71 protein-coding genes, 2 pseudogenes and 1 riboswitch (2 of these 74 cut by a window edge) are annotated in these 55108 nt (G+C 42.4%); of the genes and pseudogenes, 8 read left to right on the forward strand and 65 right to left on the reverse strand.

Annotation, left to right across the window (positions count from 1 at the left end; translation table 11 throughout):
- From MHH91_RS16300 to MHH91_RS16525, 45 genes and pseudogenes are all read right to left on the reverse strand, one after another.
- Window positions 1-680, reverse strand: the 5' portion of a protein-coding gene (locus MHH91_RS16300; protein ID WP_014304520.1) for a Panacea domain-containing protein. Its footprint begins 70 nt before the window's first position; only the first 680 of its 750 coding nucleotides appear in the window; it begins with the start codon at window positions 678-680; its stop codon lies off the left edge, out of view.
- Window positions 681-691: 11 nt separating this feature from the next.
- Window positions 692-1381 carry a hypothetical protein gene (locus tag MHH91_RS16305; protein ID WP_014304519.1) on the reverse strand — a complete coding sequence of 230 codons (690 nt, stop codon included), beginning with the start codon at window positions 1379-1381 and terminating at the stop codon, window positions 692-694.
- Between the two features lie 324 nt (window positions 1382-1705).
- A pseudogene (locus MHH91_RS16310) lies at window positions 1706-2868 on the reverse strand (N-acetylmuramoyl-L-alanine amidase).
- 56 nt (window positions 2869-2924) lie between these two features.
- Window positions 2925-3188: a phage holin gene (locus MHH91_RS16315; protein WP_232502502.1), complete on the reverse strand. Its 264-nt coding sequence runs from the start codon at window positions 3186-3188 to the stop codon at window positions 2925-2927.
- 14 nt (window positions 3189-3202) lie between these two features.
- Complete coding sequence (locus MHH91_RS16320) at window positions 3203-3418, reverse strand: BhlA/UviB family holin-like peptide (RefSeq protein ID WP_013351487.1); 216 nt, start codon at window positions 3416-3418, stop codon at window positions 3203-3205.
- Between the two features lie 36 nt (window positions 3419-3454).
- Entirely contained in the window at window positions 3455-3697 is a 243-nt protein-coding gene (locus tag MHH91_RS16325; RefSeq protein WP_013351486.1) for an XkdX family protein, read from the reverse strand.
- A gap of 6 nt (window positions 3698-3703) precedes the next feature.
- Window positions 3704-4039 (reverse strand): DUF2977 domain-containing protein, encoded by a 336-nt coding sequence (locus tag MHH91_RS16330; RefSeq protein ID WP_198697952.1) that lies wholly within the window; start codon window positions 4037-4039, stop codon window positions 3704-3706.
- Window positions 4040-5326: a phage baseplate upper protein gene (locus MHH91_RS16335; protein WP_014471620.1), complete on the reverse strand. Its 1287-nt coding sequence runs from the start codon at window positions 5324-5326 to the stop codon at window positions 4040-4042. It lies immediately after the preceding gene.
- Between the two features lie 15 nt (window positions 5327-5341).
- Complete coding sequence (locus tag MHH91_RS16340) at window positions 5342-6235, reverse strand: SGNH/GDSL hydrolase family protein (protein WP_340978722.1); 894 nt, start codon at window positions 6233-6235, stop codon at window positions 5342-5344.
- A gap of 113 nt (window positions 6236-6348) precedes the next feature.
- Entirely contained in the window at window positions 6349-6657 is a 309-nt protein-coding gene (locus tag MHH91_RS16345) for a hypothetical protein (RefSeq protein ID WP_013351482.1), read from the reverse strand.
- On the reverse strand, window positions 6650-7804 hold the full coding sequence (locus MHH91_RS16350) for a prophage endopeptidase tail family protein (RefSeq protein WP_198697953.1): 1155 nt from the start codon (window positions 7802-7804) through the stop codon (window positions 6650-6652). Before MHH91_RS16350 ends, MHH91_RS16345 begins: the two co-directional genes overlap by 8 nt.
- A gap of 9 nt (window positions 7805-7813) precedes the next feature.
- Complete coding sequence (locus tag MHH91_RS16355; RefSeq protein ID WP_013351480.1) at window positions 7814-8653, reverse strand: phage tail domain-containing protein; 840 nt, start codon at window positions 8651-8653, stop codon at window positions 7814-7816.
- 2 nt (window positions 8654-8655) lie between these two features.
- Window positions 8656-14412, reverse strand: a complete 5757-nt coding sequence (locus MHH91_RS16360; protein ID WP_340978192.1) for a phage tail tape measure protein — start codon at window positions 14410-14412, stop codon at window positions 8656-8658.
- 15 nt (window positions 14413-14427) lie between these two features.
- Complete coding sequence (locus MHH91_RS16365) at window positions 14428-14562, reverse strand: hypothetical protein (protein ID WP_013351478.1); 135 nt, start codon at window positions 14560-14562, stop codon at window positions 14428-14430.
- 32 nt (window positions 14563-14594) lie between these two features.
- Window positions 14595-14915: a phage tail assembly chaperone G gene (gpG, locus tag MHH91_RS16370; protein ID WP_013351477.1), complete on the reverse strand. Its 321-nt coding sequence runs from the start codon at window positions 14913-14915 to the stop codon at window positions 14595-14597.
- A gap of 75 nt (window positions 14916-14990) precedes the next feature.
- The gene (locus tag MHH91_RS16375) at window positions 14991-15566 is read right to left on the reverse strand and encodes a major tail protein (protein ID WP_014471616.1); all 576 of its coding nucleotides are present in this window, start codon (window positions 15564-15566) and stop codon (window positions 14991-14993) included.
- A 58-nt stretch (window positions 15567-15624) separates the two neighbouring features.
- The gene (locus tag MHH91_RS16380) at window positions 15625-16014 is read right to left on the reverse strand and encodes a hypothetical protein (RefSeq protein WP_014471615.1); all 390 of its coding nucleotides are present in this window, start codon (window positions 16012-16014) and stop codon (window positions 15625-15627) included.
- Window positions 16011-16439, reverse strand: coding sequence for an HK97-gp10 family putative phage morphogenesis protein (locus MHH91_RS16385; protein WP_013351474.1), 429 nt, complete (start codon window positions 16437-16439; stop codon window positions 16011-16013). Before MHH91_RS16385 ends, MHH91_RS16380 begins: the two co-directional genes overlap by 4 nt.
- On the reverse strand, window positions 16436-16765 hold the full coding sequence (locus tag MHH91_RS16390) for a phage head closure protein (protein WP_014471614.1): 330 nt from the start codon (window positions 16763-16765) through the stop codon (window positions 16436-16438). Before MHH91_RS16390 ends, MHH91_RS16385 begins: the two co-directional genes overlap by 4 nt.
- A 6-nt stretch (window positions 16766-16771) precedes the next feature.
- Window positions 16772-17086 (reverse strand): head-tail connector protein, encoded by a 315-nt coding sequence (locus MHH91_RS16395; protein ID WP_014471613.1) that lies wholly within the window; start codon window positions 17084-17086, stop codon window positions 16772-16774.
- A 13-nt stretch (window positions 17087-17099) separates the two neighbouring features.
- Window positions 17100-18305, reverse strand: a complete 1206-nt coding sequence (locus tag MHH91_RS16400) for a phage major capsid protein (protein WP_014471612.1) — start codon at window positions 18303-18305, stop codon at window positions 17100-17102.
- Entirely contained in the window at window positions 18302-19024 is a 723-nt protein-coding gene (locus tag MHH91_RS16405; RefSeq protein ID WP_014471611.1) for a head maturation protease, ClpP-related, read from the reverse strand. Before MHH91_RS16405 ends, MHH91_RS16400 begins: the two co-directional genes overlap by 4 nt.
- Window positions 18999-20219, reverse strand: a complete 1221-nt coding sequence (locus MHH91_RS16410) for a phage portal protein (protein WP_198697955.1) — start codon at window positions 20217-20219, stop codon at window positions 18999-19001. The genes MHH91_RS16405 and MHH91_RS16410 overlap by 26 nt, the downstream gene beginning before the upstream one ends.
- 12 nt (window positions 20220-20231) lie before the next feature.
- On the reverse strand, window positions 20232-22022 hold the full coding sequence (locus MHH91_RS16415) for a terminase large subunit (RefSeq protein ID WP_198697956.1): 1791 nt from the start codon (window positions 22020-22022) through the stop codon (window positions 20232-20234).
- A complete protein-coding gene (locus tag MHH91_RS16420; RefSeq protein ID WP_041481708.1) occupies window positions 22012-22461 on the reverse strand; it encodes a phage terminase small subunit P27 family in 450 nt (149 codons plus the stop codon). Before MHH91_RS16420 ends, MHH91_RS16415 begins: the two co-directional genes overlap by 11 nt.
- Before the next feature lie 234 nt (window positions 22462-22695).
- Window positions 22696-23010: an HNH endonuclease gene (locus MHH91_RS16425; protein WP_032867689.1), complete on the reverse strand. Its 315-nt coding sequence runs from the start codon at window positions 23008-23010 to the stop codon at window positions 22696-22698.
- Window positions 23011-23041: 31 nt separating this feature from the next.
- A complete protein-coding gene (locus MHH91_RS16430; RefSeq protein WP_121549083.1) occupies window positions 23042-23242 on the reverse strand; it encodes a hypothetical protein in 201 nt (66 codons plus the stop codon).
- A 136-nt stretch (window positions 23243-23378) separates the two neighbouring features.
- Complete coding sequence (locus MHH91_RS16435) at window positions 23379-23930, reverse strand: hypothetical protein (protein ID WP_121549085.1); 552 nt, start codon at window positions 23928-23930, stop codon at window positions 23379-23381.
- Window positions 23931-24354: 424 nt separating this feature from the next.
- Window positions 24355-24765, reverse strand: a complete 411-nt coding sequence (locus MHH91_RS16440; protein ID WP_041344981.1) for a hypothetical protein — start codon at window positions 24763-24765, stop codon at window positions 24355-24357.
- A complete protein-coding gene (locus MHH91_RS16445; RefSeq protein WP_041344980.1) occupies window positions 24762-25319 on the reverse strand; it encodes a type II toxin-antitoxin system PemK/MazF family toxin in 558 nt (185 codons plus the stop codon). Before MHH91_RS16445 ends, MHH91_RS16440 begins: the two co-directional genes overlap by 4 nt.
- On the reverse strand, window positions 25320-25571 hold the full coding sequence (locus tag MHH91_RS16450) for a hypothetical protein (protein ID WP_041344978.1): 252 nt from the start codon (window positions 25569-25571) through the stop codon (window positions 25320-25322). It lies immediately after the preceding gene.
- Window positions 25572-25943: 372 nt separating this feature from the next.
- Window positions 25944-26084, reverse strand: coding sequence for a hypothetical protein (locus MHH91_RS16455; protein ID WP_226466576.1), 141 nt, complete (start codon window positions 26082-26084; stop codon window positions 25944-25946).
- Window positions 26081-26533, reverse strand: a complete 453-nt coding sequence (locus tag MHH91_RS16460) for an ArpU family phage packaging/lysis transcriptional regulator (RefSeq protein ID WP_121549087.1) — start codon at window positions 26531-26533, stop codon at window positions 26081-26083. Before MHH91_RS16460 ends, MHH91_RS16455 begins: the two co-directional genes overlap by 4 nt.
- A 97-nt stretch (window positions 26534-26630) precedes the next feature.
- On the reverse strand, window positions 26631-26831 hold the full coding sequence (locus MHH91_RS16465) for an XtrA/YqaO family protein (RefSeq protein ID WP_014471604.1): 201 nt from the start codon (window positions 26829-26831) through the stop codon (window positions 26631-26633).
- Between the two features lie 198 nt (window positions 26832-27029).
- The gene (gene dnaB, locus MHH91_RS16475; RefSeq protein WP_121549089.1) at window positions 27030-28358 is read right to left on the reverse strand and encodes a replicative DNA helicase; all 1329 of its coding nucleotides are present in this window, start codon (window positions 28356-28358) and stop codon (window positions 27030-27032) included.
- On the reverse strand, window positions 28359-28715 hold the full coding sequence (locus MHH91_RS16480) for a replicative helicase loader/inhibitor (protein ID WP_041056135.1): 357 nt from the start codon (window positions 28713-28715) through the stop codon (window positions 28359-28361).
- Window positions 28708-29481: a Replication protein O gene (locus MHH91_RS16485; RefSeq protein ID WP_121549091.1), complete on the reverse strand. Its 774-nt coding sequence runs from the start codon at window positions 29479-29481 to the stop codon at window positions 28708-28710. Before MHH91_RS16485 ends, MHH91_RS16480 begins: the two co-directional genes overlap by 8 nt.
- A 14-nt stretch (window positions 29482-29495) precedes the next feature.
- Complete coding sequence (locus tag MHH91_RS16490) at window positions 29496-29690, reverse strand: hypothetical protein (RefSeq protein ID WP_250622192.1); 195 nt, start codon at window positions 29688-29690, stop codon at window positions 29496-29498.
- A 4-nt stretch (window positions 29691-29694) separates the two neighbouring features.
- Window positions 29695-29901, reverse strand: a complete 207-nt coding sequence (locus tag MHH91_RS16495) for a hypothetical protein (protein ID WP_250622193.1) — start codon at window positions 29899-29901, stop codon at window positions 29695-29697.
- Between the two features lie 128 nt (window positions 29902-30029).
- The gene (locus tag MHH91_RS16500; protein ID WP_121549093.1) at window positions 30030-30878 is read right to left on the reverse strand and encodes a hypothetical protein; all 849 of its coding nucleotides are present in this window, start codon (window positions 30876-30878) and stop codon (window positions 30030-30032) included.
- Between the two features lie 12 nt (window positions 30879-30890).
- Complete coding sequence (locus tag MHH91_RS16505) at window positions 30891-31544, reverse strand: Rha family transcriptional regulator (protein ID WP_121549095.1); 654 nt, start codon at window positions 31542-31544, stop codon at window positions 30891-30893.
- 215 nt (window positions 31545-31759) lie between these two features.
- Window positions 31760-32011, reverse strand: coding sequence for a hypothetical protein (locus tag MHH91_RS16510; RefSeq protein ID WP_340978199.1), 252 nt, complete (start codon window positions 32009-32011; stop codon window positions 31760-31762).
- Entirely contained in the window at window positions 32011-32382 is a 372-nt protein-coding gene (locus MHH91_RS16515) for a hypothetical protein (protein WP_250622194.1), read from the reverse strand. Before MHH91_RS16515 ends, MHH91_RS16510 begins: the two co-directional genes overlap by 1 nt.
- A complete protein-coding gene (locus tag MHH91_RS16520) occupies window positions 32355-32624 on the reverse strand; it encodes a hypothetical protein (protein ID WP_019712253.1) in 270 nt (89 codons plus the stop codon). Before MHH91_RS16520 ends, MHH91_RS16515 begins: the two co-directional genes overlap by 28 nt.
- Window positions 32625-32636: 12 nt before the next feature.
- A complete protein-coding gene (locus MHH91_RS16525) occupies window positions 32637-32882 on the reverse strand; it encodes a helix-turn-helix domain-containing protein (RefSeq protein WP_041056152.1) in 246 nt (81 codons plus the stop codon).
- Window positions 32883-33059: 177 nt separating this feature from the next.
- On the opposite strand from MHH91_RS16525, the gene MHH91_RS16530 reads away from it, so the two are divergent.
- The 3 genes from MHH91_RS16530 to MHH91_RS16540 are packed head-to-tail and all read left to right on the forward strand — an operon-like array spanning window position 33060 to window position 35114.
- Window positions 33060-33431, forward strand: a complete 372-nt coding sequence (locus MHH91_RS16530) for a helix-turn-helix domain-containing protein (protein WP_041056154.1) — start codon at window positions 33060-33062, stop codon at window positions 33429-33431.
- Between the two features lie 7 nt (window positions 33432-33438).
- Window positions 33439-33906: an ImmA/IrrE family metallo-endopeptidase gene (locus tag MHH91_RS16535; protein WP_017697193.1), complete on the forward strand. Its 468-nt coding sequence runs from the start codon at window positions 33439-33441 to the stop codon at window positions 33904-33906.
- Between the two features lie 50 nt (window positions 33907-33956).
- Window positions 33957-35114 carry a site-specific integrase gene (locus MHH91_RS16540; RefSeq protein ID WP_017697192.1) on the forward strand — a complete coding sequence of 386 codons (1158 nt, stop codon included), beginning with the start codon at window positions 33957-33959 and terminating at the stop codon, window positions 35112-35114.
- 63 nt (window positions 35115-35177) lie between these two features.
- Here MHH91_RS16540 and sufB read toward each other — a convergent pair whose 3' ends face one another.
- The 19 genes from sufB to MHH91_RS16635 form a co-directional block, all read right to left on the reverse strand.
- Window positions 35178-36575 carry a Fe-S cluster assembly protein SufB gene (gene sufB, locus MHH91_RS16545; protein ID WP_003151878.1) on the reverse strand — a complete coding sequence of 466 codons (1398 nt, stop codon included), beginning with the start codon at window positions 36573-36575 and terminating at the stop codon, window positions 35178-35180.
- 19 nt (window positions 36576-36594) lie between these two features.
- A complete protein-coding gene (gene sufU / locus MHH91_RS16550; RefSeq protein ID WP_003151877.1) occupies window positions 36595-37038 on the reverse strand; it encodes a Fe-S cluster assembly sulfur transfer protein SufU in 444 nt (147 codons plus the stop codon).
- Window positions 37028-38248, reverse strand: coding sequence for a cysteine desulfurase SufS (gene sufS, locus MHH91_RS16555; protein ID WP_013353526.1), 1221 nt, complete (start codon window positions 38246-38248; stop codon window positions 37028-37030). Before sufS ends, sufU begins: the two co-directional genes overlap by 11 nt.
- Window positions 38248-39561, reverse strand: a complete 1314-nt coding sequence (gene sufD, locus MHH91_RS16560; RefSeq protein ID WP_013353527.1) for a Fe-S cluster assembly protein SufD — start codon at window positions 39559-39561, stop codon at window positions 38248-38250. Before sufD ends, sufS begins: the two co-directional genes overlap by 1 nt.
- A 17-nt stretch (window positions 39562-39578) precedes the next feature.
- Window positions 39579-40364, reverse strand: coding sequence for a Fe-S cluster assembly ATPase SufC (gene sufC / locus MHH91_RS16565; RefSeq protein ID WP_003151872.1), 786 nt, complete (start codon window positions 40362-40364; stop codon window positions 39579-39581).
- A gap of 176 nt (window positions 40365-40540) precedes the next feature.
- Complete coding sequence (locus tag MHH91_RS16570) at window positions 40541-40693, reverse strand: hypothetical protein (RefSeq protein WP_003151857.1); 153 nt, start codon at window positions 40691-40693, stop codon at window positions 40541-40543.
- Between the two features lie 192 nt (window positions 40694-40885).
- A complete protein-coding gene (locus MHH91_RS16575; protein ID WP_038463290.1) occupies window positions 40886-41263 on the reverse strand; it encodes a carboxymuconolactone decarboxylase family protein in 378 nt (125 codons plus the stop codon).
- A 92-nt stretch (window positions 41264-41355) separates the two neighbouring features.
- On the reverse strand, window positions 41356-42171 hold the full coding sequence (metQ, locus tag MHH91_RS16580) for a methionine ABC transporter substrate-binding lipoprotein MetQ (protein ID WP_013353529.1): 816 nt from the start codon (window positions 42169-42171) through the stop codon (window positions 41356-41358).
- A gap of 13 nt (window positions 42172-42184) precedes the next feature.
- Window positions 42185-42853, reverse strand: a complete 669-nt coding sequence (locus tag MHH91_RS16585; RefSeq protein WP_013353530.1) for a methionine ABC transporter permease — start codon at window positions 42851-42853, stop codon at window positions 42185-42187.
- The gene (metN, locus tag MHH91_RS16590; protein ID WP_013353531.1) at window positions 42846-43871 is read right to left on the reverse strand and encodes a methionine ABC transporter ATP-binding protein MetN; all 1026 of its coding nucleotides are present in this window, start codon (window positions 43869-43871) and stop codon (window positions 42846-42848) included. The genes MHH91_RS16585 and metN overlap by 8 nt, the downstream gene beginning before the upstream one ends.
- A 105-nt stretch (window positions 43872-43976) precedes the next feature.
- Window positions 43977-44083, reverse strand: a riboswitch (SAM riboswitch).
- A 110-nt stretch (window positions 44084-44193) separates the two neighbouring features.
- Window positions 44194-44544 (reverse strand): SCP2 sterol-binding domain-containing protein, encoded by a 351-nt coding sequence (locus MHH91_RS16595; RefSeq protein ID WP_013353532.1) that lies wholly within the window; start codon window positions 44542-44544, stop codon window positions 44194-44196.
- Window positions 44545-44641: 97 nt separating this feature from the next.
- The gene (locus MHH91_RS16600; protein ID WP_013353533.1) at window positions 44642-44962 is read right to left on the reverse strand and encodes a thioredoxin family protein; all 321 of its coding nucleotides are present in this window, start codon (window positions 44960-44962) and stop codon (window positions 44642-44644) included.
- Between the two features lie 5 nt (window positions 44963-44967).
- Window positions 44968-45333, reverse strand: a complete 366-nt coding sequence (locus MHH91_RS16605) for a toprim domain-containing protein (RefSeq protein WP_014470995.1) — start codon at window positions 45331-45333, stop codon at window positions 44968-44970.
- A gap of 68 nt (window positions 45334-45401) precedes the next feature.
- On the reverse strand, window positions 45402-45638 hold the full coding sequence (locus MHH91_RS16610; RefSeq protein ID WP_013353535.1) for a YusG family protein: 237 nt from the start codon (window positions 45636-45638) through the stop codon (window positions 45402-45404).
- 54 nt (window positions 45639-45692) lie between these two features.
- Window positions 45693-46076 carry a glycine cleavage system protein GcvH gene (gene gcvH, locus MHH91_RS16615; protein ID WP_013353536.1) on the reverse strand — a complete coding sequence of 128 codons (384 nt, stop codon included), beginning with the start codon at window positions 46074-46076 and terminating at the stop codon, window positions 45693-45695.
- 59 nt (window positions 46077-46135) lie between these two features.
- Window positions 46136-46492 carry an arsenate reductase family protein gene (locus MHH91_RS16620; protein WP_013353537.1) on the reverse strand — a complete coding sequence of 119 codons (357 nt, stop codon included), beginning with the start codon at window positions 46490-46492 and terminating at the stop codon, window positions 46136-46138.
- Between the two features lie 113 nt (window positions 46493-46605).
- Window positions 46606-48390, reverse strand: a complete 1785-nt coding sequence (locus MHH91_RS16625; RefSeq protein WP_014472255.1) for an acyl-CoA dehydrogenase family protein — start codon at window positions 48388-48390, stop codon at window positions 46606-46608.
- Between the two features lie 18 nt (window positions 48391-48408).
- Window positions 48409-49584: an acetyl-CoA C-acetyltransferase gene (locus MHH91_RS16630; RefSeq protein WP_013353539.1), complete on the reverse strand. Its 1176-nt coding sequence runs from the start codon at window positions 49582-49584 to the stop codon at window positions 48409-48411.
- 10 nt (window positions 49585-49594) lie between these two features.
- Window positions 49595-51964, reverse strand: a complete 2370-nt coding sequence (locus MHH91_RS16635) for a 3-hydroxyacyl-CoA dehydrogenase/enoyl-CoA hydratase family protein (protein WP_013353540.1) — start codon at window positions 51962-51964, stop codon at window positions 49595-49597.
- 190 nt (window positions 51965-52154) lie between these two features.
- On the opposite strand from MHH91_RS16635, the gene MHH91_RS16640 reads away from it, so the two are divergent.
- Window positions 52155-52295: a YuzL family protein gene (locus MHH91_RS16640; protein ID WP_013353541.1), complete on the forward strand. Its 141-nt coding sequence runs from the start codon at window positions 52155-52157 to the stop codon at window positions 52293-52295.
- Between the two features lie 28 nt (window positions 52296-52323).
- On the opposite strand, the pseudogene MHH91_RS16645 reads toward MHH91_RS16640, so the two are convergent.
- Window positions 52324-53201: pseudogene (locus MHH91_RS16645) on the reverse strand (proline dehydrogenase family protein).
- Window positions 53202-53290: 89 nt separating this feature from the next.
- Here MHH91_RS16645 and MHH91_RS16650 point away from each other — a divergent pair.
- The 4 genes from MHH91_RS16650 to MHH91_RS16665 form a co-directional block, all read left to right on the forward strand.
- The gene (locus MHH91_RS16650; protein ID WP_013353543.1) at window positions 53291-53548 is read left to right on the forward strand and encodes a hypothetical protein; all 258 of its coding nucleotides are present in this window, start codon (window positions 53291-53293) and stop codon (window positions 53546-53548) included.
- Between the two features lie 11 nt (window positions 53549-53559).
- Window positions 53560-53892 carry a spore coat protein gene (locus MHH91_RS16655; RefSeq protein WP_013353544.1) on the forward strand — a complete coding sequence of 111 codons (333 nt, stop codon included), beginning with the start codon at window positions 53560-53562 and terminating at the stop codon, window positions 53890-53892.
- Between the two features lie 141 nt (window positions 53893-54033).
- Window positions 54034-54495: a MarR family winged helix-turn-helix transcriptional regulator gene (locus MHH91_RS16660; RefSeq protein ID WP_013353545.1), complete on the forward strand. Its 462-nt coding sequence runs from the start codon at window positions 54034-54036 to the stop codon at window positions 54493-54495.
- 20 nt (window positions 54496-54515) lie between these two features.
- On the forward strand, window positions 54516-55108 hold the start of the coding sequence (locus tag MHH91_RS16665) for an MDR family MFS transporter (protein ID WP_013353546.1). The gene runs 1003 nt beyond the window's last position; only the first 593 of its 1596 coding nucleotides appear in the window; it begins with the start codon at window positions 54516-54518; its stop codon lies off the right edge, out of view.

Here is a 55108-nt window from a genome sequence, read left to right on the forward strand (position 1 = left end):
ACTCTATGCCACGGCCCACCATCTTGATGAGTTTTTTCAACTAAACCAAATGCACTATATCGTCCGTACTTAACAAGAACTTCTATAATACATCCAAGAGCTTCAATTCCATACTCAGAAGATAAAATCTTCATAAAAGAAGGTGTTATTACTACATCGTCTGTACGAAGCTTTATAGAAGCATCTTCTTCATAATCTATTTCACTTTTGCCATGAGTTTTGTATTTATAGAAAATGCTCTCAATAACTGGCCCATATTTAAACGCTACTATAGGTTCTTTGAATAGCTTTTCCCCTGTTTTCAACAAAAACTCCGCATAGATATAATAAAGTAGTTTTTGTAATTTTAAGTGAGACGCTGGTTTAAAAGACAGGACAAATTTCGCCACATCATATGCGGTTAGTTCTTTGTCTTTTGAGATCACATCTATAAAGGTTGAAATATCTTCTGTAACATAAACATCATCGAAAAAGGAATCTTTCTCGGTTACAGATTTCCAACTAGTTGAATCGGTTGATAGTTTGTGAATTCCGAATTGAACCATGCCACATTTTTCTTTAACTCTTTCAAAGAAGTCGGAAATGTAGTTTTTATCCAATCTTTCTTCACTTGAATAGTGCCAGCCCATTCTTCTACCACCAGAAAAATCACTAATGATCGCGATAAAATGAAATGCCATGTTTATCACCTCTACTTCTCCACTTCTGTGGAATTCTTATAAATCGACGCCCAACCTTTATAAGCTTGTTTATGAAGTTGATGCGAACGATTATTCGCTTCTTTATCGTCTGTTCTCCAGATTTGAAGCTCCCATGGGAAGAAAAAAGTACTCTCACCATAAAAATAAAAATGAAATGCTTTGTAGTCGCCTTTGGAAGAATCCATACAATTTATTTTGTATTGTTTTTTCAACAACTCACACATGTCCTGAAAGCATTTATTATTATGGTCAAAAGAGTCAATTGTTATTCGAATACCCAACAAATCATTCAGGCACTTTCTTAAAGCTATTTGCCCGCTTTCTTTTTTTCCCACACGATAATATTTAAGCTTATTGACAATGGAATCTGGTTGTTTTACTCTAAGCCGCAAATCAAATTCACTGTACAGATATTCCAAGTCATTATAAATGACAATATCTTCTAGTTTATCTGCGTAATGTTGGAGCAAAATAAAAAAATCATTGTCGATTGAGAAAATGTTCCTTTTTTCTGTAACTTCTGTTACGTGTCTTATTTGAGTTTTTTTTAAATGAACATGCTTTACATCTTGTTTTAAGCTGAAGTTGGTTGAAAAATCACTATGCAACTGATTTATTTCAAGTATCAACTGATGAAGATGGTTGCAAAATGACTCAATCCGACAAGTACATTTGATCAATTTTTTCTTCCTCGGTTATTTTAGTTTGATTTTACTCTTTTATCGTCATTTATACAATGATTTGCGAGGGTTTATTTGAAGTTTTTCTTGATTTTTTTAATCAAAAACTTTATAATACTACATTTTGTTCTTCGAAAACAAAATGACATACCATATGTAGTGTTTTTTTCTTCATGCCCAACTTTTTAGCACTCTAAACACAATATGTAGATGAAATGACCGTAATCACCTATTTTATCTACATATTGTGTCAAGAGTTATTAATTGTTCTACGTCAAGATTAACTCATAAAAAGCCCCCTTAGAAAAAGGAGGCAGCTTAGGATTACTTCAATAGTGATTCAAGTTTTGCTTTCGTCTTTGACCCGTAAATGCCATCAGCAGACAGGCCATACATAGACTGGAATCGCTTGACCGCATTTGCTGTTTTCGAACCATATGCGCCGTCTATTCCGAAATTCTTTGCATTCTTATCCGGGTAGTAATGAAGAGCCGCCAGCGCTGTTTGAATCTGTTTTACGGCCTCCCCTCGGGTCAATGGGCTTGTGACTTTAAAAGTACCCGCAGGCAGGCTGAATTTTGATTTCTGAGTGTTTTTAGGCTTTGAGGCTGTTACCTCTTCTTGCCGCCGCTTTTCAGTTCGTTATCGCTTTTGATATAGGAGACATTCACATACCCGTGGAATGTCTGGCCTTTTGAATTGGTGTATTCAACATATCCCCATCCGTTGACAGTTGATCCAAGCTGATATTTCACAACCGTACCGTTCGGCAGGTTAAGCACCATGGAAGAAGAGGCGCTCCGTTGCGTACGTAAAACAAGGCCGTCACTTGAAACCACCGTGTTTTTGATAAAACGGCCTTTATTCGAATCGGTGTTGGTTTTCGATTTGTTGTTAGTTGGTTTGTTAATTACTACCCCACCTAATCGCGCTTTTACTCCATTCTTGAAATCAGTAAACCCTTGGGATCTGCTTACCCATGGGGCCGGACAGATTTTGTGTGTAATGTCATAGTGCCGCACGATGTCATTGATCGGATCAAGTTTAAACTTCTTGCATAGCTCAGCGCAGACTTGTTCTGCACGGGCAATGGTATCCGGATGGAAAGTTCCGTCCTTTTCAATGCAAAGCTCCACGCCTATAGACAAGAAATTCGCATTCGGTTTCAGCGCTGCGACACCCCGGTAAGGCTGCCCGTTGACGAATTGCTGAACGTCATTCGCATGATAGGCCACCTCATTCAACGGAATGATGCAAATAGCCTCTATACGATCGACAAAAATATGTGCTGATGCAAACGTCTGTTTTTTCTCAGATAGATTTCTATTCTGTGCAGGAAGCGTTTGACCAAAGTATCTATAATGATTGGCAGCAGACGCGCCGGGATTTGCCGTGTAATGAACGGCCAGTTTCTTCACGCCGTTGTTTTTGATTCCCGGCCGCGTCCATTTGTTAATATCAATATATTGGTTTCTGAATGATGACATAAAAATCTCTCCTATTCTGTTTTGAAATATAAAAGAGGCTGCCGAACGGCAACCCCTCATTTAATGAGTTTGTGGTGTTTCAGAATGGCTTTCTGTTTATTGCCTTTCTCAGTCACGTAGTTATTTTTAAACCACGCTGTCAACGTTGTACCAATTGTAAAAGCCGCCGATCCGACGGTATACAATCCATTCACAAGTTGAGTCACCTGGCTGTCTGTAATCTCTAGCGGAGACTTTCCAAACATCAGCATTGTTTGGTTAATTAATGCAATAAAAAGAAGCACAGTCCGAATGACCGTACCCCTGTCTCTCATATTCAACATGAAGAATCCTCCTATTTTTCAATTTTCATTTGAATTTCGTCCAGCTTATCAATGACAATTTCATATTTATCACTGAATCTTGCTAAAAGCTCATTTTGAGAATCAATTTGCCCGTATAACTTCGCCTCCCGCTCTCTGCTCGTTTTCATGACATAATACAGCAGGGAGCAAAATAACACCGCAAACGGCCCCTGAGTCATCAAATACTGCATGATATCCATTTCCATTGTTGACGTCTCCTTTTTGACAAAATAAAAACACCTTTAGGTTACAGGTGCCGTTTCATTGTTCTTTACTTGTTCACTCTCAGTAGTGCTGCCAGTTGACTCAGAAGACCCGGCCGAGGGTGTGGCATCGCCTGCCGTTTCCGTTGACTCTTCTCCGTAATCCTTTCCGGTAATCTCCTTAAATTGATCGGGAGTAATGGCGCCGCCTTCCACACAAAATGAAATATCAAAACCCCATTGATAATAAACCTGTGCATCTGCATATGTTGGAAAATTCATGTGTTACTATTCCCCTTTCTGTAATGTCATGACTGCTTTAGTCAATTGAATAATTTGATCTTGCATTTGCTTGATAGTTTGACTATCCGTAATGTGCTGCTGCACAAGGGCCACAATTTGCTCTTGGGCCTGCTCCATTGGGCCGGGCGTATTCAAATCATTAATGACGGGATTTTGATAATCCGGGTTAACAATCAGTGCACCATCAGATAATTTGTAACGGAACGGATTGGAAATAAATTCAGCCGTGGCAAATTCATCCGATATCTCAATTGCTTTATCCAGTTCCCCCACCAATGCATAAGCTGCTACTTCGTTGTTTTCATTTAGGACAATTTGCAATTAAAAGACCCCCTTGATACTCGAAATATAGATTTCGGGGTTACTGATTTCCATTTTTTCAGTATCCAGCGAAAGACATTCTGTAACAACTAATGTCTTTCCGTCCGTGTACTTCAGTCTGATTTCATCTTGATACATGCCTTTCCCGTTGCTTTTTAGGCCGGCATTGTTGATATAAAAAACAGTATCGACCGGGACGGGGCGCTGCGTCGAAACATAGTAATAGTCCGTTTTAAAATGGACTTCAAAAAGGAAATAGCTGAAATTAGAAATATCGGCAGCCAGTTTAATAGTATCCCCCGCTTTCGCGCTCCCTGAAAACAATAGAACTGGTGATTTTGACACCCAATTACGATAGGCTCCCTGATATTTTTCAATATGCCAATCAGATCCCTGCAAAGTCACTAAACCATTATCCTGATCACTGAAAACTGCAAAAATAAATCCATTTGCATTATCGCTATTCAATTTTGGAGGTAGGTTTTTAGTGTTGGTATCGTACCAATATACACCTGTACTAATGATGTCTTGAACATTTGCCAAGACTACGGGCTTTTTATCCATCTTGTCGGCAACTGCTGTATCAACTTTTTGTTTCATTTCGGCTAAATCTGAATCAACAGTCTTTTGGATATTGTCCACTGTACTGTTAAATTGACTGATTTGATCATTGAGAGTCTTCATATCATTGTTGTATTGCCCAGTTGTAACAATATCACTATTTTGAATTTTGGTATTCAGGGTGTTTAGCTGCTCTTGCAATGATTGGATTGTTGTTTTAGTGCCCTCTATGATATTTTGTGTTGCGTCCTGGTCTGATTTAATTTGTTCTAAAAAGTCTTCATAGGCTTGTTTGAGCTGCGCCTTCAAATTTTCAAAATCAGAAATAAAAGAGACTGAATTGATACCCATTTCCACTTTGTTCTCAAGCACTTTGATTTTAAACTCTAATGTGGTGTCTGTCTGACTGTCTCGGCTCACTTTAAAGAATGCCTGTTCATATTCCCCCATCGCTGCAAATGCTTGGTAAGGGAACACATAACGAAAAATCCCGCCCTGGGCATTAAGGACAATACCGCCGTTTGTATCAATAATATGCGTGCCGTCAGGCTTCAGCCCTTCGAAAGAGACAGTTTTCCCGGTTAGATCATAAGGCGTACCGTTTGATATGACTGATACCGTCACCGCTTTTAAACCGCCGTCCCCCACTCTTCCAATGATAAGCTGCTGGTTAATTTGCTCTAAATGTGCCTTGCTAATATCAAAAACTAAATCTTGATTTGCCATGTTTTAAACGCTCCCTTATCCGTAGTAGTAAAAATAATTCCGGCAAATTTCTTGGAAAATAATTTGATGCCCGATCTCATTCGGGTGCAACCCTTCTGACATACACATCTTTCTGAATGCAGGATTGTAAGGATCAAATAAATCCGTATAAAACATGTCAGCATACGGGACAGAAAGCAGCGTACACACTTCCTTTTGTGCATCCACATAGTCGGCCAATATCAGGCCCAATTTGTTTTTATCCGTATCCCGGCGGACTATTTTTCCGTTTGTAATCTTCGCTTGTCGTGTGGCAGTCATCACGATGATCTTACAGCCTTTATTTCTCATACGGAGCTGTTGAATGACTTGATAAAAACCGCCGTAGAATTTTGTAATGTCTTTTTCGTCTGTCCCTACATCAATGCTGTTACACCAGTCATCATCCGTTCCCTGTACAATGACAACATCGTTCCCGGACGTTTTAAGAGCCTGCTGATAGATATTGTTGTTTCCGTTATTGCTCATGTTAACGCCACTGACAGAAAGGTTTATGACCTCGGCCCCCGTCCGTTCTTTCAAGATATCCCCAAAGCTGTATTGAGCGCGTAGCCCGTGGGCCACACTATCCCCCAAAATAGCGATTTTCTTTGCGTTGAGCAGATTGCTTTTCTTAATAAAATCAACACTGATATGGCCGCTGTCGGTGATATTTAAAAGCTGATTTAACTCATTACTATTTTGTGAGTATGCTGTTTCCGCCGCGATTCGTTCCGATAAAGTGGCGTGTTTGACGTTTTTACTGTCTGTTTTCGCCTGTTCCACTTGCTCCGTAACCTCTAATGGTGACATTTCGGGAGCAATTAATGCCCTGATTTCTCTATACATTTCTTCATTATTTTCTTTGATCTTTTGCTCAATTTCTTTCATATTACTATCGGATTGAAAATTGTTTAGAGCATCTTCAATCTTGGTGAAATTGCTATCTAGCGCATCACGAAACTCACCACCAAGACTTGTTGGTAAGTCTTTATTTAACTCAATCATAAATCTTCCCCTTTCTTCATCACACTCAATGTACCATCATCATTTACACCAATGAGAAACGCTGTCCCATTTGGTGACTTTAATTCCAATGATTGTTCACCGAGCTGCATAGTCTTTTGTTTGTCTTCATCTGTGTAATCATTTTTAGAAAGTGTATATCCTGATTTTTTATCAACTTTACTATCTAAAGCTAATTGAGTAGCCGTGTTGATATCATCGGGGTTAAATCCAATTACAGCGCTCATATGTGTTTTAGGGTAAAACGGAACATTCTTCGAATCCCTCAACTGCACAATATCAGTCATTTACCTCACCTACTTTTTCCAAGATCAATCTGGAATTCCAAGTGATTGATACAGCATTTTGGATATTGTTGATAATCGTATTTGTCTTACTCGATTTCTGATATGCTAAGTTAGCCTTTTTAGAAATTTGTTGTTGAACGGATAACATGTCCTTTTTAGCATTACTTAGTGTTAATTCAATTGGTTTAGAATCATCAAACGGACTATCCTTGATCCCAACAATCGGAACATCGACATCTAATGCCATAGGCTCTATTATAGCCATCCAAACCTCCCCAATTTGCGGAGTGTCTTTCCCATAATAGTTGAGGGTGAATGTGGTTTCAGGTACATCTTGAAGTGCCTTAAGAGCTTGCTGATCTGTATACTTTTTTGTTGTTGCATCTGTGTCCGTTGAAAGATCAACCGGTTCACTAAACGATTCCCCAAACCTTGAAACATTGGGTGACGTGTATATGTAAGGTTCAAAGAAATAGTTGTCATGTTGGTCTTTATAAGGGTAAACCCAACACATTGTGCGTATATTTGTTTTGTCTAATGACAAGTTAATATCATCCGTATTGTACAACCAGCGAAATTGCTTTTGTGTCAATTGCTTAAAGTTGGCTTCGTCCATAAAGATTACTTTTTTATTGTCCGCCTTAATAAAACATTCAAAGGTATCTATTAGGGTATTGATAAGAGTTACGGAATCAGAGTTTCCGAATTCAGTAATTTTTTTCTTAATCTTGAACGTGCCTTTGATTTCATAGGTATAACCATACTTGTTTCCTTTAAATAAGTAATCAAGATACTCAGCCAACGTGTGCTCAGGTTTACTTTCTTCGTCGTAATCAGCATCCAACACATCTTTAGGTCTTATTTTCTTTTGAATTTCAAAATAAACATGAGTTGCTGTAACACTAAGTGTTTGAGAATTCCCGTTTACTACTGGATTAATTTGTTGTATTACAAACTCTTGTCCATTGACAATTAAAGACGCATCGTCACTTTGAAGAAGATTAAACACAAACTCGTTGTGTTTTGTTTGGACTATGTTGAATGTTACTTGCCAGTTAGTTAAATTGTTTTCAACAGTCCGTTCAAAGTCTGAAAACCCTGTAACAATTTCTTCATAATCTTTAGTCTTAACTAAAAGGATTTCCATAAAGAACACCTACAAGTAAAGGAATCTTGTATTAAAAGCTATTACTGGGTTTGAGCAACCTGTAATTAAAAATTGATTCCAACCTTTAGCAAGAGTAATGACACCATGATTTGTGTCACGTCCACATCTCGAATTATTCAAATAGGGATCAAACCCATCTAACAACAAAGCATCTGAAGCATTCATTTCTTTATTTAGTTTAAAGACATCGCCTGTAGTTTTGTTTGTGATAACAGGTTTACCTACACAAGTTAATGCAATTTCTAACATGTTGTATTTCAAAGGATTAATTGTAATATCCGAAGCATTGAACACTGAAAACTCACTTGTGTTAAACACATATGACAGTTCTTTATCTGAAGGTAAATTCATACCGATTTGCCAGGATCCATCATTAAAAACAAATGGTGCTTCAAGAGTGGTTTTCACTGCTTCCCTAAAACCCGAAGGCAAATCAAATTCAACTGTAAATGACATATCAACCATGTTAATTCTGGTCGTTTCATATGGTTTCGCCAAAACTCTATATCGGATCCCAGGCATTAACGATGTTCTAATATGGTATGCTTCTCTTTCAAACAGGAAGGCATGAATAGCTTTACACCCTAATTCAAAATCAAATAAATCCCTTCCTTTAAATAAAAAATTGGCGCTTACTGTACGAGCACCATAAACTGCTTTACCGGCTTCAATTTGACCATCTAGCCCCGGATTAGTTAAATAATTCTGGGTTATTGATGGAGCAGATACTGTCATATCTAAAAACTGCAGACCACGTAGGTCTACAGTTTCAGATAAAAGTTGCTCTTTTCCGTTTTTCTCAACTATTAAATCTTGAAGTATACTCACCTTTAACCCCCTTGCATGTAAGAATTAATCCCTAGAGCATTTCCGTTTACTTCATTCAAGAATTTGGCCAACGTTTTAAGAATATTCCCTTCGTTGGTATTCATATTTTGTCCTATGGCTGATTGTAACAATTGATTAGTTCTTTCTTGAGAGAACAGTATCTTGGTAAGAAGGTCTTCAATCCTATTAGTGTTAGACTCAGACTTCTTATTAGGCAATTGTTCAATTGAAGCATTTGCCATCTTTTGCAATCCGTTTATAGCTGCCGTTCCATCTATCGGGATAATATTTTTTGTGATGGAATCCGAGACGTGAAGGGCCGCCCGCGAAACGTTGCTGATGCTGCCAGTCAGACCATTCACAAGACCATCACCAAAGAAACCCATAAGCCGCACTGCAACACGAGAAGGCGAATGAATATCTAATCTCTTCCGGATTGAATTTTCGATATTGTGTGCGATTTTCTCGGCAGCAGATGAAACATCCTTTTGACTCTTTTTCAACCCATTTACAATTCCGCTTACAAAATGGCCGCTGAGTGTTATCCCGGTGCTTTTATATTTTTTATTGGCCGATTTCATGGCATTTCCCAACGTATTTACGGCATCATTCACGCTTGATTGATATTTAGCCTTTGCTGTTTTTAAAGCCTTGTTAAGATCAGTTTTTGCACCACCGTATGAGGTTGTGAGATCACCCAAAGCATTTGCTGTCTTGGTCTTTTCCGAGTACGCTCCTTTGTAAGACTTCCAGTCACTTGCAGACAGGCTCAACAATGCCTCTACGTCTGCATTTGCGGAAGGCCCTTGTTGCAGCAGTTCATTAATCATCTTTTTAGAGGCGCCGCGCCGCTGTAATTTCTTTATATTCGATGTGAATTTTTTATAAAGAGAATTTTGTGATTTAAGATTACGCAGCAGGCCCACCCCGGACACTTTCGATTGTTCCGCCTTATCAAACATTGCAAAAGTCGTGTACGCCGTGTTTCTGTTTTCATTCAAAGCCGATTGATACGTTTTTTTCGCATCTGCCACCGCATTGTTATATGTTGTTCTGATTGTTTTCATTGTGCTGTCAAACTTATTAATTGCGTTGCCTATCGCGTTATTATAGGAGCTGATTTGCTTTGCAATGGCTTTACTTGACGCACCAATTGCCGCAACAATGCGGTTACGTTGTGTCGCTGTTAATTTATGATTCTTTTGAATGGCTTCAAGTCGTGCCCTTTCGGTTTTGGCTGAAATTTTCCCGGCCCTGTAATCTGTAATGATCGTTGAAATGCTGTCAGAAATTTTCTTACTGAGTTCAGCCGCTTTTTTCTTTGCCGCTGCTGCAGCCTTTTGTTTTTTTGCCTCCTTACTCAGTGTTTTGTTGTTGGCCGCCGGCCGTGTCACATACTTTATAATGGTTCTCGTTTTTGTTTTCTTTGAGGAACCCGATTTTGTTGAATGACTTTTGGGTTTTTTCCGCCAATATCCTTTTACGTAGGTTCCGTTATCTCGGTAATAGCCATCAACCCAAACCTCATTTGTCCCTTTCGCAAAGTGCCCCACTTGCTCTTTAAACGCTTTAATAGACGGCCATACTTTCGTGCCTTTTGGTAGGTTTGCGAAAAGAGTCGGCACGTTCGGACTTACACCAAACCGGCCCTGTGGCGTTAAATATGGTTCACGCTGCCCGCCGTCGCCCAAAACTGCCGGGCCGCCGTTATGATGATCCGTACCGGTAGCATATCCGATGTATTTACGTCCATGAGCCAGCGCCTTAATGCCGGGTACATTCGCGATCCCGTGATACCTTGATTCAATATATCCGATTGCTGACGCTACCTGGTCTATCGGGTTCAGCCATTGTTTATGACCAGCCTTGGCATAAGATGCAAACGTTGTTTCAATCATCTGCATTAACCCGGCAGACGGATGACCGGCCCGCCAGTTTGAATCCCATTTGTTCACATGGGAACCGGCTGTGCCACCGGATTCATGTATCGCTATTGTCTCTAAACCTTTTTCCCATGCGGCGCCGCTTACGCCTGCAATCTTCATTCCTTTTTTTACCCATGATTTCAGGGAGCCGGAAACCTTCACATCGCCAGTATCAATGCCGCCGGATGCAAAATCAGTCAGTTTGTCTTTCACGCCGCTGATAATCTTTTTAATTATCCCTTTTCCCATATCAAGGACGGAGCCGCCCAGCTTCCCAAGCGCGGAGCCGGCGAATTTAGAAACAACCGTATTTAATAATTTCGTCGGATCGGATAAATAATCATAGATATTTGATCCAATGTCTTTAAGTTTGCTCCAGCCGCCCTTAATAAAGTCTTTTGCAGAACCGAGCCAAGTTCCAATTGAAAATTTCGGCAGTGTCCCGCTTTTCATTAATTGTTCGGTTTTGTCACCGCCTAAAATTGACGTACCTCGCGGTAGATTCATGACGGTATCTGTGTTTGGAGATAGGGCCATTTCCCCGTTTGGAAAACGCATTAATTCATGTTTACCACCATCACCAACATGAGCAAGCCCGCCGGCGAATGCGTTCGGATCACCCTGCCATGTTCCTTTTGCAAAGTAAGGAATATGTTTCAGTTTAACGTCGTCGATCGTTGGCATATCAACTTTTTTAAGAACCCAGTTTACACCGCCAATGACGCCATTTGTTACACTTTCTACGCCATCAATCAGTTTATTCCCTACAAAAATCCCGGCATTTCCAAGCGCTTTAGCTCCGCTTTTAATCCCGTCAGCCATTTTTCCGGGCAGTTTCTTAAAGAAAGAAATAATATCCCCGCCGACTTTAGAAACCTTTTTCCACATCTTCCCTAGCGTTCCGCCTGTTATTTTATTCAAGAAATTAAATCCGGCCTTGAAATGTGATTTAACAAGCTTCACGCCCTTTTTAACAATTTCTTTAACATCGTCCCAAAGTTTGTCCCATCGGCCATGAAAAAAATCAGAAAAGGTTTTTAGAATGCTCTTAATTAATTTTGTTGCGCTGTTAAATTCGTCCTTTATATCCCCCCATGTATCGCCAAAATGCTTAGACAATCTTGTAAAAAGCTTTTTGCAGTATTTGACCGATGAAGAAAAAGCTTTCTTCACGCCCGACCAAACAGAGTCAACCACTTTTCGGAATCCCTTAAAGTGTTTATACGAATAGATAACTGCAGCTACAAGCAGGCCAATAGCCGTAATAACAAGCCCGATGGGATTCGCTTTTAAAGCAACATTTAATACTCTTTGAGCGACCGCCCATGCTTTTGTTGACGCTGCCGCGACCCTTTGAGCTGTTGCCACTGCAAGTATTTTCACTTTTTGTGCAACCCAAATACCCCCTGTTTTCGCAAAGGATAGAGACGCTTTTGTCATTGTTTTTATGCCTTTTGCTGTAGCTTTTGAAGCTACACCAATACCGACAATTGTTTTTTTGATACCAGTAGCAACAAGACGAGCCGTCCATTTAAAAGATTTTCCGATGGCCTTACCGGAGGCAGTAATCCCCCGGCCCGCAGCCTTAACACCTGACCACGCCAGTTTTCCAGTCCACTTAAACGCTTTGCCGATTCCTTTTCCGAAAATCTTAATTAATGAGCCGGTTTTCTTCACACCGCTCCATACCAGCTTGCCCGTCCATTTGAAGGCTTTTCCGATCCCTTTGCCAAATATTTTAATAGCTGAACCGGTCTTCTTTACGCCGCCCCATGCCAGTTTTCCAGTCCATTTAAAACCCTTGCCGATCCCTTTTAAAACTTTGTTGGTCTTCGTTCCTTCCAATCTTGCATTTTTGAAGAAGGTAAAAGGTGATTTCGCAACAAAGGAGACGGCCCGACCTAAACCCATGAGGCCGGACGTTGTAATGCTGATAGCTTTAAACACAGCCCCTAAACCAATAGCAAGAGGGGCGAATACTGCAGTCAGAGCCGCAACGGTACCAATTGTTTTCTTTGTTTTGGGTGACAGATTTTCAAATTTCACAAGTAATTTATTAAGATGCTTTACAAGCGATGTCACAGACGGCAGCAGGGTTGCTGATACTTCCATAGCAAAGTTTTTGGATGTTTCTTTGAAAATATCAAGCTGCTTTTTCCCTGATTTCATCATGCGGTTTGTAACGGTTCCGGCATAATCCGTCTTTTCGGCATTCTTGATTTTCGCAGAAAACTTGTCCAGGTGCTCCCCTGATTCCGTCATTAACGCGGTAATAGTAGGAAGGGAAGTCCGGCCAAACATGCGGGAAAGTAAATTCCCTTTTTCCTCGGTTCCCATTCCTTTTGTTTTTTCGCGCAACTGTTCCACAATTTCGGACAATCTCAACAAGTTCCCGTGTGAGTCACTTGTTTTAAGGCCAATGTCGTGCATTGCATTAGCTGCCTGTCTTGACGGCTTAACAAGGCTAGCCATAACTCCACGCAGGCCAGTACCGGCGGACGTTCCCTCCACGCCGCGCCTTGACATGACTTCAAGGTATGCTGCCATATCTTCCATTGAGTAGCCGACGGATTTAGCATAATCCCCTACATAGTTCATGGAATAGCCCAATTCTGTGAATTTAGCCGATCCATGATCCGCCGCGTAAGTCATGGCGTTTGTAACTCTCGTCGTGTTCTCGGCCGTCTTTGCCGCTGACTTTGACTTGTCAAAAAATTGCTCCATGACGTTCATAGAAACTTTTGTTGTTTCTTTAAATTCAGATCCCGCAGCCGTTGACGCTTTAATCATTTTTTCAACCGCAGCAATGGCTTGCCGGCCGGTATCACCCTTACGGATCATGGTTTCATACGCATCACCGATTTTTTGGACAGAAATACCGTATTTTCCGGATAGCTCCGTCGCTTGCTTTTCCATGTCCTTTGTAATCTCTCCGGCCTCTTTCGCAGATTCCCCGTCAGATTCAAGCAAGGACTTAATGTCCGTCATTTTCCGTTCAAATTCAACGGCCTGCTTTGTTCCGTAAACAAATGCCCCTCCAATGCCAAATGTGGCTGCTGTCATTGAATGGCCGGCACTCGTTAATTTATCGCTGGCCCGGTTCACAGAATCCCTTAATTTGTTGACGTTATCGCGAAACGTTAAACTGAGTTTTGAAGAGCTACCCACTTGCCTATTGAGTGTTTTATACCGGCTGACAGCAGATGCTTGTGCCGCTTCCAATTCCAAAATGGCTGTGCGTTGCTTTTTGGTTGCGATATTGTCGGCGCCTTTTTTCTCTATTAATTCCTGTAGTTTCAGCTTTTCTTTTTCAATAAGCTGGTTACGTTCCTTAATCTGATTTCCAAGGCCCTTGTATTCTTCTTTATTGGCCCGGAGCGCTTTGCCCTGGGATTTGAATTTGTTGATCGCTGCCGTTGTTTCCCTTGTTAATAAAGACAGGTTTTCCCGTACAAGGCTTGTCCCTCTCTTTTGATCATTCATAGCGATCTCAGTATCTTTCAATTCTTGACGGTAAAGCGCCTGCCTCCGGGTTGTATTGTTGATTTGATTTGCGTAACGCATAGCCGCTTCGCTATTCTTCCCATACTTTTCAACGGCCTTGTTATACGATTCTGTCAGCTTTTTAACTTGTACGTCTTGTATCTTGATCGTCCGGCTTAATCCGTCATACTTTGCGCCCAACATGCCTAATTGATCCCCGGCATTTTTGAAAATTTGAAACTCAGCTTTCCATTGGCTGGTAGATGCCGCAACAGTGTTTTTAATAGCTTTTAAACTTTGCGTTACTTTTGTTCCATCTAAACCAACTTTAATGACAACACCCTCGGCCATGTTCTCCCTCCTTTCTTACGTAATCGAATTAAAGAATTCTTCCCCCGTCATCACATGCGCGTCTTCCGATAGCACATCTAAAAGGCCGTAATAATCTGCTTCGTCGATATCACGAAACGACCATCCGGCCTCCATCAAATTTCTATACATTTTTTTTAAGTTTCTGAGGGCCTCGGCTGCTGTTACTCCTGTGCCTTTAGCGCTACTTCCTTTAAGCCCTCTTCCTCGTTTCCCATGACGATATCCATAATCCCCTCAATTGTTCGCATAAGTTTACGTGCGTCTATTCCATCATAAATAGAATCCATCGTTACTTTTTCATCACTGAAAACATCGGCAACGAACGTGACCATTTTATCTAAACGTACCGCCTCTGACAGATTTTCATTTTTATCCATTTCATCCTGCAATGCCAACGCTTCACGTACTTTACGACTAGATATAAACCCCTGTTCATAGACTACTTTTTCACCTTTTTGATTGAGTAATTCGATTCTTAACATGTTCATTTCTCCTTTTCGGTTTCAATTTTTCGGATTAAAAAGAGGCCGGGATTTCCGGCCCTGCAAAGTGTGATTTTATGCAGCTTGTGTATCAGAAGGACGGATAAATTTTTCCCATGCTTCCTGTGAAAAATCTTTATCCCCCTCGTTTGCTTTACCGTAAACCAGCCCGTCAGAAGATCGGGCAATAAATTCCCCTGAAATTTTATCTTGCGCCGTTTGTACGTTTGCATCATTTGTCTTTAGATCGGAATCCGGCGCGCCGAACATTCCTTTTAACAGACCAATATGGAGCTTATTTCCGTTTATATCAGATGATAAGCATTCCACAGACACAAACCGCGGCTTCGTATCCTTTCCAAGCTGATAGATTCCGTTTACTTTTTCCATACCGGTAATTTCCGACAAACAATCATCCGGTAAGTTATAAATAGACAGCTCGCATTTTACATCCCCGGTGCCTTTTGCGGAAACGTCAATCGCCATGTTTGACGCGTAGTTTTTCGTTTTAGTCGGTGCCAAGCCTGTGATATTGGCCTCAACTACGCCGTTTTTATCTTTCTTCCCGTCCAACACGAATTTTTTATCTGTTGCTTTTTCGTTTTCATCCAAGACGGTAATAACAATGGATTCAAAACCTACAGTCGCCATATATTATCATTCCTTTACTTAATTTTTTGTATTAAAAAAAGCCACTGGCTGACAGTGACTAATTCACACTTGTTTTTTTGAATTTTGCCGTTAAATAGAGCTTTTCAATATCCGGATCAACGGATATGTAACTCTCGAAAGAATAAAAGCCGTTTGACTCAAAGTAACCATTTAGTAAGTCGTCATATTGTTCAGCCAAACTGTCGTCATACTCATACCAAATTTGTATTTGCACAGACGTTTGAATTTCCCGACTGAAATTACTTGCATATCCCGCCCTTTTGTTGAGAATATGACTTATTTTCACAATGGCGTTCTTTGCGTCTTTTAAACCCGTGCCGTCCGGGAGGACAACCGGAACCGTATGCATAAACACGTAATCCTCATTAATCATTAACGGGTTGTCCTGAACAGTGAGAAGGTCATAAGCTTCAGTCAGTAAGCTCATAAACCGGCAACCTCCGTGTCAATGACGTGCTGCATGGTTGCCGTTACCGTCTCCCTTGTTTCTGCCACGGTTTTCTCTGCGAAATGCTGCGGCGGCTGATGAATTGTGCCGTCATTTACAAAATGGGATCTCCAAGCCGTATCCTTTCCATAGCCAACCGTTACCTCGCCCAATTTGTCAGGCTTTGAAATTACGATATCGTCACGCATATGTTTAAACTCATGGGATTCCCCTGTTTTAGCCTCAATTTGCCGCTGTGCTTTCCATTTCCGGTCAGATTCATTCTCGTAAGGGGTATTTACCTTTAAAGCTTCTTTAACGATCATAGCGCCCGCTAATGTCGCTTTTACGCCTCCACTTTTTGTCCGGTAAGCCACTTTACGGAGTTGAGCATCTAAACCGGTCATATCTACTTCCACACTCATGTTATCGCCTCACAAATGATGGTTTTCCATTCGTAATTAACGGTATCCGGTTCAATGTCTACGATTTTGTATTCTGTTCCTTTATGGGAGATCGTCATATCATTTGTAATTTTAAAAGGCAGATTTTGACGGACAACAAATGTTATTTTGTTGGTGATACCTTCCCCCAGGTTATTAATTCGGTCTTTTAAGCGTTGCCGCCACACCGCGGCCCAAACCGTAGCAACCTCAACCGGCCCCATTTTCGGCACCCCGTTAATTTTGGTTGATTTTTGAACATTAAACGTAATTCGCTCGTTTAAGTCGCCTGTTTTCGCTATTGGCACCGTTTTTTACCTTCCTTCTTGTTTTTGCAATTGTCGTAAATACTTGCCTTTCAACTGTATGATAGAGGGCGTAATCCCAAATGGGATATCACGCACCTCTACGCCGTTTGAAGTAGCAGACCGGTTTTTATAATAGTGATCCACCAATCTCATAACTGCTACGTCAAAAATAGAGTTATCATCGTAAAAACCAGCAACCTTATCCCCTACAGCAGAAATAAGGGTGTCAGCCGCAGCCTTAATATATTTCTCCAATAATTTGTCATCAGCGTCAGTATCGATCCTTACCGCCGCTTTCACCTCGGACAGAGATACTGCCATTTATCTCACTCCTTTACCCTGCTGTTGTTGCGGATGCTGCTGGCGTTTCATCGGCAATACCTTTAAAGCTCGCAAAAACAACCGCTTCCTCATCCCACAATTTCACGTCAAACCGGTCAATAGCGCGGATTTTGGTTTGATCTTTTTCAAAAGCGCCGGCGCCGATATTTGTCATCATGATAGAAAGCTGTTCCCGGTCAAATAAAACCACAGCCTCTTTTAAATCACCAGCAAATAGAGGGTAAATAGGCGCTTTATCTGTTCCGCCGTTTGGTAAATATTTGTCTGAAATAACCTTGATTGGCTTATCCAATAACATTAATTCTGTTGGGTTCTGCGGGTTCGGCTGTAGCAAATAACGGCCGAATGCACCTTTAACCTTGTCCAAAACATTAAAGCCGCTTTGATTTGTAATAAAAGATGAAGTCAGTTTGATAGCTGGATCGAGTTTCACATTCATAACGTCTTTGATATCATCCACATTTGCAACGGTCTTTTTCTGTGCATCAGGCAGGCCGTTTAATACTTGGATAATTTTCGCATTCCGCGTTGCTGTTGATTTTTTCGCCAACCAATCAGTAATCCACGCGATAATTTGTTCCGCCGACTCTTTTAATAGTGTGTTAGTAATGGTTGAAATGCCCGCATACCGCTGAATTAAGTATCTCAGAATGCTTGCAGATGGATCGTCATTCTCGTTTATTTCATCGCTTTCATTGTCGATATTTTTAAACGGTGTTACATCGCTTAATTTTTCAATATTTCGGCTTCCTGAAAGGGACGTTACCGGCACCACATTAACGTATTGTTCCAGGGCATCAAACTGACGTTTTAGTTTGTTGACCGCAGTTTGGATATCTTGCGGGATCGTCAAGCCAATCCCTTCCCCGTTTTCATCCAGTTTGGTAGTCACGGCCGCGCTCGGTCTGCCGCTCAATAGGTCTTTAAAATCTTTTATAAATTGATCTTTTACATCCGCTGCCGTAGAAGGGATATACGGGGCCTGTTTCGCTTGTTTAATAGCTGCTTTTTCGGCTTCTTCCATCTGTTCTTTTGCAATGTCTCGTTTCGCCTGAGCTGCTTGTAGCTTTGCCTTTAAGCCCTCGACTTCCTCCGCGGTTACTTCATCGTCAACAAGTGCAAGCTGTAAATTGTGTTGTGCATCAGAAACCCGCTGCCCCGCATTAATCCAAGTATTTTTTAGTTCTTCATATGTCATCGGTTAAACTCTCCTTTAAGAATCTGTAATTTCTTATTCAGTAATTTTGGTTGTTTGGCGTCTATAGATTCAGGTTCTTTGAGTGCGTGCGGCACATTTCGATAACGAGAAAATAATGCAGAGGAAACGCAAGCTGCCGCTTGGTTTGCTGCTGTAATTTCATCCGCAAGACCGTAAGAAACGGCTTCACTAGCAGATAACCACGTTTCGTTATCCATCAAGGAATCTAATGTTTCCTTTGTCAATTTGTCGCCCGCTTTTTCAAGATATGACGCTTTCATTGACTCAGAAATTTTGTCAAGGACATCAGCCTGCTTTCTCATTTCATTGGCGTTTCCCATCGCTATTGTCCACGGATTATGAACCATCATCATAGCGTTTGAGGGCATAAAAATAGCGTCACCCGCCATTGCGATGACACTTGCGATTGAAGCAGCTAACCCATCAATATATACGTTAACGAATGCTTTATGCTGTTTGAGCATGGAGCAGATGGCCACGCCTTCAAATACAGAGCCGCCGGGCGAATTAATGTGTACATTTAAAACACTCATATCTCCCAAAAGGTCTAAATCCTGCTTGAATGAGGCGGCTGAGGTATCTATTTCATCCCATTCATAACCGCTTGTGACCACTTCGCCAAAAATAAAAACATCCGCGCTGCTGTCACCGGATGCCTTCATACTCCAATACTTATTTTTCGCCTGATTTTTTTTCATTTTTGCTTTCACCCCCTTTACGTTCAGAAACCGGCGTTTCGATTGGGTACAGGTCGCCGCTAATCCATAATTTATTAGCGTTTTCATCAGGATCGGGTGGCTGCCCTTCCTCTAATCTCACCTCATTGGGGCGCATCCACGAATTTCTCACTGCCGTTTGATAGTATTTTTGTCGGGTCTCTGTATCACCGCGCAGCAGTGAGTTGACAATAAAAGTAAACTTATAGCCTCTTCGCTTTTGATCCGGTGTCAAAATCTTTTTGTTCAGCTCTTCTTCATATTGTTTGAGGGTAGGCATCAGATTGTTTGTTACAAATTCTAAATTAAGCTGCTCTAATGATGAAAAGCTGGATGTATTATCACCTAAGAAGTGCTCAGGCACGTTGTACACCATAGCAACACGGGATCTTGTCACTTTATCAATATCAATCAATTTCGGGTCTACAACTTGACGCTCAACCCGTGTAATTGTGATCCCGCTTTCCTCGACCAGCAAACCGCCATTATCTCGATAAAATCCCGCTATTGCTTTGATATGTGCTTCCTTTTGGTCTTCATCTAAGCTTCCATCAAACCTTACAATAAGCCCCTCATTTGTGCCGTTTAATTGATTCATAGATATTTTTCTTACTTCGTGATCATAGTCAATCGTGTTCTTTAACAAGTCAATAGGGTTCATCCCCATAACTTGACCAAAGCGCGCATGTTTAAAATGGAGCATTTCACTGTAATGGACATACATTGTTTGTTGATTGGGTGCATTATCAATGGATGAAACGGCATAATATAACTCACCAGACGTTATATCAAGCACCGGCTCACAACACCCAGGCTTTACGAGGGCCATATCAACAATTTGCCCGTTCACATTGCGGAATAACTGAACAAAAGCATTCCCCTTTAAATTCCGGATTGTTTCAATGTCTCTAAAAAAATCGAATCGGGTAAAGTATCGCGGCCCATCCCTCAGCAAATTAAAGCCGTCACAATCAGATGGCTGCTGAAAATTGTCATCAAATAATTTTAACGGCAGACTGGCAAACGTATTTCCCAATCGGCTCACTGCACTGAATATCGCTTCGTTCATATCTGAAGCGCTGCTAAAATAGTCCCCTTGGAAACTCATATGATGCGTAACCGGTTTTTGAAACGTGACCCGGTTAAAAAAACGTTTAAATATCTCCTTTAATCCCAAAGCCTCACCCCCCTACATGTTTTTTAAATCGGCAACGGAATAATACTTCACTTTCCCGGACTTTTTCGGCTTGATCATCATAGGAATTACAAACGTATGGGCTGTTAATGCCGCGGCCACCCCGTCAATTTTGCGATTCTTGGATTGTTTCGTAGGCATCCAGTTATTATTTCGATCTTTGACCATTCTTACATTGTTCAGATACCAACGGAAAAGCTTGTTATTGTTAAAAATGACTTTCCCATCTAACATCAGTTCTTTAAAGTTCTGCATAGGGCCGCCAAGCGTTTTAAATCCTTGGATTACTTTTTCCGTTTCAAAACCGTGCTCTTCAAGCGCAGCGTTTAAAAATAGCGCCTTGGCCTTGTCATAACCAATTTTCTTTATCTTGTACAGTTTGGATTTCTCAATAAACCAATTCAACACAACCTCGTAATTGACATAATCAGCCTCCGGAATAACGGTCAAATATCCTTTTTTCCTCCATTCATCTAACCGCTGTTGATTATTGTCCCGGTTATATCGGGCTTCTGGTATCCATGAATGAGTTAAAAAGAATATCTCCCCGTTATCAAGCGGAAATTCTAAACAAGCGCTGGTAAAATCCTCAGTTTCGGACAAGTCATAACCGCCGACACATTCCCGGCCCTTCAGCAAGTCAATGTCAATTTCTTTGTTATTTTTATTGATCGTAGCAACATCAACAAATGACAGTTCATCCACATCACTGAAAATATTAAATTGCTTTGTTAACCAGTCGGCCAGCTCCTGCGGGTTTTTTCTATCCTTTTTGTAGTCTGTCACGAGGTTTACAAAGTCCATAAGGCCAATGTTTGGATTGGCTTTTATCCACATCCGCGGATCGTCCGCCTCTTCCGGCTTGTCCAGCTTCGCCAGATAATAAAAAGTCCGTTCGTCTAAATCATCTTCAAGGTTTTCAAGGCATTCTTTTCCCGCCTCAAAGAAATTCATTAACGGCCCATCTAAAACGTAGCCGGCAGTCGTGATATAAATAATTAATGGCTGCTTCCTCATACCCCTTGACTTTTTCATGACATTGATTAGTGCATAATCCACATATTCGTGAATTTCATCAAATACAGCAAAATGAAGATTTTCCCCATCTTTATTATTCTTTTCCGCTGACATGGCTTGCATTGTGCATTTCATAGTTTCGTAACGAATCTCACTTCTTAATGCCTTAAAACGTTTGTCTAAATATGGGGAATTCTCAATCATTGCCTTTGATTCATTGAACAGAATAGATGATTGTTTTTGTGAATTAGCCAGAACGTAAACATTGGCCCCGCGCTCTCCGTCAAAACCCAACATATAATTAGAAGTACCTGAGATAATCGTTGTTTTCCCGTTCTTCCGGCCAACAAAATCCACGGCCTCACGGTATTTCCGAATTCCTGTATCTTTATGAACCCATCCAAAAATGGAGCCGATGACAAAATGTTGCCATGGCTGCAGAACAAGTTGATCGTAGTCACCTTTCGATGGCCTGCACTTCTTTTCGATAAACCTGACAGGGCGATGCCCTTTCTCTTCATCAAAAATCCAAGGAAAATCATCTGTACCCTGCCGCTCTAAATCTCTCATGTGTCGTTTAGCAGCTAAGATATTTTCCTTTGATGCCGGGATTGACCCATCTATAAGCCGCTCTGCGTACCATGTTGTTAGTAATTCGGGATAAGGCTCTACAAGGATGCCGCCCCATGATTGTTGTTCCGCTTGATAATCAGCCCACCACTTGGTAAGCTCCGAATAACTCATGTCAAGCAAGGGTTTAGAAGTCATCTTCTTCCTCTTCTTCCCCGCTCTCCAATTTAATTGCTAATTTTACACGCGCTGCCGGCGACAAGCCTAAATCCGAACCATACGCCCGTAGTTGCGCCGCCATATCTTTTTTACGCATAATAAAAGGGTTGGGCTTTCCATCAACCCACAACCCATATTTTTTAATTTGCCTTTCAAATGAAATGTATTGAGAATACGCGTCACAATAAAAGGCTAAATGTGTGATATCGGCCTCATTGATCAATTCCACTTCTAAAAGAAGCTCAGTCAGCCGTTTAAATTCCTTTTTTGCAGTAGCAGACAACCAGGAAGGCGGCTCGATATTTTCGGCCCTCATTTTCATTTTCTCTTCATTTTCAATACGTTTTTCTAATTCGGCTTTCGTATAGCGGCTTTTATTGCCGTCTAATAATGTAAGTTTGGCACTTTTTGCAGGCATAGCCACCGCTTTCACCTTCTTTCGAAAAAAATTCATTTTCACCCTTTACAAATTGCGGCCCCCGATATACGATAAACCCAAGAGCATCAAGGCTTCGGCCGGGATGCTCTCTTCTGTTTTTCCGGGGCGAAAAATCTTCAAAATCGAATTTATTGTATAGGAAGGGGCACACCGTTGTTTGAAATTTTTATTCCCTCTTGTTTAAAGGGTAGGGGGGGATGTTTTAGCGCTTTTTTAAATGATTTCGTTGTTCCCGTAGAATTTGAAAACATTTTCGTTGCGTTTTTTCTTCTTCTCCCCGCCGCTTCTTTCCGGGTGCTCCCTGTTGTGGCACTCTAAACAGATCGTTTCAAGATTATCAAGATCAAACGCCCGGCTCGGATCATCCCTTAATGCAATGATATGGTGAACCGTATTTGCCTCCGTTATCAATCCACGACGCCGACACTCACAACACAAATAGCCGTCCCTAATCAGAACGACTTTCCTTACTCGCTTCCAGCGTGCTGTATTATAGATTTTGTCTAACTCATCACGTTGCCTTGCCATGCTTATTCCTTTTCTGATTTACCTGAACAGACTACACACGATAAACAGAAGAACGTGAGCGAAATAAACCATGACGTCTCAAATGGGTGCGCATAAATTGTTTCCATGCTCTATCTCCTTTACTCAACATAATAAAAGCTTCAGTGGAAAGCGGCTTGGGCGTTGGCATCCTTTCAGCCGCACACCTCAGATTCTTTCCTAATTCCTCAAAGGCTTGACCAATTGTTTTCATGTAATCTCTCCAATCATATTCTTTCTAAACTGCTCCCGCACTCAGCGTTAACCGCCAATTGTTCTCCCTGAGATTTACCGGACGCAGTTTACAGAGAATATAAAAAAGCACCATCCCGTAGAATGATGCAAACTGTTCAATGCTTATCTTTAACTTCTTTTAACTCTTCCATTACCTCGTCTAATAACAACTTAAAACCCCGCTGCTGTTCATAATATCTCTTACTTTTAGTTGTGATATGCACCCACGTCCCAAACATTATAATAGCGATAAAGACACTAAAATATAATATTAACGAAGCTATTTGTTCTCCACCTTCAACAACAGTATTAAGAGCGACTCCAAAATCTATCTTATTTTCTTTATCCTTTTGTAACATAGTGGTGGTAAAACTATTAATAGTATTGAAATAGAATGTGAACATAACAACAAAGACACTAAGCACTCCGGCAAGAACTGATGTAAGTAATGTAAAAGGAATAGTTTTAAGAGAGCTTAAATCATTTGATACACTGAGATTCGAATCTAATCTATTAACCATCAGTTTCAATTGCTCTTCACTATGATCTCTTTTTAATGCTTCTTTAACAACCAGCTGAATGCTCAGATTTTCTTTGTAGGGTTTCCCGTATCTTTTTCCTAGGTATTTCGATATTTCTTTTGCTTCCATCAAAGAATGGTTTTGCATATTATCACCTCAATCCCTTTTATCGACAAAAGAGCATGACAATGAAACCATCCGCAAAATTTGTCGAACGATTTACCAGGAGCAGTTTACATGGAACATAAAAAAGCGCCCCCGCTCATCAGCAGTGCCGTTCCCTTGATTTATTACCTACTACCATAATACATTATCTAAAACAAAATGGTGTGCCGTTATCGTGCCAGCTTTCTGCCAAAATCGTTTTAGTACATTCCTTTTTGCTCTGCAGCAGTCAGACCGCTCACCTCCTATAACACGACGACACCACGAAAAACTTACAACATTTTCCTCATAACCAATTAATTATAACTTATATTATGTCTAATCCCTCTCTTTTAAGTTAATGGTAGTGTTCTCTAGTTAGAAGAAAAAAAGCACACCTACATAAGGTGCACTTAATCTCTTTCAGTTATACAAGTTGATCAACTAATGATACGATTATTTGAGAGCCTTCAAACAATTTATTCACTATGAATACAAGCTCATCTGAACCATTTATGTTATCTCCGCTTTGAAGTAATTTGATTAGCATCATTACTCCAGTTAGAATCACCTCAGTCGCTTGTATATAAATTTTCCATAATTCAGGCTCCACTTCCCTAAATGCATGTTTTGTAGAATGTAGATTTTCCATATGTTTAACTAACTGACTTAAGGACGCGAGCAGCTTTGAATCTTCCGTAGTAACTTCTGACACTTTGATTCCATCTTTAATTAACCCATTAATTGTATGAATGATTAAATCTATAGAATCTGAAATTTTTGTAACATTTTCAAGAAGAAGTTCAATGAATTCATCTTTTGACATGCTGTCACTCATCGCTTAACACCTCTTCCGCACTCTGGACAGAATTTATATTTTATTGAATGTATGGTCCCGCACCCCATACACCTCTTGCTATGTACTTTATGACACTTTGCGCATTTTAAACCACCGATTCTTAGTGGTGTTTCACAGCTTTCACAAATGTTCAACCCAAAAGAGTGAATAATAGCTTCTTCAACTTTCTTTAGATTACTTTCATTTTCAAAACGCCCCATCCTTACGTATAATCTGTTTTTGCTAATTGCCCTAGCCTGATTACATAAAAGAAACCCTCCTGCATTAGCGAAGCTGTTTCCTAGCCTTTCAATTTCTGTTATAGCCTCCTGTGAAATTAGCCAATCCTCTTTTTCAAATTCCACATTAAATGGATACTTTTTAATTTTTTCCCCGGGTCTAGTAATAGGCACACATATACAGATTGGAGCTGTTTTATTCATAAGGTTATTAGAAATAACAAAAACCGGTCGAGATCCCCCTTGTTCAGATCCCTTAACCGGCTCTAGGTCAGCCCAATATATGTCCCCTCGCGAAGGATCAGTTTTTTTCATTTAATCATTATTCTCCTTCATTAGCTTATCAGCTTCTAATGAAATGTTTGTGAAGAGCTCAGAATAATTCAAGTCATCTTGATCATCCGAATAAGCTTTTAAATACATATCATAATACTCTCTGTCTTTTCTCTTCTCTTCAGAAACCGCTAAATGATGAGCATATAATTTCGCAATTGAAGCCTTTAGAGCCATTCCAGTTACATTTAATTTTAGAAATAAGTCACGATTATGAGCAACATAAGTCGCCATAAACCTCAACCTCCCTTTGTTCACATTATCACCTAGCTTTCTTTTTCTGTCAATTTAATTATTATTTCCCCAGTTATTACCCTAGAACTGATTTTTATTCCAACTGCACTTCAAACTAACAATCCAAATAGAATTTTCTACTTTGTTACTTACCCGTTACAATATAAAAAACTCACCTGCCGTTCAAAAAAATGAGCTTATAAACTAAAGTCGTTCATTGTTCTATCCGTTGTGTCTTGAGTGATACCCGTTTACTTCAACACGATGTCGGGGCTGGATTGGTTCCCTGCAGCAAGGCAACGTGCGTTATTGATTCTGTTTTTTTGTCTTTTGCTTCTGCAGATCGATATATACACTTCACGTCCCTAAACCTTAAAAGCCGCATGTCTGATATACACTGGTCTGAATTAATTCCATCCATAAAAAGAAGATGATTTCGTTAGCTCCGTGCTTCAGGTACTTTTTAATATAATAAATCTGATCTAAATCCCTTATCGGTTGAACAAAATTCATTCCGGCGCGCCTCCGTCCTTATAGACTTCCACACGAAGAGCAAAGGCAAGCCGGTAAAACGCTTTTGCTTTTGCCCGGTAGTAGCTGCGCTGGCTGAGTCTCATTTCTGCATAGACCTCATAATCATACATTTCTTCATTCTGCATGTAGAGCATGACAAGTATTTGCCGCTCCTTTTGGGAAAGCCGGTTTACTGCTCTTTGCATTCTTTTTAAAAACTGGCCCCTCTTAGTCCCCCAATCCATACGTTTTAATGCTGCATCTTCAGTGGAAGAATGAAATTCATTCGAAAAGCTGGGAGGAACAAGGCTATATGCTGGTGTAACCTTTGGCAAAAAATCATCTGGCACCTGTAAGAGATATAACCGGTATTGATCCAGCAGCTGCTCTGCTTTTGCTTTAGTGGCTTCTTCGTCAATCTGAGGCAGGTTTAATGTCATTTGATTCATATTTACCTCCTGATTATTCAAATTAAAAAGGACACCGAACAAACAGCGCTATTGCTGTAGGTTCAGTGTCCGCAGGCTTTCCATCTTGGACTTGTATTCAATTAAACAATTCACCTTCGTCCCATTTAACGCGGGTGACCTTTCCTTGATTTGTAATGATTTTTGTTTCCCCATATGTTGGGAGCGGAACCATCCTTGCAGCTCCATTGGATAGAATAACCGCAAAACAATCATGCTGTTTTGTGTCTATGACAAGTTTATCTCTTTCAATTATATGATCTAAATTGATTAATCTCAAACTGTTTCACTCCTTTTAACCCGCTGCTCGTATGCCAACAAATAAGCGTTCATTTTATCCTTAAATCTTTCCTGCAAATAAAAATTAAGTGCCTGTTCTGGATCCTGCAGACTTATGGTTTTCTTCTCATAAACCAAAAACTCTATCAGCAGAATGAGAGAATAGTAATTATGCCGCAGCGCTTCTCGATACCAATCTCTAACTGTCAAATCTACGCTCCAAATTTAAGAACAAGCCATATTCTTTAATGAACGCTAGTGAGACAGTACCAACAGGACCGTTTCTCTGTTTTGCAATAATGATTTCGATTATGTTTTTACTTTCGCTTTCCTTGTCATAATAATCATCACGATAAAGAAACCCAATGACATCCGCGTCCTGCTCGATTTGCCCTGATTCCCTAATATCAGACATCATTGGGCGCTTATCCTGCCGCTGTTCAACGCCCCTTGAAAGCTGACTAAGAGCAATCACACAAATGTCTAACTCTCGTGCCATATGCTTGAGCATGCGGCTTATTTCGCCTATTTCCTGTGTTCTGTTCCCCCTATGTTTTGCTGATCCTGTAATCAGCTGCAAATAATCAATAATGATCAAGATATCTTTACCGGCATACTCCCGTTTCATTTTCCTTGCCTTTGACCATATCTCATTTACTGTGACGCCCGGGCGGTCAAATATTCTTAGATCAGCGGAACCGAGAATACCATTTGCTTGTGAAAGCTTGTTCCAATCATTAGCCGTCAAATTTCCTGTTCTCATTGCATCTGCATTGATATTTCCGAGAATTGAAGCCATTCTTTTTAAGAGCTGCTTACGTGACATTTCAAGAGAGAATATACCTACTGCGCCGCCACTATATTGATTTAATGAGCTACCCATAAAATTAGCCGCAACATTTAAGCAAAAAGCAGTTTTCCCGACCGATGGCCGAGCGGCTATGATGACCAACTCTTGTTTTTGAAAACCTGACGTCATTCGGTCAAGCTCCGCAAAGCCGCTTCGCATACCCGTAATTTCCCCTTTTGGGGTCGCTAGCTCCTCGTAAATGTCTAACAGGTCATTTTGTATTGCCCCGTCCTCTTCATCGCCTGTAGCGTCTTCTAAACGCATTAAATTGGATATGCTCGTTTGAATAGTTGAGGACACATCTTCATGAGCGGCATTATGCTTAATTTCCTCCGCGATCTTGCTCATTTCTCTTTTTTGCCAATACTCAAATATAAGCTTTTCGTAAAAGGAAATATTGGCGGTAGTCGGCACCGACTCTGTTAAGTCGGATAAATATTTGTGTCCGCCAACGCTGCCGATGTTGTCACGTCCTACTTGCTCCACGATTGCAACCAAATCTATCGGGATACCTTTAGAATCCAGCTCAATCATTGCAGTTAATAGATTTCTATGTTTGAACTGTGATAAATGGAGCGGCTTAATCCGACTGTCTTTTATTAGTTCAGGCTCTAAAAGGAGCGCCCCTAAAAAGGACTGCTCCGCATCTATGTTGTATAAAAATTGGTTCGTGTCCATTTAATCACCGATCCCAAGCATTCGTCTGATTTCTGCTTTTGATTTCTCTATGGATGCCCGCTCTTGTTCTGTTAACTCAGCAGGAGCAGACATTTTCGCAAGATACTCTTTTGTTTCCTCTACAGAGGGAATTGCATTCATCCGGTCAACTGTTGTAGGCTTTGCATTCAACAAGTCTGCAACCTTCGGCGGAAACTTATTCAAGCGGCAAAAGTTGATTAGATTGCGGCGTACTTCCTCGTATTCAGCTTCTTGTAAAAGCTCATGCCAAGAATCAATCTTTTCTTGCGTAATCTCAAAATGTTCAAAGTATTGCTTGATAAGAGACATAATTTCGAAGGTTTGTTTTTTAATCATCCAAATTAAACTCCTCTCCTTTAGGTATAACAGTTCTCTTTGCTGACTCCTGTTCTTTATCGCTCTTAATCTTGGTCACAAGCCTATCAAACTGTTTTCGAAGGCTTGATGGACTTAGGATATTGGTTTTCCAAAAGCTGTCCTGTTGTGACCACTTAATTAAGTATTTGATTTGTTTGTCTGTCCGTTTATCTCTTTCTCGGATTAACCTAAATTCATTAGCCCATTTTTCAAAATTAGGCTTTTTAGCATCAGGATTATTTTTGAGAATTTCTTCAAACAAAAATTCCGCATTCTCCATGTCGCAAATTTCATATTTGAGACGAGAAGTATTTATATTCTTTTCATTCTTTACATTCTTTTCATTCTTGATTGTGTGTTTTTGTGTCGCTTTCGTGTCGTTTTCGTGTTCGATCACTGTCTTTTTTTCTTCATCGGAATCATGGTAAACCCCATAATTGACAATGGTTATAAGCGTTTTTTTGGTGTCTTTTTTGAAATCAATCATTTCATCTTTCCGTAACAGGTCAAGAAATTGCGTTACCTTGGTATTAGACCATGACCAACGCTCACCAAGTTTACGAATTGAGGAAATGAATTGACCTCTCTTAACCTCGTAAAGCTCGTTTCCTAGAACGAATTTATTATCTTTATGACTGGCAATCATGAGTAAATCGAGCCAAGCTTCATATTTAGAAAACTTCCTTTTCTCTTGATAAATCCAGTGATCTTGAACACTCCTATGAAGCTTTATCCAACCAATCATTAGAATCACCTTGCTTACTTGTAAAAATTCAATTCATCGCTATAAGCCACTTCTCCCATGAGATAGCGAAAACCGGCAATAAATCCTGATATAAAAGCGTCCTCGCTCTCATATGCCGCTTTTGTTGAATAAGCCTCGTCAAAGTCCTGCAAAAGTGGTTTTAAATCTGCCGGCAGCTTCTCGCTTAACACTGCATAAAACTTATTCATTCTTTCATTTGCTTTGGTCGTTTTTTTGTGACCATTCAATATTCTCTTTGTCACTATCTAAGGGCTCATGCATAGACTTTGTTGCTATCAATTTGAGCATAGTAACCATGCCAGCGTCATAATACTTACCGCACACAGTCGTGTTATTTATATCCGCACCGATCTGTTCACCAATAGCAGCTATTTTTGAAGGCGTACCCATTAATTTCATAATTGAACTCTCCTTGCATTTGATTTATTAGATTGATATTTTCGTTAAGTCGTGGTATTGTCTATCTGAATAAATCAAGAAAAAGTGCGGCAACACTCTTTCTTGATCGTATGTTTGACTCTTACATCTTAGAGTAATGTGAGATTTGGCCGATCCTTCTCTATTGAGGCGATGCGGCCATATTCGTCTTTTTCGGCTTTATACATTGGAATCGGTTCTTTAATAACCTCATGTAATATTTTTGAAGTATCAATCTCCCCACTTATGATTCGATCCATTACACCTCTATAGAAAATATCAAAGAAAACATCATCATCCGGCGACTCAATATTTTTCACAAATACCTCAAGCATGAACCTATTAAAATCTATTTCATCCGGCATATTATCAATTGTGTTTCTCATTTCAGCCGCTCTTCCTTTGCTATGATCTATAGACAGAAGAGATAAAAAATCATTCTTTTTCATTTTCAAGAAATCCATTGACAAGACTAAATGCTTTTCAAGACTTTCTGGATAAGAGGGACTTAATTTAACTGCTTTTTCAATTTCTTGCTTAATTTCAGAGATGGAATTTTCGCCCATTTTCCCTATAGATTCATTCGCTTTCTCTAAATTCTCAATTTCGGTTAAAATGGACCACAAACGCTCACGATATTTAGAAGCGGTGATTTCTCCGCGATTCATTTCCCGCTGTAATCGTTTGATCCACACCAAGCTGTTATACGGACTATATTTTGAAACTGACATAATTTTATCTGCGTTGAAAAATTTGCGTAGATCTTGAATCACTTTTTCAGGAATATCCGCCTCAGTCATGTGAACAAACAAATACATCAAGTTAGATTCCGCGATACGATCAACACCACGCCAAAAGGCTTTGTATGTGTCATTGATGAAACCATGAAATTCCTTCGTTATATGATCCACTTCTACTTTTAAAGCTTTGACACGACTATAAAACTCAAATTTATTCATATTCTCATCCTCCTAAATTAACGGCCGCCATGTTTTAATCCATGCCTTAGCATCCTCAAAGTCTAACTTTCTCAAATCCCTGTATGAAGGCACTGCGAAAGCGTCCCTAAAATTGCGGTAAATGCTTGAAAATAGGCGGCGTGTCCCCTCTGGGCTGTCATCGTATCTATCACGTATTTCATACACACGCTTTTTAATTTGCTTTTGGATAACATTTTGTTGAAAGGAGTCGATACTCAAATTGTCTTCAAGTCTGCCTAAGCGTTTGTCTTGCTCGATCTGTTTTTGCTCAAGACGGATCATGTGTTGTAACTGTGGGCTCAACTGTGAATAATCAGTTTGTAAGTGGTGCTCCATTTCATTAAATCTTGTAACGTATTCTGCTGTGAATAACACGCCCTTTTCACCCGTCATTTTATTTGCGACCATTTCACAGCCTTTTTTAGTGAGTAAAAAGCAAGGGCGAATTTCTCCTTTGCTGTCCTCGTAAGTAGAAGTAATAAAGAAATCTGACGAACGCAATTTTGCGTCGGTTAAAATTGTGTCAATGTATCCTTTAATAGTTCTGATTAAGTCCGAATGGCGCTTGCCCGTCATTTCCGCAACATCCCGACTGTCGGCGAGATATTGCCCGTTTAATTCGATTAATTTTAAAGTGTTATTCATGTTGTATCCTCCTATTGGTATAATGTCCCTGTATAAGACAGGGGGTGAAACTATGCTGAGTAAAGACATTTATAAAACAGAAGAAGATTTCCATTATTATTGTCCCTGTGCATTTAAAATGGAGTCATTTATAGAAAATGAGCTTGAAACGGATACTAAATGGTTTTTTCATCGCTGCTACTCCTTCCATAAGGAAAAGAGACATACAGCGATATTTAAGTCGTATGATTTTCCTGATTACCGCGATTATTCTCTTTCTCTTGAAGGAATTCTAAAAGATGGAGAATATCAGATTCGGATCGTTCAATAAATTGATGGTTTGTTGAAATAAACACTCCTGGTGCTTTTTCCTCTAAAGTTAACATGCCGATTTTCTTTCTACTCTGGCTGTTGGCTATTTCCAATTTACAGCAGTCAGAGCTTTTTTTATCTACAAAAATATGGAGATTCCCTATCATAATTCTCACTATTTCTTTTCTCCTCCCATTCTTTCTAATTCCCTGCGTCGGACTTCAACTATTTCTTGTTCCTCCGCCTCACACATATGTACGCAGTATTCTGTACCTGCGCTGGCAAACTCAAGCATCACACGGCCTTTTAGAGGCTGTGTCTTTTTTGTCACCTCAAACTTCAAACCTGAATTGTCACTCGGTTTTTTTGAAAAAGCGAAGAGCGGTCCGCTATTGAACAAAAAATCAATGAAATTGTAAGTTGCTTCGATATCTAAGTCCGGTTCCGGGTTTATTATTTGAATGTCATTCAACTTCAAACTTCCATTCATTTTCCCACCACATTTCTTATAGATTGGTATTAATTTCTTGGTTGCTCTGAAAGCCATTTGAGTAAAAACTCTTTGCATTGTTTTTCTGGAAAGAGCCATTTCTTTCCGACACGATATTTCGGAAATCTTTCATCATAAAAGAAAGTCTCCTTGATAAAATTCAGACTCATATTTGTTTGTCTACATAGCTCTTTCATATCCCAAAAGGTGTATGAATCTCTGGCCTCATTCAATTTCTCTTCAATTTTTTGAATACAAAGCTGCTTAATTTGTTCTTCATTCACTTGAACAGATAACACCGAATCACTCCCTTATGATATAAGTGATCGTTCCTTTTTAGGAACAACAGGTTCAAAAAAATAGGCGATCGGTACGCCAAAATGAAAATGCATCTTTTTTGCATCCTCTAGAGAAAAGTCCCCGCCAAAACCATTTAACTTTTTACTAATAGTGTTAGGCTTCACTTTTAATAAAGCGGCCACGTCTTTGTGCTTAATTTCATTTTCTACAAAGTATGCTTTGATTTTATTGTATGGTTGTCTATTTCTAGTTTCCAAATCACCGCCTCCTTCCGTTCCGATTAAGGAACAACTCAAATATAAAACACTTTATTTTCTGTGTCAACAAAAAATGTTCCTAATATGGAATCATTTTTGGATAAAATGTTGCATTTAAGGAACACATATTATAAAATATTCCCATACAAGGAATATCGAATAGGAGAAGATAAAAGAATGAATGTATTTGGTGAAAGGTTGAAATCTTTACGTGATAAAAACAAACAAAGCATAAATGAATTGGTCTTAGAATTAAATAAAAAATATGAGACAAGTATCAGTAAAAGTATGATATCTCGGTATGAAAACGGACAATCGGATCCAAAAATGGAAATTGTACGGATCCTCGCTGATTACTTTGATGTATCCTCCGATTATTTAGTAGGTATATCTGATATGCAGGTCAAACCTTTGAAATTTAAAATCCATGAAGACGTAGAGACCATTGCTGCGCATCACGAGGGAGAAGATTGGACTGAAGAAGAGCTCGAGGAGATTCGTCGCTTTAAAGAATTTGTAAAATCAAAAAGAAAAAACAACCAGGAGTAGTCTATAAATGAGTTATGAAAACCTTTTAATTGAATCAGAAGATACAGTAACAGTATTCGAAAAGAAACTCAGCCGAAGAATAAAAGGTTTATATTCAGATGGCATTGTTTGGATAAATAAAAAGTTATCGAATACAGAAAAAAGAGAGGTTCTAGCTGAAGAATTAGGTCATCACTTTACAACTGCTGGCCAAATACTCGATCAGTCAACCGTACAAAACAGAAAACAAGAATTAAGAGCTAGAAATTGGGCTTACAAAAAATTAGTACCATTGAATAAAATTATTCAAGCCCATAAAGCAGGTATTAAAAACCGGTATGAACTCGCTGAGTTCCTAAATGTTACAGAAAAATTCTTAGACGAAGCTCTTAAAAGATATATTGAAGAGTACGGATTGTATAAAGAGGTAAACGGATTAACAATCTGCTTTCAACCATTAGGCGTAATCGAAATGTTTGAAACCTTTCAAGTATAAAAAATTTACCTGAAAATCGAACATATATTCTTATTTAGAGGTGTTAAAACATGGCAAGTTTTCGCAAGCATTCAAACGGAACATGGGAATATAGGATACGGTACAAAGATAAGAATTCGAACAAATACAAAGAAAAATCAAAACGTGGCTTTAAAACAAAAAAAGAAGCCCAGTTAGCTGCTGCACAAATAGAGACAGATATCGAATATTATGGATTCGCTACTGATGGAAAAGAAAGCATTAGTGAGTATTTCAGTAAATGGCTCGAAATATATAAAAAGCCGAACGTCAAGCCTATCACTTATTCACTTCAAGAAAGGAATGTAAGACTTAATATTCTACCACAATGGGGAAATCTAAAACTAAAAGATATAACCAGAACTGAGTATCAAAAATGGATCAATGAGCTAAGGGACGAATATAGTGAAGGCACTGTGAGGAGAATACATAGCATCATGAACACTGCATTAAATGATGCTGTGCACGAATTTAGGATACTGCGTGAGAACCCTGTCACCCGTATTAAAATCCCAAAGGAAACTAAAAACAACAAGGAAATTAAATTCTTTACTGTAGACCAATTAGAGAAATTTCTAAATCAGGTGAAAGAGCCTCAGAAAAATTCCAAATACAAACACTCAATACAGTATTATGTTTTATTTTCTCTCATGGCTCGGACCGGTCTACGGATAGGTGAAGCGCTCGCTCTAACCTGGGACGATATAGATTTTGAAGAGTGCACGATAAAAGTGAATAAAACACTAGTCTACCCGACAAATTCCACACCTTATCTTTCAACCCCTAAATCAAAAGCTGGCTTAAGAATAATCAAACTAGATGCGCACACTACTCAGCTTTTAAAAAAACACAGAATCAATAGACACGAGGTTGTTCTCAAATACAAAAACTATAAAAAACCGGAGACCGATATTGTGTTTTATCAGCATGATGGACGATGGTTGCGCACAAATGTTGTTAGAGAATACTTCAAAGAGATATGTAAAAGAGCTGATTTGCCAATATTGTCACCCCATGCATTAAGGCATAGTCACGCCGTGCATTTAATTGAGGCTAAGGCTGATTTGAAATTTGTATCTGAAAGACTTGGACATTCGAGCATAAAAATAACCGCAGATACGTACCTCCACGTCACCAAAAAAATTGAAAATGACGCATTAGAGATGTATCTGCGGTATACAAATTTATAATTTTGTGGGTGTTTTGTGGGTGGGGCCTCCCTGAAAACCAGTTAACCCCCTGCTGTATCAGGCTTAGCCTATACTACCTTCCATTTCGAATTTGATCAAACGGTTCATTTCAACTGCGTATTCCATCGGAAGTTCTTTTGTGAACGGCTCGATGAAGCCCATAACGATCATTTCTGTCGCTTCTTCTTCAGAAATACCGCGGCTCATCAAGTAGAAAAGCTGTTCCTCAGAAACCTTTGATACTTTCGCTTCGTGCTCCAATGAAATGTTGTCGTTCAGGATTTCATTGTAAGGGATCGTATCAGAAGTTGATTTGTTATCCATGATGAGCGTATCGCACTCGATGTTTGAACGGGCGCCGTCCGCTTTCCGTCCGAAGTGGACGATACCGCGGTATGTTACTTTTCCGCCCTGTTTAGAAATCGATTTTGATACGATTGTGGATGACGTATTCGGTGCAAGGTGAATCATTTTCGCACCTGCGTCCTGATGCTGTCCTTTGCCCGCAAGAGCGATAGAAAGCGTCATGCCGCGCGCGCCTTCACCTTTCAGAATGACAGCCGGATATTTCATCGTCAATTTAGAACCGATGTTTCCGTCTACCCATTCCATCGTCGCGTTTTCTTCACAAACGGTACGTTTCGTAACAAGGTTGTAAACGTTGTTCGCCCAGTTTTGGATCGTTGTATAACGGCAGTAGCCGCCTTTTTTCACGATGATCTCAACAACCGCGCTGTGAAGCGAGTTTGTTGTGTAGACAGGAGCCGTACATCCTTCTACGTAATGAACGCTTGCTTCTTCGTCAACAATGATCAGCGTACGTTCGAACTGACCCATGTTTTCTGAGTTGATGCGGAAGTAAGCTTGAAGCGGTGTTTCAACCTTCACGCCTTTTGGCACGTAGATGAAAGATCCGCCGGACCAAACAGCTGAGTTCAGCGCCGCAAACTTGTTATCAGTCGGCGGAATAACTTTCGCCCAGTGCTCACGGAAAATGTCTTCATTTTCTTTCAGCGCGCTGTCTGTATCTTTGAAGACAATGCCTTGCGCTTCAAGATCTTCTTTCATGTTGTGATAAACAACCTCAGATTCGTACTGTGCGGAAACACCCGCAAGGTATTTTTGCTCAGCTTCAGGAATACCGAGTTTGTCGAATGTCTGTTTAATTTCCTCAGGCACTTCATCCCAAGAACGCTCTGAACGCTCAGACGGTTTTACGTAGTACGTAATCTCGTCAAAGTTTAAAGAGTTTAAATCCCCGCCCCACTGCGGCATCGGCATGTTGTAGAAATGCTCAAGAGATTTCAGGCGGAAATCAAGCATCCATTGAGGCTCTTCTTTCATACGTGAAATTTCTTCTACGATTTCTTTTGTCAATCCGCGCTCTGAACGGAAAATGGAAACGTCCTTATCGTGAAAACCGTACTTGTATTCACCAATTTCAGGCATTTTTTTAGCCATCCATTTTCACTCCAATCTTTTAATTGCCGCCTTTTTCGCCAGCGACTCCTTTTTCAAGTGCTTTCCATGAAAGGGTGGCACATTTAATCCGGGCCGGGAATTTCGAAACGCCTTGAAGGGCTTCAATATCCCCGAGATCTATTGAGTCGTCATACTCTTTCCCTTGCATCATGTCTGAGAAGATCTTAGACATGGAAAGGGCGGTATCAATATCTTTTCCTTTAATCGCCTGCGTCATCATGGAAGCTGAAGCCATGGAGATGGAACAGCCTTCCCCTTCAAATTTCGCTTCCTGAACGGTATCGCCGTCAAGCTTCATTGTCAGTCTGATCCGGTCGCCGCAAGTCGGGTTGTTCATATCGACGACGATGCTGTCATCCAAAACCCCTTTGTTGCGCGGATTTTTGTAATGATCCATGATCACTTGTCTGTACAATGTATCTAAATTTGCATTAAAAGACATTTGTAAAGTACTCCTTTGTCTTTTGGAGAGCTTCCGCGAGCTTATCTATCTCTTCCTCTGTATTATACAGATAAAAGCTCGCTCTCGCAGTAGCAGATACATCCAGCCATTTCATGAGCGGCTGGGCGCAATGATGCCCCGCTCTGACCGCAATGCCCTCTGCATCGAGGACAGTCGCGACATCATGAGGGTGAACATCATCAAGATTAAATGTCACAAGGCCCGCCCGCTCTTTCGGACCGTATACCGTCACGCCGTCAAGCTGTTCGAAACAGTCAAGCGCATAGGCAGCAAGCTTATGCTCATGCCGGGAAATCTCGTCGAGACCGATCTCTTCAAGAAAATCAATCGCGGCTCCCAATCCGATCGCGCCTGCAATAATCGGCGTGCCTGCTTCAAATTTCCACGGAAGCTCTTTCCAAGTTGATTCATAAAGCCCTACAAAGTCGATCATCTCGCCGCCAAATTCGGCTGGCTCCATATTCTCAAGCAGTTCTTTCTTGCCGTACAGCACGCCGATTCCCGTCGGGCCGCACATTTTATGGGAAGAAAGCGCGAAGAAGTCGCAATCCAAGTCTTGGACGTCGATTTTCATGTGAGGCGTGCTCTGGGCTCCGTCGACCACGATGACCGCGCCATTGTCATGAGCGATTTTAGCGATTTCTTTAATCGGGTTGATCGTGCCGAGTACGTTTGACACATGAGCGACCGCCACGATCTTCGTATGGCTTGTGACAGTCTGCCGGACGTCTTCTAACGAAAGCGTGCCGTCTTCCTGCATCGGAATATATTTTAAAGTCGCGCCGGTTGCTTTTACAGCCTGCTGCCACGGAATGATATTCGCATGATGCTCCATTTGGGTGATGACCACTTCATCACCGGGTTTTAAGTTGGCGCGGGCATAGCTCAGCGCCACCATATTCAGTGAAGTTGTCGTGCCTTTTGTGAAAATGACCTCAGTCATTGACTTCGCATTGATAAACTTACGGACTTTTTCACGCGCTCCTTCATAGCCGTCTGTCGCTCTTGTGCCAAGAGTATGGACGCCTCTGTGGACATTGGAATTGTATCGGTTGTAATACTGATCCACTGCCTCAATGACAGCCCGCGGCTTCTGAGAAGTCGCCGCGCTGTCAAGGTACACGAGGTCATGTCCGTTCACTTGCTGATGAAGGATCGGGAACTGTTCACGAATATCGGTGATATTCATTATTTTACTTTCCTTTCGATGACGGAGACGAGCTGTTTCTTAACTCCTTCAATCGGAAGCTCTTTTACCACCGGAGCAAGGAATCCGTAAATGACTAAGCGTTCCGCTTCTTCTTTCGGAATTCCGCGGCTCATTAGGTAGTAAAGCTGAATCGGGTCCACGCGGCCGACAGATGCCGCATGTCCTGCAGTTACATCGTCTTCATCAATTAAAAGAATCGGGTTTGCGTCACCGCGTGCTTTTTCACTCAGCATCAGGACGCGGGATTCCTGTTCAGCGTTTGCTTTAGACGCGCCGTGCTCAATTTTGCCGATCCCGTTAAAGATGGAAGATGCGGCATCTTTCATGACTCCGTGCTTCAGGATATAACCTTCGGAAGCCTTACCGAAGTGGATGATCTGCGTCGTAAAGTTTTCCGTCTGTTCTCCTCTTCCGACAACTACGGTTTTCGTATCGCCGTATGTGCCGTCTCCATAGAGGTTAGTCGTGTTTTCAGAAATCGTGTCGCCGTCGTTCATCAGACCGAGCGCCCACTCGATTCTGCTGTCGCGTCCGCGCGCGGCTCCGCGGCGGTTGACGTATGTTGTGACACCTGCTGACAGGTTGTCAACGGCACCGTACGTCACACTGGCGTTATCACCCGTGATCACTTCACTGATAATGTTGAACACAGCTTCTTTCGGATTCACCGTGCTGATGTAGTTCTCAACGTAAGTGACGGAGCTGTGGTCTTCAGCGACGATCAGCACGTGGTTAAACAATGCCGTGTCATTGCTTTCATGAACATAAACAGCCTGAACAGGCGTTTCCACCTGAACGTTTTTAGGAACATAAAGGAATGCTCCGCCGTTCATTAATGCCGCATGAAGCGCAGTCAATTTATGCTCGTCGACCTTTACGCCGTCTTTCATGAAATATTTCTCAACGAGGTCGCTGTGCTCACGGGCAGCTGTTAAGATGTCCGTGAAAATGACGCCTTTGTCTTTCAGCTCTTTAGACAGAGAAAGGAAAGCAGGCGTTTGGTCACGCTGCACATATAACGTTTTGTCTTCATTTTCGATGTCGATCAGCGCTTTTGCTTCATCAGCTAAATCTTCTAAAGAAGCAAGCGGCGCGTTTTCTACTGTATGCTTGTTGAACTTTGTAAAGTTCCAATTTGTGATTTTTGTTTTATCAGGCTTAGGCAGCGGCAGATCTTCAGCTTTTTCAAGAGCCTGTAAGCGCAGGTTTTTCAGCCAGGCAGGTTCTTGATGCTTTTCGGAAAAGCCTTTGACATATTCCTGATCTACGGATAGTTTCGTTTCCAATGTCATGTTTATCCCCCTAACGCTTACGCTTCTTGGCCTACAGTTTCGTCTTCAATGCCGAGTTCTTGTTTAATCCAGTCATAGCCTTCCGCTTCAAGGCGCTGCGCAAGCTCCGCTCCGCCTGATTTCACTACGCGTCCCTGCATCATAACGTGAACGACATCAGGCGTGATGTAGTTCAGAAGGCGCTGATAGTGAGTGATCATTAAGCAGCCGAAGTTTTCGCTGCGCATTTTGTTGATTCCTTTAGAAACGACTTTAAGCGCATCGATATCAAGACCTGAATCGATTTCGTCAAGAATGGCGATTTTCGGCTCGATCATCATAAGCTGAAGGATTTCGTTGCGTTTTTTCTCCCCGCCGGAGAAGCCTTCGTTCAGGTAACGCTGAGCCATTTCAGGGTCCATTTCAAGGAACTCCATGTTTTCGTCCATTTTGCGGATGAATTTCATAAGAGAAATTTCATCGCCTTCTTCGCGGCGTGCGTTAATCGCAGAGCGAAGGAAATCGGCATTTGTCACACCGCTGATTTCACTTGGGTACTGCATCGCAAGGAAAAGACCCGCCTGAGCGCGCTCGTCCACTTCCATTTCCAGTACATCTTTGCCGTCAAGCGTGATGCTGCCTTTTGTAACTTCGTATTTCGGGTGTCCCATAATCGCTGCTGAAAGCGTGGATTTACCGGTACCGTTCGGCCCCATGACAGCGTGGAATTCGCCGCCTTTTATTTCAAGGTTTACACCTTTTAAGATCTCTTTTCCTTCGATTTCAACGTGAAGATCCTTGATCGTTAATGTTGAAGCAGCCATATCTATACCTCCAAAATATATAATCATTATTCTCAATTTATTCTCATTCTAATTTTATAACAAATGAAAAGTAAATACAACTTTTTATATTACCCGGAACATTCCTAAAGTTTATCAAAGATCCAGGCGTAATTAAAGCTGTTTGAAACAGAAAAAGGGCGGAATTCCGCCCTTTTTTACTGACCGATTTTCTCATTAAGCTGCGCTGCGAGGAACTTGCTTTTTTGGTATTCAAGCTCCCTCTGCCGTTCGACTTCCATCCTTTTTGAAAGACGCCGTCCATATTCCTCGTAGCCGATGCCGTGTGACTTCTGCATCGCTTTTTCCATTTCAGGCGTATAGTCAAGGTCCAGTCTTTCATGGCTGGTGCAGATAATGAATCAATCCCTTCATTTGTTTGTTTCCATTGTAACAATGATCCGCTGCTCCGGCCAAAGAGAGTGTGCCCCTGAATCCTTTCGAATGTGCCGGAAACCGGCGCTGTTTTTATGTGAAAAGCGGTATTCACACGATTGCTCTTTCTAATGCGTCGTATGTCCGAATTCCTGAATGCACTGCTGCACGAGGGTCACTCCCTGACTGAGTGCTGCGCCTCCTCCGAATGCCGCCGCGACGCTGATGACCTCAAGGATGTTTTCCTCTGTCGCGCCCTGGTCAAGGCAGCCCTTCGTATGATAAATCATGCAAAATTCATCTTGAGCATTGATGCTGATGCCGAGAGCGATTAATTGTTTCTCTTTTTCAGTCAATGAATCCGCTGAGAAACACTGTTCAGTAAATTCATTAAACTTCCGTCCCATCATCGGCATTTTCTGCTCGAATATGCCTAAACCTTCTTTGTATTGTTTTAATGCGTCATGCAGGCTTTTGCCGTTATCCTGATATTGAGCCACTGCCATTTCCTCCAATTGTTAACCTTCCCTTTTATTATGGACAGTTCTCCGATTAATACCCGAAAAAAACCCCGGACGATTCATCCGGGGTTTTCGCTTTATTCAGATACAGGAAGTACGGCTCCGTCGTATTTTTTCTCAATAAAGTCTTTGATTTTCTTAGAGTGAAGCACTTCCATAAGCGCTTTGATTTTCGCTGATTTTTCGTCACCTTTACGAACGGCAATGATGTTGGCGTACGGGTTGTTTTTCGTTGATTCCACTTCAATCGCATCTTTTAACGGGTTCAGTTTGTTTTGAATCGCATAGTTGACGTTAATGAAGACTGCGTCGCCTTCTTCTTCATTATATGCTTTCGCCGTTAATTCAGGGGCGATTTTTTTGAATATCAGGTTTTTCGGGTTTTTCGTAATGTTTTTCGTAGTGGCGTCAATCGTTTTCACCTTCGGATCAAGTGTGATCAGTCCGGCTTTTTGAAGCATCGCCAGCATACGGCCTTGTTCTGCGACGTTGTTTGTCATGATGATGGTCGCGCCTTTAGGCAGGTCTTTCAATGATTTGTATTTTTTCGTGTAAATTCCGAAGGGCTCAAGGTGAACGGCTCCGGCATTTACGAGTTTGTAGTCTTTATTTTCTTTCATTTCCTGTTCAAGGTAAGGAACGTGCTGGAAGTAGTTCGCATCCACTTCTTTGTCAGCTAACGCTTTGTTGTACATTTTGTAATCGTTCAGCACTTTTACTGTTAATGTGTAGCCTTTTTCCTTCAGAAGCGGCTCCGCTTCTTTTAAAATTTCAGCATGCGGTGTTTTTGTCGCAGCGACGACGATTTCCTTTTTATTTGAGCCGTTTGATCCGCAGGCAGCCAAAACTCCCGCGAACACAAGCAGCAGCGCACTTAGTACAATCTTTTTCAATGTAAATCCTCCCTTATCTTTTGTCTATTATATTTGTAATCACATCACCGATAATTTGAATGATAAAGACGATGATGAGAATAAATACAGTTGCCACAAACGTTACATCTGTATTATTGGACTGGTATCCTTCTACATATGCAAGGTTTCCGAGTCCGCCTGACCCGATGGCGCCGGCAATGGCGGTAGATCCGATCAGAGCGATGGCCGTAACGGTGAGGCCTGAGATTAACGCAGGCATTGATTCAGGAATCAGCACTTTGAAGATAATCGTCGATGTCTTTGCTCCCATTGATCTGGCAGCTTCGATGACTCCTTTATTAACTTCACGGAGCGCGATTTCAACAAGGCGGGCATAAAACGGCGCAGAGCCGATAATCAGCGCGGGCAATGCAGCGTTCGGCCCTAAAATCGATCCGACCAAAAACTTAGTAAAGCCGAGAAGCAGAATAATTAAAATAAGAAACGGAATAGACCTGAAAATATTGACAACCGCCGCAATCACGGTGTTAATGATTTTATTTTCCCATAAGCTTCCCTTGCCCGTTAAAAAGAGCAGAAGACCGAGAATCGCTCCGATGACAAATGAAAAGGCTAAAGCAATGACCGTCATATAAAGGGTCTCGTATGTGGCCGTCCACAGCTCGGTTATATCAACGTTCGGGAACCATTTTTCAAACATTTGTGATCACCTCTGCTTCTACCTGTTTGTCTTTGATGAACCGGATCACGTTTTCTACTTCTTTTTCCTGACCGTCAATGTGGATGAATAAAGAACCGTAGGCTCCGTCTTTCGTCTGTGAAATTTTCCCCTGCAGAATATTGACGTCCACGTCAAAGTTTCGGATCATCTCCGTAATGAGGGGCTGTTCGGCAGCCTGCCCGACAAATGAAAGCTGAATCGTTTTTCCTGTCGCGGTTTCCTGCAGAAAATGCTGAATGGTTTCTTTCGTCTCCTCCGGTTCTGTCACCTGCTGAACGAAACGCTTTGTCATCGGCTCACGCGGGTTTCTGAAGACTTGGAGCACTTCGCCTTCTTCAACGACTTTCCCGTTTTCCATGACGGCGACTCTGTTGCAGATTTTTCTGATGACGTGCATTTCATGGGTAATGAGCACAATCGTCAGGCCGAGTTTGTCATTTATATCGGATAAAAGATCTAAAATTGAATCGGTCGTCTGCGGGTCTAGCGCTGATGTCGCTTCATCACATAGAAGGACTTTCGGATTATTGGCGAGCGCCCGGGCGATGCCGACACGCTGCTTTTGACCGCCGCTCAGCTGCGACGGATAAGATTTTTCTTTACCCTCTAAACCGACCAGTTTAATCAATTCATCGGCGCGGCGGACCCGTTCGCTTTTTTTCACGCCGGCGATTTCCAGTGGAAACATAATGTTCTCCCGGACGGTGCGCGACCAAAGAAGGTTAAAATGCTGGAAGATCATGCTGATTTCCTGACGCGCTTTTCTCAGTCCGCGGCTGCTTACTTTATTTAATTCCGTCCCCGCGACTTCCACGGTGCCCGACGTCGGCTTTTCAAGGCCGTTCAGGAGACGGATTAAGGAACTTTTACCAGCTCCGCTATATCCTATAATTCCAAATATTTCGCCCTTTTTGATATCAAGAGTGACATCTTGGACAGCATTGACATCCCCATGCTTCGCTTTGTAAATTTTTGAAACATTTTGAAGATGGATCAAAGCAATCACCTGCCTTACACTATTCTAAGAAATCTTCCGGGTTTCTCTGCAAAAGAAAAGCCTTTCTGCAAAAATGAGCAGAAAGGCTTATTGAAAAAGGCCTTTCTCTCATCTTCCAAAGCAGATCGCTTTGAGTGAATTGGCACCATTTCAACATTGTTGATGGTTGCCGGGCTTCATAGGGCACTTCCCTCCACCTCTCTTGATAAGAGAAAACATATTGTATTTTCGTCCGGAAATTCTTACTGTAGAATAGCACGGCGAATGATAAAAAGTCAATAAAATAAATAATGGGAGCTATTGTCACATAGTAGAATGGCAGTTACGGCCGCTTGCTGACCGCCTGAAAAAATCCATTTGTCAGCCAGAGGATGGCCTCCAGCTTCAGCAGGGCCCGGAATGATCCCTTCACTTTGAGTTTTCCGCTTTGGATGAGTTTCTGCAAAGAGACATCACCGTGCAAAAGATGGATAATTTCCGTCTGGTTTCCGTAAAAGGTCAAATTAGATTTTTCCTTTGAAGCCGCCGTTTTTCTCATTTCTCCCTGTCCGTTAATTGAGACCGTTAAGGCTTCTGTTTCTCCTTGGAATGTAATCAGCAGCGTTGAGGCATTTAATAGCGGTTTCAAAAACAGATGCTGTCCGTCATTCTCTAAAACTTCTATTTTCTCCACTCGTATAACCTCCCGTTTTAATGGCCATACATACACATTTCTCTTTTTAACGGACAGAACCCTTTATAAACCGCACGACATTTTCCTGTAAAAATTGTCACATCGGGAACGTTTGCGATGTTTTTTGTTTAATCAGCTCATATAAATAGGAAACGGAGCGGAAGGCGTATCCTTTCTCAACAAGCTCTCCGCCTTTAAACAGCAAAAAGCACGGAACGCTCTCAATCTGATAGGCTTTGGCGAATGCGGGGGAATAATTCACGTTGTTTTTATAGAAGGCGGCTTCGGGCAGCATTTCTTCGACGACGGAAAGCATTTTGGACGCCAGCTGGCATGTGCCGCAAAACGGGGTGTACAAATACAGGAGATAGACGTCATCCTGAATCGATTCGAGTTCATTTTCTTGGAGTTCTTTCATTTTGATTACCACCTCAGGTCGTTCTTTTTCAAAAATACAGGGTCTGCATCAAGGCCGGCTCTGATCAGTACAGATGCAAGATGATGGCCCGGGCACGATTCGACTTGCCTGTATGTTCTGTCTATGCAGATATGGCGCGCTTCGGGCAGCTCCCGTTTCAGCTGTTTTCTTAATTTTTCTCCGGAGTCGTCTGCGTCCGTTAAAATATACACGTCTCTGTCAAACAGGCGGTCCGCCAAATCTTCCAGTTCAGTTTGGCCGATCGTTCCGTTTGTACAGATGATTTCCGCGGGTTCGATGAGCACTTCCCTGACTTTGATTTTATCTGATTTTCCTTCTACGATTATGACCTTTTCATCTCCGTTGAACATAAGCGCATCACCTGCCGATTGTTTTAGGCTCAATTGAAAAAGAAGGCAGTGAAATTCACCGCCAACAGTTAACACCAGCCGTTCTCATAATCGCAATCCACATATTTCGGATCGTTGCCGTTTATGACATCGGCTGTTTTATAAAATTTTTGATTTTCAAATAGAAAGCCCTGTTTGAGCTCGTACTGGTTCATGCCTGTCATCTCGCCGATGGCTTCATTTTCATGAAACAAGGAAAACCGGCCGTTTTGAAAGCGGCCCGTGATGTTCTCCGTGACATCGACCTTTTGTTTATCAAAAGCCATATTGGACACCTCCCGTTACAGATAGAATGTCCAAATGGCCCTTTTGCTATCCGATCAGTCTTCCTGTGTCATTTCGTCATATTGCTCGGAAGTCATGAGGTTTTCGATTTCTTCAGCATCAGCCGGTTCCACGACGATCATCCACGCTTTTTCATACGGAGACTCGTTTACGAATTCAGGACTGTCATCAAGGTCTTCGTTCACTTCCGTTACGGTTCCGTTAATCGGTGCGTACAGTTCGGATACGGTTTTGACAGATTCTACGCTGCCGAATGGCTCGTCCGCTTTAATTTCAGCGCCGACTTCAGGAAGCTCGACAAATACGATGTCGCCAAGTTCGGATTGCGCGAAGTGTGTAATCCCGATACGGGCTTTTCCGTCCTCAACTTTTACCCATTCGTGCTCTTTGGAATAACGCATATCTTTCGGTGTGCTCATCTAAATCCCTCCATTTTTTTCTTATAATAAGAAGATACCATAATTCTTTGAACCTGGCATTACATCCAATATTTTTCGAATTGGTCTTCTTTAAAGCCGACAGTGACTTTTTCGCCGTCTGTCGTAATCGGGCGCTTCAGGAGCATACCGTCTGATGCCAGGAGTTCAAGCTGTTCATCCTCTGACATGTGGTACAGTTTTTCCTTTAAGTTCAGCTCGCGGTATTTCATGCCGCTCGTGTTGAAAAACTTTCTGAGCTCAAGGCCGCTCTTTTCGTAGAGGTCTTTGATTTCTTCTTTCGTCGGTGTTTCTTCCACAATATGTATTTCGTTTATTTCCTTACCGCGGTCTTCCAGCCATTTTTTCGCATTACGGCACGTTCCGCATTTAGGGTACCAGTAAAAATTTAACGACATCTTCTTCACCCCTCGTAAATGATCGTCGTTATTTTAACACAATCACTGGTAAAAACCTATAACGTTGCTTCATGAAAAAGCGCTCCGGATGAAGGAGCGCTTACAGCATGTGATCAAACCGTATATTTTTCTTCACGGAAGACAGCGGCAGCCACTTCACGTTTTTTCTGAATGAGATTTTTCGGTGTCAAACGCGTCAGTTTGCGCAGCACAGAAAGCATCATGCGGAGGGAATCTCCTTCCTCCATGGCGATGAGTGATTCTTTGGCGTGCGCTTCAATGTTCTGAAGGGCTTCCTGGGCAAAGATTTCCGTATATAACAGCTTCTGCGCAGCTTTTTCGGCACCGTCCGCCGCAATCGCTTTTTCCGTTCTGAGGACGGCAGATTCCAAAGCGTACAGCGCGCTGACGATATCGGCAATGTTCACCATGATTTCCTGCTCGCCTTCGATCTCTTTTCCGTATTTCTGCGCCGCAAGTCCCGCTGTCAGCAGGGCGATCTTTTTCGCCTGTCTGACAATGTATTTCTCCTGTTCAAGAGGCTCTGAGCCCGGCTCTTCAGGCATCAGCATCATGAGCTCTTCCTGGAGCGCTTTCGCTTTTTCAAAGAGCGGAAGCTGCCCTTTTACGGCTTTTTTCAGGAACGTGCTCGTTACGATCAGGCGGTTGATTTCATTTGTGCCCTCGAAAATTCTGTTGATTCTGGAGTCACGATAAGCGCGCTCCACTTCATATTCCTGCATAAACCCGTAACCGCCGTGAATTTGAACGCCTTCGTCGGCAATGTAGTCAAGTGTTTCAGACCCGCACATTTTGTTGAGCGAGCATTCAATCGCGTACTCGGCGATTGACTTTGCGACTTCGCGTCCGTCTTTTTGCGCTTCTTCCGTCAGTCTGCTCATATTATCTTCGAACAAACCCACTGTTCTGTATACAGAGCTCTCCATCGCGTACAGCCTTGCTGACATCGTCGCAAGCTTTTCCTGAGTGAGCGTGAAGCTTGAGATCGGCGTTTTAAATTGTCGGCGCTGGTTTGCGTAAGCGGCAGACAGCTCAATCACCCGTTTAGAAGCGCCGATTGTGCCGACGGCAAGCTTGTAACGCCCGATATTCAGGATATTAAAGGCGATGACATGGCCTTTTCCGATTTCGCCGAGAAGGTTTTCTTTCGGCACTTCCGCCTGATCTAAAATCAGCGTTCTTGTCGATGAACCCTTAATCCCCATTTTTTTCTCTTCTGGGCCCGTTGACACGCCAGGATAATTTTTTTCTACGATAAATGCGGAAAACTTATCTCCGTCCACTTTAGCATAGACGACAAAGACATCTGCAAAGGCGGAGTTTGTAATCCATTGCTTTTCTCCATTGAGAATATAGTGTGTGCCCGCTTCATTCAAAACGGCCGTTGTTTTCGCGCCGAGGGCATCTGAACCTGAACCCGGCTCAGTTAAGGCGTAGGCCGCGATTCTTTGTCCTGAAGCCAAGTCCGGCAAATATGTTTTCTTCTGCTCTTCCGTGCCGAAGAACACGATCGGCAATGAACCGATACCGACGTGAGCGCCGTAAGAAAGCGAAAAGCTGCCGGCACGTGAAAACTTTTCCGTAATGAAGGCTGAACTGATTTTATCCAGACCGATGCCGCCGTACTCTTCAGGCACATCCGCTCCGAGGAGACCAAGATCTCCGGCTTTTCTCAGCAGTCTGACTGAGTGCTCAAACTGATGGTTTTCAATTTCATCAATATAAGGAAGAACATCGTTTACGACATAGTCTTCTGTCGTTTTGCCGATCATTTTATGTTCGTCTGTAAAATCCTCCGGTGTGAATACTTGATCATATCCCGTTTCTTCAATCAGAAAGCTGCCGCCTTTTTTGACGTTGACCGTTTCCTGTTTCATGTTCGTTTCCCCCTTTTTTTAAATGAGCTCAAATACGCCGGCAGCGCCCATGCCGCCTCCGATGCACATCGTCACCACGCCGAATTGCTCGTTTCTCCGTTTCATTTCATGTATGAGTGAAAGGGTCAGCTTCGCCCCAGTGCATCCGAGCGGATGTCCGAGCGCGATGGCGCCTCCGTTTACGTTCACCTTTTCTTCATCTATTCCGAGCGATCTGATAACTTGAATGGCCTGTGAAGCAAAGGCCTCATTCAATTCAAAAAGCCCGATATCCTGTAATTCGAGTCCGGCAAGCTTGAGCGCCCGCGGAATGGCTTCAATCGGTCCGATCCCCATTACCTCTGGCGGAACGCCGCCTACGGCAAAGGAACGGAATTTGACAAGCGGCGCCAATCCGAGCGACGAAGCTTTTTCGCGATCCATCAGCATGACAGCCGCCGCGCCGTCACTTGTTTGTGAAGAGTTCCCGGCCGTCACGGTTCCCGTTTTAGAAAACGCCGGACGGAGCTTCGCTAAAACGTCAGCCGATGTGCCCGGACGCACGCCTTCATCTTGAGAAAAGATAAATTGTTTTTTCCGAGGCTTATGGTCATCACCGATTTCTGTCAGCGACACTTCAACCGGTACGATTTCGTCATTGAATTTCCCTTCTTTAAGGGCTTTTGCGGCATTCTGATGGCTCCGGACGGCAAATGCATCCTGGTCTTCTCTGGATACGCCGTACGTTTCGGCGACCTGTTCCGCTGTGTGTCCCATGCTCATGTAATACTCAGGCGCATGCTCCGCCAAAGCGATATTCGGGCGGGTCACATGCCCCATCATCGGTACTTGCGACATGGATTCGGCACCGCCCGCAATTACGGTGTCACCAGCGCCGAGCATGATTTTTTCAGCTCCGTAAGCGATGGATTGGAGTCCGGAAGAGCAGTAGCGGTTCACCGTAATAGCCGGCACCGTATGAGGAAGCCCCGCCAGCGCACCGATATTACGTGCCATATTTAATCCTTGTTCGGCTTCAGGTGTTGCACATCCGATAATTAAGTCATCGATATTTCCTTCATAGCCGCCTGCCCGTTTCAGCGTTTCTTTCACACAAAGCGCGCCTAAATCATCAGGACGAACGGCTGCAAGCGACCCTTTTTTCGCTTTACCGACCGGAGTTCTCGCACCGGCCACAATGACTGCTTCTCTCATAAACACCCTCCTAGTTCCGTAAAGGTTTGCCTTTGACCAGCATATGCTGCATTCTTGCTTGAGACTTCGCCTCGCCAGCGAGGCTTAAAAAGGCTTCTCTTTCAATCTCGAGTAAATATTCTTCTGAAACCTCCGTGCCGAACGGAACTCTTCCTCCGGCAATGACATGAGCCAGCTTCTTCGCAATCTTCATATCGTGATCTGATAAATAACCCGACCGTCTCATTTGATCTGCTCCGAGCAGTAACGCCGCACAGCCGGTTTCCCCGGTGACTCTCACTTTTTTGCGGGCTGGCGGGCGGTATCCGCTGTCATATAAGGAAGCGGCCAGCTGTTTCGCATCGTGCAGCAGGTGATCCTGATTCATGCTGACACGGTCAGCCGCGGACAAAATCTGCATATCACGCGCTTCGTGCGCCGAACCGGACACCTTGGCAAGCGCAATGGTTTCAAAGGTTTTAATGGCCGCGTCCATCAGTTCGCTTCCGCTGTTCAAGTAATTCATGTACAGCTCTTTATTTCCTCCGCCGCCCGGAATAAGACCGACGCCGGTTTCAACAAGACCCATATACGATTCGCTCGCCGCCTGAACGCGTGCCGCCGGGAGACAGACTTCCGTTCCCCCGCCGAGTGTCATCCCAAACGGCGCCGCCACAACAGGTTTGGCGCTGTATTTGATGTTCAGCATCGTCTGCTGAAAACGGCGGATGACAAAATCGACTTCCATGAAGTTATCATCCTGAGCTTCCATTAAAATCATCGCAAGGTTTGCCCCCGCGCAGAAATGTCTGCCTTGGTTTCCGATGACAAGTCCTTTATAATTCCGCTCTGTTTCCTCAAGCGCATTGTCAATCATCTGAATAATGTCTAAGCCGATCGCATTGCTTTTCGTATGAAATTCCAGAAGCGCGACATCATCGCCGAGATCAATCAAACTTGCTCCGCTGTTTTTGCTGATCACGCCCTTTGTTTCTTTTAACGTTTGCAGGCTGACGCGTTTCGGATTTTCTTTTACTGCCCTGTATTGGCCGTCTGAATAGTAAAATTGTGTTCCGTTTTCCTTCATATAAAATGTTTCATGACCCTGATCAAGCATTTCTTTCACCCAGCCGGGCAGTTTTGCGCCTTCTTGTTCAAGCCGCTCCGCTGATTTTCTGACACCGATGGCATCCCACACCTCAAACGGGCCGAGCTCCCAACCAAAGCCCCATTTCATGGCGTCGTCAATCGCTTTTATATCATCAGCGATCTCACCAAGAAGCTGAGCTGAGTATAAGAGGGTTTGCGACGTAATATTCCAAAGCAGTCGTCCGGCGCGGTCATCAGCATAAATAAGCGCTTTCATTTTGCCTTTGGCACCCTTTGCCTGTTTGGCGGCTTCTAAAGCGGGTGTTTTCATTTTCGTGCGCTCGCCGTATGTCATGGTTAGCGGATCGAGCTCATATATTGTTTTACCTTCTTTTTTGTAAAAACCTTGACCTGATTTGCTGCCAAGCCAATTGTTTTTCAGCATGTCATTCATAAATTCCGGCAGCTTAAACATGTCTTTTTCAGCGCCGTCGGCTTTATCATAAACATTTTTTGCCACATGAGCGAATGTATCAAGCCCCACAACGTCAAGGGTTCTGAAGGTCGCGCTTTTCGGTCTGCCGATTAAAGGCCCGGTCACCGTATCCACCTCGCCGATGCCGCAGCCGGAAGAAAGCATTTCTCTTACCGTGACTAACAAGCCGTACGTACCGATGCGGTTGGCGATAAAGTTAGGCGTGTCTTTGGCGATAACGACACCTTTCCCGAGCGTGTTTTCTGCAAATGAAGTCATAAACTTCAGCACGTCAGGATCTGTTTCCTGAATCGGAATGATTTCCAGAAGCTTTAAGTAACGGGCCGGATTAAAGAAATGGGTTCCTAAGAAATGAGCTTTAAAATCGGCAGATCTGCCTTCCGCCATCTTTGTTACGGAAATACCGGACGTATTGCTGGACACGATGCTTCCAGGTTTCCGGTATTCATCAACAAGTGAGAAAATCTGTTTTTTCACGTCAAGATTTTCTACAACGACTTCAATAATCCAATCGGCATCCTTCAATTGAGCAGCGTCATCTTCCAAATTCCCCGCCGTTATATAGTCGAGATTGGAAGCTGAAGTCAGCGGCGCCGGTTTTTGCTTCAGCAGTTTTTTCATGGCCGATCGGCTCAGTCTGCTGCGGACCTCCGGGCTTTCTAATGTCAGCCCTTTTTTCACCTCATCCTTTGTCAGCTCGTTTGGCACAATATCAAGCAGCAGGACGGGAATTCCGATGTTAGCCAAGTGCGCGGCAATTCCGGACCCCATGACGCCTGATCCGAGAACGGCTGCCTTCTTTATAAACTTGTGCATGAGTCATCCCCCTTGAACTTTGAATGAATAGTCATTCATTTTTTCGGCAAAAAAAATGAAACCCTTTTCTTCTTTCATCTTAAAAGATTTTCCGGATGACTTCAATAGCAAATATGGAATTTTTTTAAATTTTTCGCCTTCCGCATGTTCTCTGCCGGGGACGGGAAACTTAAACGCGGAGGTGAAGGGAATGGTGAGAGGGAGAAAAGATCCGTCTTCTGGCGCAGTGAGCGCGGCCAGCATGAAAGGAAATGCGGGACCGAAGCAAAAATACGGCGGCGGCAAACGGACGAGCCAAAATCAGCAATATAAAAAAGAAAACATGGAATAACATACTGCGGCTGCTTTTTAAGCAGCCGTTATTTTTTGAAGATTCCTTTCAGCACGAACGCCGCATTTAGCCGTACCAATCGGTTCCGTACGGGACGTACACCCTCATCCTGTATCCTTCTTCGGCAAGCTCCTTCTGCCGCTCCGTTCTGATACCGTACAGCATTTGGAATTCGAACTGCCCGCGGGGAATTTGATGGTCGCTGACGAGTGTTTTCGTATAAGAAATGATGTCATCATCATGTGTCGCCACCGCTGTTTCATGGCCGCTCAAAAGCTGCAGCTTAATCAGCTGCTGGAAATGAAGGTCGGTCCCTTTTTTATCGGGAAACGCCACGGCTACCGATTCTTTATAAGCGCCTTTTACAAGCCTGAGCCGCGGCTTGTATGGCATCAGGCTGCTGATATCTTCAGCGGCGCGGTACAAATAAGCCTGAATGACGGTTCCTAGCATCGGAAAATCCGGCTTGCACCGCTTATATAAATCAAGCGTACGGCCGCATCTGGAATAGTCCTCCATGTCAATCGTTACGGGAACGCGGCGTTCTTTCGCTTCCGTCAATATGTCTCTGACATGCTGTTCCGCGAGTTTCTCGGAAATATCCAGACCGATGGATGTTAATTTAAGAGACAGCTCACAGTCCAATTGATGATCGGCGATCGCCCTGATTGCTTTTTTACATTCTTCGGCCGTCCTTCTTGCATCTTTCTCTGAACCTGCATATTCACCAAGGTAATCAATCGAAGCCGATAACCCGTTTTGGTTCAGCCGCTTTACCGTTTTCACGGCTTCTGTGAGTGTTTCCCCCGCAACAAATCTTCCCGCGCCGAAGCGGAGGCCGTAAGCCTGGGCGAATTTCGTAAGCATTTTATTTTTCGACAAAAATAAACATATGCTCCGCAGCATGGATGAACTCCCTCCTTTTTCTTTTTTTCGTGCATGAAATCCCGATCGCAGAGAAAGCTAAAAAGAACAGAATTGAAGGAGGCGTTTAAATGAACAACCAAGAGCAGCACGGAAACTTGCCGCCTGCCGTCATCTCAACGAAAGACCATTTGTACCTTGAGGACATGCTGAACTGGAATCTGCTTGCCATGAAAAAAGCTCATTTTATGGCGGAACAATGCCAGAATCAGACGTTAAAACAAGAGCTTGAACAAATCGGCCGGATGCATCAGAAGCATTATCAAAACATATTGGGCCACTTGAATCCTGCTCAAGGCGGACAGACAACAACAGGCTATATGCAATAGGAGGACAATACATGGAACAGCAAAATCAAAAAATCACTAACCCGCAAACGCCCGTGCCCAATACGGCGCAAATGAATGACAGAGACTTGGTGAATGAGCTGCTGACGACGGAAAAGTATATAACAACTTCATATTGCACAGCCCTGCATGAGCTCAGCCATGAGTCTCTTTATCAAGATATTCAGGCCATTTTCGATGAGTCACAAAAAGCGCAAAGAAGATTATACGATGTGATGTTTCAGAATGGCTGGTATTCCATTGAAGCAGCCGATACCCAAAAGCTTCAGCAATCGTATCAGAAGTTCCAGCAGACGATTCAGCAGCAGTCACCCTACCAGCAGTAACATGAAGAAAAAGGATTTGATGTTTTCGCCAAACATCAATCCTTTTTTTATTTTTGCACAAAAGGATTGACTTACCATTAATCCTTATTTATATTTAACTAATGTTAATTATTTTTCAAAGGAACCAGATGAGGAGGAATTATGAAAAACGCGGATCAATATGTGTCTGATATCCAAAAATCTCTTCAGACGCTGCTGCAAAACATACAGCCGGAAATGATGGAAAGCATGGCGATGCATGAGGTGACGCCTGCCCAATTATTTGTTTTAGCCAGCCTGAAAAAGCACGGGAGCTGCAAAGTTTCCGAAATCGCGGAACGCATGGAAGTAAAACCGAGCGCAGTGACGCTGATGGCCGACCGCCTCGAGCAAAAAGGACTCATCGTCCGCAAACATAATCAGCAGGACAGACGTGTCATCGACATCAGCCTTACCAAAAAAGGCGAAAAAAAATTCGAAGATGTCGTGGAAGGAAGAAAAGCGATATTAGCGCGAAACCTATCCGTTCTGACTGATGAGGAACTGCTTCAGTCCATGAACATTATCCGCAAAGTAGCGGAAGCCGCTGAGCAATACGCGGCGGATAAAAAAGAAAATGAATAGAAAAGAGGAGCTGCCAAAACATGAGTATTGAACAAAAAGATCCAAAACGCGCATTATTAATAACCGGTTTAATTATCGCCATGTTTTTCTCGGCCCTTGACGGCACCATCGTAGGAACGGCGATTCCTAAAATCGTGGGTGACCTCGGGGGATTAAGCATGATGACGTGGCTGACCACGGCATATCTTTTAACTTCGACGACTATCGTTCCGATTGCGGGGAAACTTGCAGATTTATTGGGGCGCCGCGTCGTATATGTGTCAGGTTTATTGATTTTTATGGGAGCTTCCGCACTGTGCGGAATGGCCAGCAACATGACGGAACTGATTATTTTCCGCGGCCTTCAGGGAATCGGCGGCGGTGTCATGATGCCGATGGCCATGATCGTCATCGGGGATTTGTTCACAGGGAAACAGCGTGCCAAGTTCCAAGGGCTTTTCGGGGCGATTTACGGTCTTGCTTCCGTTATCGGCCCGCAAATCGGGGGCTGGATTGTTGACTCTTTAAATTGGAAATGGGTTTTCTATATCAACCTGCCTGTCGGAATCTTAGCTGTGATCTTTATCGCAAGAGGACTTCAGGGCAGAAAACAGACTGGGCCGATTAACTTTGA

Source organism: Bacillus sp. FSL K6-2819, assembly GCF_038008305.1.
Taxonomy (GTDB): domain Bacteria; phylum Bacillota; class Bacilli; order Bacillales; family Bacillaceae; genus Bacillus; species Bacillus amyloliquefaciens.

What these genes read in the sequence shown, in the direction of transcription:
- MHH91_RS16320 (WP_013351487.1), bottom strand. Translation starts at nt 3,418, where the DNA reads ATGGAAATGGATATCATGCAGTATTTGATGACTCAGGGGCCGTTTGCG.
- MHH91_RS16325 (WP_013351486.1), bottom strand. Translation starts at nt 3,697, where the DNA reads ATGAATTTTCCAACATATGCAGATGCACAGGTTTATTATCAATGGGGT.
- MHH91_RS16335 (WP_014471620.1), bottom strand. Translation starts at nt 5,326, where the DNA reads ATGGCAAATCAAGATTTAGTTTTTGATATTAGCAAGGCACATTTAGAG.
- MHH91_RS16340 (WP_340978722.1), bottom strand. Translation starts at nt 6,235, where the DNA reads ATGAAAGAAATTGAGCAAAAGATCAAAGAAAATAATGAAGAAATGTAT.
- MHH91_RS16345 (WP_013351482.1), bottom strand. Translation starts at nt 6,657, where the DNA reads ATGACTGATATTGTGCAGTTGAGGGATTCGAAGAATGTTCCGTTTTAC.
- MHH91_RS16350 (WP_198697953.1), bottom strand. Translation starts at nt 7,804, where the DNA reads ATGGAAATCCTTTTAGTTAAGACTAAAGATTATGAAGAAATTGTTACA.
- MHH91_RS16360 (WP_340978192.1), bottom strand. Translation starts at nt 14,412, where the DNA reads ATGGCCGAGGGTGTTGTCATTAAAGTTGGTTTAGATGGAACAAAAGTA.
- MHH91_RS16365 (WP_013351478.1), bottom strand. Translation starts at nt 14,562, where the DNA reads ATGTATAGAAATTTGATGGAGGCCGGATGGTCGTTTCGTGATATCGAC.
- gpG (WP_013351477.1), bottom strand. Translation starts at nt 14,915, where the DNA reads ATGTTAAGAATCGAATTACTCAATCAAAAAGGTGAAAAAGTAGTCTAT.
- MHH91_RS16375 (WP_014471616.1), bottom strand. Translation starts at nt 15,566, where the DNA reads ATGGCGACTGTAGGTTTTGAATCCATTGTTATTACCGTCTTGGATGAA.
- MHH91_RS16380 (WP_014471615.1), bottom strand. Translation starts at nt 16,014, where the DNA reads ATGAGCTTACTGACTGAAGCTTATGACCTTCTCACTGTTCAGGACAAC.
- MHH91_RS16385 (WP_013351474.1), bottom strand. Translation starts at nt 16,439, where the DNA reads ATGAGTGTGGAAGTAGATATGACCGGTTTAGATGCTCAACTCCGTAAA.
- MHH91_RS16395 (WP_014471613.1), bottom strand. Translation starts at nt 17,086, where the DNA reads ATGGCAGTATCTCTGTCCGAGGTGAAAGCGGCGGTAAGGATCGATACT.
- MHH91_RS16400 (WP_014471612.1), bottom strand. Translation starts at nt 18,305, where the DNA reads ATGACATATGAAGAACTAAAAAATACTTGGATTAATGCGGGGCAGCGG.
- MHH91_RS16405 (WP_014471611.1), bottom strand. Translation starts at nt 19,024, where the DNA reads ATGAAAAAAAATCAGGCGAAAAATAAGTATTGGAGTATGAAGGCATCC.
- MHH91_RS16415 (WP_198697956.1), bottom strand. Translation starts at nt 22,022, where the DNA reads ATGACTTCTAAACCCTTGCTTGACATGAGTTATTCGGAGCTTACCAAG.
- MHH91_RS16420 (WP_041481708.1), bottom strand. Translation starts at nt 22,461, where the DNA reads ATGCCTGCAAAAAGTGCCAAACTTACATTATTAGACGGCAATAAAAGC.
- MHH91_RS16425 (WP_032867689.1), bottom strand. Translation starts at nt 23,010, where the DNA reads ATGGCAAGGCAACGTGATGAGTTAGACAAAATCTATAATACAGCACGC.
- MHH91_RS16430 (WP_121549083.1), bottom strand. Translation starts at nt 23,242, where the DNA reads ATGAAAACAATTGGTCAAGCCTTTGAGGAATTAGGAAAGAATCTGAGG.
- MHH91_RS16435 (WP_121549085.1), bottom strand. Translation starts at nt 23,930, where the DNA reads ATGCAAAACCATTCTTTGATGGAAGCAAAAGAAATATCGAAATACCTA.
- MHH91_RS16440 (WP_041344981.1), bottom strand. Translation starts at nt 24,765, where the DNA reads ATGAGTGACAGCATGTCAAAAGATGAATTCATTGAACTTCTTCTTGAA.
- MHH91_RS16445 (WP_041344980.1), bottom strand. Translation starts at nt 25,319, where the DNA reads ATGAAAAAAACTGATCCTTCGCGAGGGGACATATATTGGGCTGACCTA.
- MHH91_RS16450 (WP_041344978.1), bottom strand. Translation starts at nt 25,571, where the DNA reads ATGGCGACTTATGTTGCTCATAATCGTGACTTATTTCTAAAATTAAAT.
- MHH91_RS16455 (WP_226466576.1), bottom strand. Translation starts at nt 26,084, where the DNA reads ATGAATTTTGTTCAACCGATAAGGGATTTAGATCAGATTTATTATATT.
- MHH91_RS16460 (WP_121549087.1), bottom strand. Translation starts at nt 26,533, where the DNA reads ATGAATCAAATGACATTAAACCTGCCTCAGATTGACGAAGAAGCCACT.
- dnaB (WP_121549089.1), bottom strand. Translation starts at nt 28,358, where the DNA reads ATGGACACGAACCAATTTTTATACAACATAGATGCGGAGCAGTCCTTT.
- MHH91_RS16480 (WP_041056135.1), bottom strand. Translation starts at nt 28,715, where the DNA reads ATGATTAAAAAACAAACCTTCGAAATTATGTCTCTTATCAAGCAATAC.
- MHH91_RS16485 (WP_121549091.1), bottom strand. Translation starts at nt 29,481, where the DNA reads ATGATTGGTTGGATAAAGCTTCATAGGAGTGTTCAAGATCACTGGATT.
- MHH91_RS16490 (WP_250622192.1), bottom strand. Translation starts at nt 29,690, where the DNA reads ATGAATAAGTTTTATGCAGTGTTAAGCGAGAAGCTGCCGGCAGATTTA.
- MHH91_RS16495 (WP_250622193.1), bottom strand. Translation starts at nt 29,901, where the DNA reads ATGAAATTAATGGGTACGCCTTCAAAAATAGCTGCTATTGGTGAACAG.
- MHH91_RS16500 (WP_121549093.1), bottom strand. Translation starts at nt 30,878, where the DNA reads ATGAATAAATTTGAGTTTTATAGTCGTGTCAAAGCTTTAAAAGTAGAA.
- MHH91_RS16505 (WP_121549095.1), bottom strand. Translation starts at nt 31,544, where the DNA reads ATGAATAACACTTTAAAATTAATCGAATTAAACGGGCAATATCTCGCC.
- MHH91_RS16515 (WP_250622194.1), bottom strand. Translation starts at nt 32,382, where the DNA reads ATGGCTTTCAGAGCAACCAAGAAATTAATACCAATCTATAAGAAATGT.
- MHH91_RS16530 (WP_041056154.1), top strand. Translation starts at nt 33,060, where the DNA reads ATGAATGTATTTGGTGAAAGGTTGAAATCTTTACGTGATAAAAACAAA.
- MHH91_RS16535 (WP_017697193.1), top strand. Translation starts at nt 33,439, where the DNA reads ATGAGTTATGAAAACCTTTTAATTGAATCAGAAGATACAGTAACAGTA.
- MHH91_RS16540 (WP_017697192.1), top strand. Translation starts at nt 33,957, where the DNA reads ATGGCAAGTTTTCGCAAGCATTCAAACGGAACATGGGAATATAGGATA.
- sufB (WP_003151878.1), bottom strand. Translation starts at nt 36,575, where the DNA reads ATGGCTAAAAAAATGCCTGAAATTGGTGAATACAAGTACGGTTTTCAC.
- sufU (WP_003151877.1), bottom strand. Translation starts at nt 37,038, where the DNA reads ATGTCTTTTAATGCAAATTTAGATACATTGTACAGACAAGTGATCATG.
- sufS (WP_013353526.1), bottom strand. Translation starts at nt 38,248, where the DNA reads ATGAATATCACCGATATTCGTGAACAGTTCCCGATCCTTCATCAGCAA.
- sufD (WP_013353527.1), bottom strand. Translation starts at nt 39,561, where the DNA reads ATGACATTGGAAACGAAACTATCCGTAGATCAGGAATATGTCAAAGGC.
- sufC (WP_003151872.1), bottom strand. Translation starts at nt 40,364, where the DNA reads ATGGCTGCTTCAACATTAACGATCAAGGATCTTCACGTTGAAATCGAA.
- MHH91_RS16570 (WP_003151857.1), bottom strand. Translation starts at nt 40,693, where the DNA reads ATGGAAAAAGCGATGCAGAAGTCACACGGCATCGGCTACGAGGAATAT.
- MHH91_RS16575 (WP_038463290.1), bottom strand. Translation starts at nt 41,263, where the DNA reads ATGGCAGTGGCTCAATATCAGGATAACGGCAAAAGCCTGCATGACGCA.
- MHH91_RS16585 (WP_013353530.1), bottom strand. Translation starts at nt 42,853, where the DNA reads ATGTTTGAAAAATGGTTCCCGAACGTTGATATAACCGAGCTGTGGACG.
- MHH91_RS16600 (WP_013353533.1), bottom strand. Translation starts at nt 44,962, where the DNA reads ATGAAAGAACTCCAAGAAAATGAACTCGAATCGATTCAGGATGACGTC.
- MHH91_RS16605 (WP_014470995.1), bottom strand. Translation starts at nt 45,333, where the DNA reads ATGTTCAACGGAGATGAAAAGGTCATAATCGTAGAAGGAAAATCAGAT.
- MHH91_RS16610 (WP_013353535.1), bottom strand. Translation starts at nt 45,638, where the DNA reads ATGGCTTTTGATAAACAAAAGGTCGATGTCACGGAGAACATCACGGGC.
- gcvH (WP_013353536.1), bottom strand. Translation starts at nt 46,076, where the DNA reads ATGAGCACACCGAAAGATATGCGTTATTCCAAAGAGCACGAATGGGTA.
- MHH91_RS16620 (WP_013353537.1), bottom strand. Translation starts at nt 46,492, where the DNA reads ATGTCGTTAAATTTTTACTGGTACCCTAAATGCGGAACGTGCCGTAAT.
- MHH91_RS16625 (WP_014472255.1), bottom strand. Translation starts at nt 48,390, where the DNA reads ATGAAACAGGAAACGGTCAACGTCAAAAAAGGCGGCAGCTTTCTGATT.
- MHH91_RS16630 (WP_013353539.1), bottom strand. Translation starts at nt 49,584, where the DNA reads ATGAGAGAAGCAGTCATTGTGGCCGGTGCGAGAACTCCGGTCGGTAAA.
- MHH91_RS16635 (WP_013353540.1), bottom strand. Translation starts at nt 51,964, where the DNA reads ATGCACAAGTTTATAAAGAAGGCAGCCGTTCTCGGATCAGGCGTCATG.
- MHH91_RS16640 (WP_013353541.1), top strand. Translation starts at nt 52,155, where the DNA reads ATGGTGAGAGGGAGAAAAGATCCGTCTTCTGGCGCAGTGAGCGCGGCC.
- MHH91_RS16650 (WP_013353543.1), top strand. Translation starts at nt 53,291, where the DNA reads ATGAACAACCAAGAGCAGCACGGAAACTTGCCGCCTGCCGTCATCTCA.
- MHH91_RS16655 (WP_013353544.1), top strand. Translation starts at nt 53,560, where the DNA reads ATGGAACAGCAAAATCAAAAAATCACTAACCCGCAAACGCCCGTGCCC.
- MHH91_RS16660 (WP_013353545.1), top strand. Translation starts at nt 54,034, where the DNA reads ATGAAAAACGCGGATCAATATGTGTCTGATATCCAAAAATCTCTTCAG.